53 protein-coding genes (1 of these 53 running past the window's edge) are annotated in these 57,671 nt (G+C 29.8%); 37 read left to right on the top strand and 16 right to left on the bottom strand.

All coding sequences use genetic code 11. The features are described 5' to 3' along the window. Nucleotides 1-315 carry the 3' portion of a truncated hemoglobin gene (locus O5Y44_RS04555; RefSeq protein ID WP_003147127.1) on the top strand. The gene continues 45 nt to the left of window position 1, outside the view, so only the last 315 of its 360 coding nucleotides appear in the window; the start codon falls outside the window, past its left edge; its stop codon occupies nt 313-315. A gap of 54 nt (nt 316-369) precedes the next feature. Here the strand turns inward: O5Y44_RS04555 and O5Y44_RS04550 are convergent, their stop codons facing one another. After that, nucleotides 370-918 carry a TetR/AcrR family transcriptional regulator gene (locus tag O5Y44_RS04550; RefSeq protein WP_371465629.1) on the bottom strand — a complete coding sequence of 183 codons (549 nt, stop codon included), beginning with the start codon at nt 916-918 and terminating at the stop codon, nt 370-372. A gap of 396 nt (nt 919-1,314) precedes the next feature. On the opposite strand from O5Y44_RS04550, the gene O5Y44_RS04545 reads away from it, so the two are divergent. The 16 genes from O5Y44_RS04545 to O5Y44_RS04470 all read left to right on the top strand — a co-directional run bounded on the left by O5Y44_RS04545 (nt 1,315) and on the right by O5Y44_RS04470 (nt 15,712). Then, nucleotides 1,315-2,091, top strand: a complete 777-nt coding sequence (locus O5Y44_RS04545) for a phosphatidylserine decarboxylase (RefSeq protein ID WP_271965874.1) — start codon at nt 1,315-1,317, stop codon at nt 2,089-2,091. A gap of 17 nt (nt 2,092-2,108) precedes the next feature. Further along, the gene (locus O5Y44_RS04540) at nt 2,109-2,684 is read left to right on the top strand and encodes a YqeG family HAD IIIA-type phosphatase (protein ID WP_271965873.1); all 576 of its coding nucleotides are present in this window, start codon (nt 2,109-2,111) and stop codon (nt 2,682-2,684) included. Next, nucleotides 2,677-3,795 (top strand): ribosome biogenesis GTPase YqeH, encoded by a 1,119-nt coding sequence (gene yqeH / locus O5Y44_RS04535; protein ID WP_271965872.1) that lies wholly within the window; start codon nt 2,677-2,679, stop codon nt 3,793-3,795. The genes O5Y44_RS04540 and yqeH overlap by 8 nt, the downstream gene beginning before the upstream one ends. 20 nt (nt 3,796-3,815) lie before the next feature. Then, complete coding sequence (gene yhbY, locus O5Y44_RS04530) at nt 3,816-4,115, top strand: ribosome assembly RNA-binding protein YhbY (protein WP_003147122.1); 300 nt, start codon at nt 3,816-3,818, stop codon at nt 4,113-4,115. A 1-nt stretch (nt 4,116) separates the two neighbouring features. Next, complete coding sequence (gene nadD, locus O5Y44_RS04525; protein WP_271988130.1) at nt 4,117-4,725, top strand: nicotinate (nicotinamide) nucleotide adenylyltransferase; 609 nt, start codon at nt 4,117-4,119, stop codon at nt 4,723-4,725. Then, the gene (gene yqeK, locus O5Y44_RS04520) at nt 4,700-5,569 is read left to right on the top strand and encodes a bis(5'-nucleosyl)-tetraphosphatase (symmetrical) YqeK (protein ID WP_271965870.1); all 870 of its coding nucleotides are present in this window, start codon (nt 4,700-4,702) and stop codon (nt 5,567-5,569) included. The genes nadD and yqeK overlap by 26 nt, the downstream gene beginning before the upstream one ends. A 15-nt stretch (nt 5,570-5,584) precedes the next feature. Next, nucleotides 5,585-5,923: a ribosome silencing factor gene (gene rsfS, locus O5Y44_RS04515; protein WP_204643909.1), complete on the top strand. Its 339-nt coding sequence runs from the start codon at nt 5,585-5,587 to the stop codon at nt 5,921-5,923. Between the two features lies 1 nt (nt 5,924). Then, entirely contained in the window at nt 5,925-6,644 is a 720-nt protein-coding gene (locus O5Y44_RS04510) for a class I SAM-dependent DNA methyltransferase (RefSeq protein WP_271965868.1), read from the top strand. Between the two features lies 1 nt (nt 6,645). Continuing rightward, nucleotides 6,646-7,281: a GyrI-like domain-containing protein gene (locus O5Y44_RS04505; protein ID WP_271988128.1), complete on the top strand. Its 636-nt coding sequence runs from the start codon at nt 6,646-6,648 to the stop codon at nt 7,279-7,281. Between the two features lie 105 nt (nt 7,282-7,386). Further along, nucleotides 7,387-7,821 (top strand): CopY/TcrY family copper transport repressor, encoded by a 435-nt coding sequence (locus O5Y44_RS04500; RefSeq protein ID WP_271965866.1) that lies wholly within the window; start codon nt 7,387-7,389, stop codon nt 7,819-7,821. A gap of 14 nt (nt 7,822-7,835) precedes the next feature. Then, nucleotides 7,836-8,609 (top strand): SDR family NAD(P)-dependent oxidoreductase, encoded by a 774-nt coding sequence (locus O5Y44_RS04495; RefSeq protein WP_271988126.1) that lies wholly within the window; start codon nt 7,836-7,838, stop codon nt 8,607-8,609. 196 nt (nt 8,610-8,805) lie between these two features. Continuing rightward, nucleotides 8,806-10,953: a cell surface ecto-5'-nucleotidase Nt5e gene (nt5e, locus tag O5Y44_RS04490; RefSeq protein ID WP_371465613.1), complete on the top strand. Its 2,148-nt coding sequence runs from the start codon at nt 8,806-8,808 to the stop codon at nt 10,951-10,953. 796 nt (nt 10,954-11,749) lie between these two features. Continuing rightward, nucleotides 11,750-13,492: a 2-oxoacid:acceptor oxidoreductase subunit alpha gene (locus O5Y44_RS04485; RefSeq protein WP_271965864.1), complete on the top strand. Its 1,743-nt coding sequence runs from the start codon at nt 11,750-11,752 to the stop codon at nt 13,490-13,492. A gap of 1 nt (nt 13,493) precedes the next feature. Beyond that, the gene (locus O5Y44_RS04480; protein ID WP_003147040.1) at nt 13,494-14,366 is read left to right on the top strand and encodes a 2-oxoacid:ferredoxin oxidoreductase subunit beta; all 873 of its coding nucleotides are present in this window, start codon (nt 13,494-13,496) and stop codon (nt 14,364-14,366) included. Between the two features lie 10 nt (nt 14,367-14,376). Then, entirely contained in the window at nt 14,377-14,646 is a 270-nt protein-coding gene (locus O5Y44_RS04475; protein WP_271988122.1) for a hypothetical protein, read from the top strand. Nucleotides 14,647-14,650: 4 nt separating this feature from the next. Continuing rightward, complete coding sequence (locus O5Y44_RS04470; RefSeq protein ID WP_271965862.1) at nt 14,651-15,712, top strand: M42 family metallopeptidase; 1,062 nt, start codon at nt 14,651-14,653, stop codon at nt 15,710-15,712. 38 nt (nt 15,713-15,750) lie between these two features. Here the strand turns inward: O5Y44_RS04470 and O5Y44_RS04465 are convergent, their stop codons facing one another. The 3 genes from O5Y44_RS04465 to O5Y44_RS04455 all read right to left on the bottom strand — a co-directional run bounded on the left by O5Y44_RS04465 (nt 15,751) and on the right by O5Y44_RS04455 (nt 18,107). After that, the gene (locus O5Y44_RS04465; RefSeq protein ID WP_271988120.1) at nt 15,751-17,037 is read right to left on the bottom strand and encodes an FtsW/RodA/SpoVE family cell cycle protein; all 1,287 of its coding nucleotides are present in this window, start codon (nt 17,035-17,037) and stop codon (nt 15,751-15,753) included. Nucleotides 17,038-17,366: 329 nt separating this feature from the next. Then, on the bottom strand, nt 17,367-17,531 hold the full coding sequence (locus O5Y44_RS04460; protein ID WP_271987491.1) for a putative holin-like toxin: 165 nt from the start codon (nt 17,529-17,531) through the stop codon (nt 17,367-17,369). 471 nt (nt 17,532-18,002) lie between these two features. After that, the gene (locus O5Y44_RS04455; RefSeq protein ID WP_271987493.1) at nt 18,003-18,107 is read right to left on the bottom strand and encodes a putative holin-like toxin; all 105 of its coding nucleotides are present in this window, start codon (nt 18,105-18,107) and stop codon (nt 18,003-18,005) included. Between the two features lie 323 nt (nt 18,108-18,430). Here O5Y44_RS04455 and mutS point away from each other — a divergent pair, with 323 nt between their 5' ends. From mutS to O5Y44_RS04365, 18 genes are all read left to right on the top strand, one after another. Then, nucleotides 18,431-21,193 carry a DNA mismatch repair protein MutS gene (gene mutS, locus O5Y44_RS04450; protein WP_271987495.1) on the top strand — a complete coding sequence of 921 codons (2,763 nt, stop codon included), beginning with the start codon at nt 18,431-18,433 and terminating at the stop codon, nt 21,191-21,193. A 5-nt stretch (nt 21,194-21,198) separates the two neighbouring features. Continuing rightward, a complete protein-coding gene (gene mutL / locus O5Y44_RS04445; protein ID WP_271965855.1) occupies nt 21,199-23,373 on the top strand; it encodes a DNA mismatch repair endonuclease MutL in 2,175 nt (724 codons plus the stop codon). A gap of 8 nt (nt 23,374-23,381) precedes the next feature. Next, the gene (gene miaA, locus O5Y44_RS04440; RefSeq protein WP_271965854.1) at nt 23,382-24,278 is read left to right on the top strand and encodes a tRNA (adenosine(37)-N6)-dimethylallyltransferase MiaA; all 897 of its coding nucleotides are present in this window, start codon (nt 23,382-23,384) and stop codon (nt 24,276-24,278) included. 221 nt (nt 24,279-24,499) lie between these two features. Further along, entirely contained in the window at nt 24,500-26,155 is a 1,656-nt protein-coding gene (locus O5Y44_RS04435; RefSeq protein WP_271987496.1) for a SulP family inorganic anion transporter, read from the top strand. Between the two features lie 422 nt (nt 26,156-26,577). After that, nucleotides 26,578-26,961, top strand: coding sequence for a hypothetical protein (locus O5Y44_RS04430; protein ID WP_271965852.1), 384 nt, complete (start codon nt 26,578-26,580; stop codon nt 26,959-26,961). A gap of 328 nt (nt 26,962-27,289) precedes the next feature. After that, complete coding sequence (locus O5Y44_RS04425) at nt 27,290-27,748, top strand: MarR family winged helix-turn-helix transcriptional regulator (protein ID WP_271987498.1); 459 nt, start codon at nt 27,290-27,292, stop codon at nt 27,746-27,748. Between the two features lie 2 nt (nt 27,749-27,750). Beyond that, nucleotides 27,751-28,479, top strand: a complete 729-nt coding sequence (locus O5Y44_RS04420; RefSeq protein WP_271987500.1) for an ATP-binding cassette domain-containing protein — start codon at nt 27,751-27,753, stop codon at nt 28,477-28,479. Beyond that, nucleotides 28,479-29,993 carry an ABC transporter permease/substrate-binding protein gene (locus tag O5Y44_RS04415; RefSeq protein WP_271987501.1) on the top strand — a complete coding sequence of 505 codons (1,515 nt, stop codon included), beginning with the start codon at nt 28,479-28,481 and terminating at the stop codon, nt 29,991-29,993. The genes O5Y44_RS04420 and O5Y44_RS04415 overlap by 1 nt, the downstream gene beginning before the upstream one ends. 687 nt (nt 29,994-30,680) lie before the next feature. After that, on the top strand, nt 30,681-31,982 hold the full coding sequence (locus O5Y44_RS04410; protein WP_371465610.1) for a YkvI family membrane protein: 1,302 nt from the start codon (nt 30,681-30,683) through the stop codon (nt 31,980-31,982). 242 nt (nt 31,983-32,224) lie between these two features. Continuing rightward, the gene (locus tag O5Y44_RS04405; protein ID WP_271965847.1) at nt 32,225-33,010 is read left to right on the top strand and encodes a RecX family transcriptional regulator; all 786 of its coding nucleotides are present in this window, start codon (nt 32,225-32,227) and stop codon (nt 33,008-33,010) included. 12 nt (nt 33,011-33,022) lie between these two features. Then, complete coding sequence (gene lepA, locus O5Y44_RS04400) at nt 33,023-34,840, top strand: translation elongation factor 4 (RefSeq protein WP_271965846.1); 1,818 nt, start codon at nt 33,023-33,025, stop codon at nt 34,838-34,840. After that, nucleotides 34,840-35,973: a radical SAM family heme chaperone HemW gene (gene hemW / locus O5Y44_RS04395; RefSeq protein WP_371465609.1), complete on the top strand. Its 1,134-nt coding sequence runs from the start codon at nt 34,840-34,842 to the stop codon at nt 35,971-35,973. Before lepA ends, hemW begins: the two co-directional genes overlap by 1 nt. Before the next feature lie 101 nt (nt 35,974-36,074). Next, entirely contained in the window at nt 36,075-36,788 is a 714-nt protein-coding gene (gene rnc / locus O5Y44_RS04390; RefSeq protein ID WP_371465608.1) for a ribonuclease III, read from the top strand. Between the two features lie 21 nt (nt 36,789-36,809). After that, nucleotides 36,810-40,364, top strand: coding sequence for a chromosome segregation protein SMC (smc, locus tag O5Y44_RS04385; protein ID WP_371465607.1), 3,555 nt, complete (start codon nt 36,810-36,812; stop codon nt 40,362-40,364). Nucleotides 40,365-40,408: 44 nt separating this feature from the next. Then, nucleotides 40,409-40,567: a hypothetical protein gene (locus O5Y44_RS04380; RefSeq protein ID WP_371465606.1), complete on the top strand. Its 159-nt coding sequence runs from the start codon at nt 40,409-40,411 to the stop codon at nt 40,565-40,567. Between the two features lie 123 nt (nt 40,568-40,690). Next, the gene (locus tag O5Y44_RS04375; protein WP_371465605.1) at nt 40,691-40,816 is read left to right on the top strand and encodes a hypothetical protein; all 126 of its coding nucleotides are present in this window, start codon (nt 40,691-40,693) and stop codon (nt 40,814-40,816) included. A gap of 196 nt (nt 40,817-41,012) precedes the next feature. Further along, entirely contained in the window at nt 41,013-42,029 is a 1,017-nt protein-coding gene (locus O5Y44_RS04370; protein WP_271965841.1) for an NADP-dependent oxidoreductase, read from the top strand. 12 nt (nt 42,030-42,041) lie between these two features. Then, nucleotides 42,042-42,686 (top strand): TetR/AcrR family transcriptional regulator, encoded by a 645-nt coding sequence (locus O5Y44_RS04365; protein WP_371465604.1) that lies wholly within the window; start codon nt 42,042-42,044, stop codon nt 42,684-42,686. A 230-nt stretch (nt 42,687-42,916) separates the two neighbouring features. Here O5Y44_RS04365 and O5Y44_RS04360 read toward each other — a convergent pair whose 3' ends face one another. The 12 genes from O5Y44_RS04360 to mbhE form a co-directional block, all read right to left on the bottom strand. Next, nucleotides 42,917-43,828, bottom strand: coding sequence for a TDT family transporter (locus tag O5Y44_RS04360; RefSeq protein ID WP_371465603.1), 912 nt, complete (start codon nt 43,826-43,828; stop codon nt 42,917-42,919). Nucleotides 43,829-43,936: 108 nt separating this feature from the next. Further along, nucleotides 43,937-44,887 (bottom strand): metal ABC transporter substrate-binding protein, encoded by a 951-nt coding sequence (locus tag O5Y44_RS04355; RefSeq protein WP_271987512.1) that lies wholly within the window; start codon nt 44,885-44,887, stop codon nt 43,937-43,939. 217 nt (nt 44,888-45,104) lie between these two features. Continuing rightward, complete coding sequence (locus O5Y44_RS04350) at nt 45,105-45,941, bottom strand: metal ABC transporter permease (protein WP_271965837.1); 837 nt, start codon at nt 45,939-45,941, stop codon at nt 45,105-45,107. Further along, nucleotides 45,934-46,662: a metal ABC transporter ATP-binding protein gene (locus tag O5Y44_RS04345; RefSeq protein WP_271987513.1), complete on the bottom strand. Its 729-nt coding sequence runs from the start codon at nt 46,660-46,662 to the stop codon at nt 45,934-45,936. Before O5Y44_RS04345 ends, O5Y44_RS04350 begins: the two co-directional genes overlap by 8 nt. 750 nt (nt 46,663-47,412) lie before the next feature. Further along, nucleotides 47,413-48,756 carry a phosphoglucosamine mutase gene (gene glmM / locus O5Y44_RS04340; protein WP_271987514.1) on the bottom strand — a complete coding sequence of 448 codons (1,344 nt, stop codon included), beginning with the start codon at nt 48,754-48,756 and terminating at the stop codon, nt 47,413-47,415. Nucleotides 48,757-49,015: 259 nt separating this feature from the next. Next, on the bottom strand, nt 49,016-49,384 hold the full coding sequence (locus O5Y44_RS04335; RefSeq protein WP_271987515.1) for a cation:proton antiporter: 369 nt from the start codon (nt 49,382-49,384) through the stop codon (nt 49,016-49,018). After that, complete coding sequence (locus tag O5Y44_RS04330) at nt 49,371-49,661, bottom strand: monovalent cation/H+ antiporter complex subunit F (protein ID WP_271987516.1); 291 nt, start codon at nt 49,659-49,661, stop codon at nt 49,371-49,373. Before O5Y44_RS04330 ends, O5Y44_RS04335 begins: the two co-directional genes overlap by 14 nt. Beyond that, nucleotides 49,654-50,151 carry a Na+/H+ antiporter subunit E gene (locus O5Y44_RS04325; protein ID WP_271987517.1) on the bottom strand — a complete coding sequence of 166 codons (498 nt, stop codon included), beginning with the start codon at nt 50,149-50,151 and terminating at the stop codon, nt 49,654-49,656. Before O5Y44_RS04325 ends, O5Y44_RS04330 begins: the two co-directional genes overlap by 8 nt. Nucleotides 50,152-50,153: 2 nt before the next feature. Further along, nucleotides 50,154-51,635: a proton-conducting transporter transmembrane domain-containing protein gene (locus O5Y44_RS04320; protein WP_271987518.1), complete on the bottom strand. Its 1,482-nt coding sequence runs from the start codon at nt 51,633-51,635 to the stop codon at nt 50,154-50,156. After that, on the bottom strand, nt 51,628-51,987 hold the full coding sequence (locus tag O5Y44_RS04315; protein WP_003147003.1) for a Na(+)/H(+) antiporter subunit C: 360 nt from the start codon (nt 51,985-51,987) through the stop codon (nt 51,628-51,630). Before O5Y44_RS04315 ends, O5Y44_RS04320 begins: the two co-directional genes overlap by 8 nt. Next, nucleotides 51,987-52,412 carry a Na(+)/H(+) antiporter subunit B gene (locus tag O5Y44_RS04310; RefSeq protein ID WP_003147002.1) on the bottom strand — a complete coding sequence of 142 codons (426 nt, stop codon included), beginning with the start codon at nt 52,410-52,412 and terminating at the stop codon, nt 51,987-51,989. Before O5Y44_RS04310 ends, O5Y44_RS04315 begins: the two co-directional genes overlap by 1 nt. Beyond that, on the bottom strand, nt 52,402-54,768 hold the full coding sequence (gene mbhE / locus O5Y44_RS04305; protein ID WP_271987519.1) for a hydrogen gas-evolving membrane-bound hydrogenase subunit E: 2,367 nt from the start codon (nt 54,766-54,768) through the stop codon (nt 52,402-52,404). The genes O5Y44_RS04310 and mbhE overlap by 11 nt, the downstream gene beginning before the upstream one ends. A gap of 389 nt (nt 54,769-55,157) precedes the next feature. Here mbhE and deoD point away from each other — a divergent pair, with 389 nt between their 5' ends. Together deoD and O5Y44_RS04295 are read left to right on the top strand one after the other, a co-directional pair. Next, nucleotides 55,158-55,868 carry a purine-nucleoside phosphorylase gene (gene deoD, locus O5Y44_RS04300; protein WP_271987520.1) on the top strand — a complete coding sequence of 237 codons (711 nt, stop codon included), beginning with the start codon at nt 55,158-55,160 and terminating at the stop codon, nt 55,866-55,868. A 37-nt stretch (nt 55,869-55,905) separates the two neighbouring features. Then, on the top strand, nt 55,906-57,627 hold the full coding sequence (locus tag O5Y44_RS04295; protein ID WP_271987521.1) for a phospho-sugar mutase: 1,722 nt from the start codon (nt 55,906-55,908) through the stop codon (nt 57,625-57,627). Nucleotides 57,628-57,671: the final 44 nt, after the last annotated feature.

Below are 57,671 nucleotides of genomic sequence, written 5' to 3'. Positions count from 1 at the left end.
GTTATACACATGTATGACGATATTATTCCTAATGATGATAGAATAAATATTTTGTTTAATGATGGATTTGAGAAAATAAAAGTGGAACAAAAAAAATTCTTTAGATTATTTTTAGGTGAACCAGGTCATTCAGTGTTTGCAACACCGGATCTTAGAAAAAAACATATGAAACTACCAATTTCAATAAAAGAAGCAAAATATTGGTTGGAAGATTTTGAATTAGCTTTGGATAGATTAGACATAGATCCAGCTATAAAGAAATTTGTAAGTCAAAAGATTAACTCATTAACGATGCAGATGATTAATACAATTTAATAAACTAAAGAACCTTCTTTATTGATAATTTAATTCAATAAAGAAGGTTTTTTGTTATGCGACAACTTCGTCTTCATCTGATCTAGAGAATATTTCTCTAAGTGTTTCAGGAGAAGAGGTAGAAACAAATTTTATTGATGATTTTATATTGAATAGGAATGCTTCATCTTTATGAATTCTATTAGCAGTTAGTGCTCCTTGAATACTAGTGAATAACCATTCGCTAACAGGGTTACAAACATCTTCCGGTAGATTTCTATCAAATAAACCGTCAGCAAGTAGTAAACGCCAATTTTCAAGAATATCACTACATTTTTCAGCGATTATTGGAGAAAGTTCTGCAGTCTCCATCGCTAATAATGTAAGTGAAAAACCACTACGTTTACAAGCTTTACCTTTTGATATAAAAAGATCAAAAACAGCTGTTAAATACTCCTCTAAAGTCCCTAATTTTGGAGAAATTGTTTTAAATTCTTTTTTTACATTACTGTTGATTTTATCTAATGCTTCTAGATAAATTTCATCTTTTCCTTTTGGAAAATAGTAGTATACGCTTCCCTTAGGGGCTTTAGCTTTTTTAATTATATCCTGAACACTTGTCAGAGAATAGCCCTTAGTTCAAACGTTTTGGACAGTTGTTAAAATAATGTTTTCTTTAACTTTATTGTTTAACGTCATGTCATTCACTCCCTTGTTTTATTATTATAATTTTATTATACAATTTTATGTTGTTAAAATCAATAATATATAATAAAAATTTTCTACTTAACCTGAATATATAGATACTGAATTAAAAGCAGTGTTAACGTGTAACATTCGAAATAGTTTATGATTTTAAATTTATGAAAATATAAGAATATGATGTAATAATAATTATTATTTAAAAAAATAAATTTTAAGAGATAATTTTGATATATTTTTAGCTTTTTTCTTTGCAATATTTGTATTTAAACAACTTTTATAGTAAAATATAGAATGATATTCAATAAGGAGACGGGTATGTTAAAAAAGAAAATGTTTCAACTTTGTGTTGAATTAACTAATGGAAATATGAGTTCTAAAGCTCTGAAAAAATTAACAAAATCTAATCTAAGTCGATTAATGATTCAACCTTTTGCTAAGGTATATGATATTAATACTGATGAAATTTTAGATGAAATTGATGATTTTAAAAATTTAAATGAATTTTTTATTAGAAAGTTACGCCCAGATGCTCGACCAATCAATCAAGATGAAAATTCACTTGTAAGTCCAACGGATGGTGTTATTTCTGAAGTAGGTGTTATTTCTGAAGACAGCACATTTGTTGTGAAGAATCAAGTCTATAACGTTCAAACATTGGTTGGAGATAGTGAGTTAGCTGATAAATATAAAGATGGTACATACATGATAATATATCTTAGTCCGAAGAATTATCACCGTATTCATTTCCCGATGAATTGCCAAGTAAAGGATGCTTATAGTCTTGGTAAATATTCATATCCAGTTAATAATCTTGGACTAGAATTAGGAGATAATATACTAAGTTATAACTACAGACAAGTGTATAAGTTAAGTGGGAAAATCAATTACACACTAATACCTGTAGGAGCTCAAAATGTTAACTCAATTATTCCTACATATGAGAGTATTTATGTGAAAAAAGGTGAAGAGTTAGGTTACTTTGAGTTTGGTTCAACGGTAGTATTACTGTTTGAAAAAGATAACATAATCTTAGAGGAAAACTTAGAGAATAAAGAAATCAAGATGGGAGAGAAAATAGCAACTATTTTATAGGCTATTGTGTAGAAAAAATGGTACTAAAAAGATATTTTTCACCTGATGATTTTGTAGAAAAGTATGAGTTTATTGATGTTGAGTATATGAATATGCACAGCAAAAAAGTTATTATTTCAGATTTAGATAATACCTTAATATCATGGGATAGTAAGAAAGATACTAAAGAATTGAATAAATGGCTAAAGAAGATGAAAAAAGCTGGTTTCGATATTATTGTTGTATCTAATAATACTGAAGAACGAGTTGAAGAGTTTTGTAAAAAATTAAATCTTCAATATGTTGCAGGTGCAAAGAAACCTTTAACTATAGGTTTTAAAAGAGCACTTAAAAAATTAAATAGAAAACCAGAAGAAGCGATTATTTTAGGGGATCAAGTTTTAACTGACGTATTAGGAGCAAAAAGTTTTGGAGCTATGAGTGTACTAGTTAAGCCAATTTCAAAGACAGATGCTTTTAAAACTAGAATTAATAGATTTTTTGAAGCATTGATTATCCATAATTTAACTAGAAGAAAAGCATTCCCTAAAATGAAAAAAGTGGGCTATAGATTAAAACATAAGAAAGAAAAAAATGGAGGCCATATTGAGTAATAAAGTTTATTGTATAGGTTGTGGTGTTGAAATTCAAAGTGAAGATCAAAATAAACAAGGATATTTACCAAAAAGTGTTGTAGAAAAAAGCGTTGATGGTAATCTTGTTTGTAAAAGATGTTTCAGATTGAAAAATTATAATGAAGTATCTGATGTTCAACTAGGAGCTGAGGATTTCTATCAACTTATCAAAACATTATCGAAAAAAGATGCATTAATAGTAAAAGTTGTAGATATCTTTGATTTTTCTGGAAGCTGGATTGAAGATGTGGTTGATATTGTAGGAAATAATAAAGATATTGTCCTAGTAGCTAATAAACTAGACTTATTGCCGAAATCAGTTAAACAAAACAAGGTGAAACAATGGTTGTTTAAGATGCTTAAGGCGAAAGGGATTAAAGTAAAAGATATTCTTCTAATTAGTGCAATAAAAAATCAAGGTGTTGAAGAAGCTGCTAGTCGTATAGATGAGCTTCGTAATGGTAAGGACGTATATATCGTAGGTGCGACAAATGTTGGTAAATCTACATTTATTAACAAACTTATTGAACTTACAACTGGGGATAAAAATGTTATTACAACATCTCACTTCCCTGGAACAACACTTGGAATGATTGAGATACCTTTAGATAGAGCTACTAGTATTTATGATACACCTGGTATCATATTAGATTACGATATTGCTCATTATCTAGATGCTCAAAGTTTAAAATTAGTAATGCCTAAAAAGGAGATTAAAGCTCGTGTATTTCAATTGAATGCTGAGCAAAGTCTATTCTTCGGTGGTATGGCTAGAATGGACTTTGTAGAAGGTGAGCGTCAAAGTTTCACTTTATATGCGTCTAATTTAGTAGAAATTCATCGTACAAAACTTAGTAATGCAGATGCATTATTTGAAAAACATTTAGGAACGTTATTGAAACCACCATTTGAAGATAATATTTCAATATTCAATAATCAAGTTAAGAAAAGTTTCACTATTGATAGTAGAAAGATGGACATTGTAATTTCTGGATTAGGTTGGATTACGGTTAATAGTGATAGTGGTTGTAAGATAGATATACATGTACCAGAAGAAATCGAAGTATTCGTACGTGAATCTATAATATAATATTAAGAAAAGAGGATAAGATGTTAAAAGGAAAACAAAAAAGACAATTAAGAGCATTAGCACATCACTTATCACCGATTTTCCAAGTTGGAAAATCAGGTGTGAATAGTGATATGATCCAAGGAATTAGAGATGCGTTAGAAAAACGTGAATTATTAAAAGTTAGTATTTTACAAAACTGTGAAGAAGATAAAGATGAAGTAGCAAAAATTTTATCTGAACGTACTTCATCTGAATTAGTTCAAGTGATTGGACACACAATTGTATTATACAAACAAAGCTCTAAGGAAAAGTATAGAAAAATAGAGTTGGTGAAGTAAAATGTCAATTGCACTTTATGGAGGTAGTTTTGATCCAATACATATTGGGCATTTAATTACGGCCGAAAATGCATTAGAAACTTATAATTTAGAAAAAATTATCTTTATACCATCGTATATTACACCTTTAAAAGGCCGAGAATTAGAGGCTAGTGATAAGAATAGATTTGAGATGACGAAACTAAGTACAAAAGATAATTTCAAGTTTGAAGTTAGTGATTATGAAATCTCAAATGAAGGTGTAAGTTATAGTTATAATACTGTTAAGTATTTTAGTGAATTATATAAAAATGAAAAAATCTATTTTATTATTGGAACAGATAGAGCGAAAGATTTAAAAAGATGGTATAATATAAAAGAACTATCTAAACTTGTAACATTTATTTTCGTAGCACGAGACGAAGAGGATTTGTATGAGGTAGTAAATGGAGATGTATTTTATAAATCTATAAGTTATGAGATAATGAAGTCTCCAATAATAGAGATAAGTTCTAGTTTGATTAGAGATAATTTAAAAAATAAGAAAAGTATTAAATATATGATCACTGATGAATGTAGGTCATATATAGAGGAGTTGAGTTTATATGGAATATCAAGAAATTCAAAATAGAGTAAAAGAAATATTACCAGAAAAAAGATACGAACACACTTTAAGAGTTGTGGAAGTGGCGAAACATTTAGCAGAGATTCATGGAGCAAGTGTAGAAAGAGCAGCATTAGCAGCTTTAGTTCATGATGTTTGTAAACCTATGGATGAAGTATTAATGAAAAAATATGTAATTTTACATAATTTAGATGTTAATTTATTAGATTATCCTGTAGAGGTTCTTCATGGACCAGTAGCAAGTGCATATATCGAAGAAGAATTTGGTGTTGCAGATGAGGAGGTTAAGCTTGCTGTTGCAAACCATACTTTCGGTAGAAAGCACATGACGTTATTAGAAAAAATAATCTTTATCTCTGATTATACAGATCCACAAAGAAAACACCCGCATTTAGCTGAGGTGACTGAAGTATCTCAATATGATCTTGATGAAGCGGTTAGACTTGCGGCAAAATACACATTGGTTTACTTAATTGACAATGATGAAAGAATTTATCCTTCATTATTAGAATGTTATAACTACTATAATATTAAAAATTATCGTGTTGGATTTAAAGAAAAAAATAAAGACAAAATCTTAACAGATGAAAAAACAATCACTATCAGAAATAAAAGTGAAGCTCATTTCAAGAAAGGTGATTTATTAGAAGCTACAACTTATGAAGATCCAGATACAGTTTTTGCTACATTAGAAGTTGATTTAGTTAAACCTGTGACAAGAGAAACATTAACAGAGCGTTACGCTAAATATTATGGAGTTACTCTAGATGAGTTAATCGAAAAACTTGCGAAAAGATATCCAGAAGATGACGTATTGTATGTAGTAATGTTCCATATTATAAAGAAATAAAGAAAGAGGATGAAAATGGAAGTAGAAAACTTATTAAAAATTGTTGTAGATGCATGTGACGATAAGCACGGATATGATATTGTTGCTTATGATTTAACACAAGCAGGAGTATTATATGATTATTCTGTAATCTGTCATGCACCTACAAATAGACAAGTAGAAGCAATTGCACAAGAAGTTAGAGAACAAGTATTAGAAAATGGTGGAGAAATTCATAGCACAGAAGGTCTAAGAGAAGCTAAATGGGTTCTTATGGACTTAGGAGATGTTGTAGTTAATATTATGACACGAGATGACAGAGAATACTATGAATTAGATTCATTATTTGAAAAATACCCTATCAAAGGTGTCTAATATGTATGAGAATTTAAGTATTGTTTATGATAAACTAATGGATGTCGACTACGATGCTTATAAAAATATTATTAATCAAGAATTAGAAGATAGAAAAAATCTTCTAGTTCTTGATTTAGGTTGTGGTAGTGGAACAATGCTACCAACGCTGAAAAAATATGGAGAAATATTCGCAGTAGATAATAGTGAACAAATGTTAGCGATAGCGAGTGAAAAAGTTTCTGGATGTAATTATTTTGCGATGGATTTATTAGAAATTTCATCGTTAAATATAGAATTTGATTTTATTTTAAGTGCATTTGATGTATTTAATTATTTATCAGATTTTGAGGAATTTAAATTAGGATTAAAAGAAGTATATTCATCTCTAAAAGAAGGTGGAAAATTTATTTTTGATATTCATACACCTAAAAAAATTACTGATATGTTGGAAAAACAAGTTTTTGGTTATGAAGATGAAGATATAAGTTATCTATGGTTTACATATGAAACAGAAAATTCGTTAGAGGTGGAAAGTGAGCTGTCATTCTTTATTAAAGAAAAGAATGGTTTATATAGAAAGCTTGAACAGTTTCATTCACAAAGAACTTATGAAATAAATGATGTCCTTGGAGAAATTCAAAATACTGGATTTAAAGTGAAAGATTATTTCTGTGATTTTGATAAGAATAATAAAAATTATTCTGAATCAGATCGAATAATCTTTATTTTGAAGAAATAAAATGGCAGTAGATTTCAAAAAAACACTTAAGCATTTATATGCACCTAAAAATAAACCTTGTATAGTAAATGTGGATAAGGCTAATTATATAGCAGTTAGAGGGAGTGGGGATCCCAATGATGGGGATAGTGAGTATAAGCAATCAATAAGTCTATTGTATCCTGTAGCGTATACTATAAAGATGAGTAAAAAAGGAGAATATGAAATCCCTAATTACTTTGATTTTGTGGTACCACCATTAGAAGGGTTTTGGTGGCAGGAAGGAATAGATGGTGTTGATTATAGTAATAAACGAAATTTTAAGTTTATTTCGTTAATACGTATGCCAGATTTTGTTACAAAAGAAGTATTTGAGTGGGCTATTAAGCAAGTAACGGAAAAGAAAAAAGAAGATTTCTCAAAGGTTAAATTTTTTAGCTATGATGAAGGAACTTGTGTTCAATGTATGCATATAGGACCATATGATTCAGAGCCAGAGACTGTTACTAAGATGCATGAATATATGATTTCTGAAGGTTATGAGTTAGATATAAATGAGACCAGATATCATCATGAAATTTATATTTCAGATGTGAGGAAAACAGTGCCGGAGAAACTTAAAACAGTAATAAGACATCCAATTAAGAAAAAATCTTAAACTTGATTTTAGCAATGCTAAGATCAAGTTTTTTATGAATTGACATTATATGTTTAACATAGTATTATAGTTACAGATGTAACTGAGAAAAAAGGATGAATAGAAATGGATATTAATATTTCAGAAGCTGAATGGGAAGTAATGCGAGTAGTTTGGAACAATAAAGAAACTACAAGTAAATTTGTAATAGATACTCTAGGTGAAAAAAAGTCTTGGACTCCTTCAACTATTAAAACTTTACTCTCAAGGTTAGTAGAAAAAGGATTTTTAGAAACAAGAAAACAAGGCAACAAATTTCTATATTCAGCAAAATGTGTAGAGGATGAGTGTTTAGAGATATTAACACAGAACTTTTTAGAAAGAATTTGTGAAAGAAGAACACATATTATCGTTAAGAATATAATCGAAACAGATAATTTAAGTAAAAGTAATATTGATGAAATTATAGAATTACTACAAGAAAAAAGAAAAACTGCAGCTGAAGTTATTACCTGTAAATGTCTAAAAGGACAATGTAGTTGTGCTGCAAAACATGGTTAAAAGAGGGATGTAAAATGGAAACTGGTAAACAAAAAATACTAATCACAGGAGCTTCAAGTGGCTTAGGTCGTGAATTAGCTCATCAATTCGCACAAAAAGGAAATGTGGAGTTGATATTAGTTGCCCGTAGAAAAGAAGCATTAGAAAAAGTCGCTAAAAAATGTAGTTCGTTTGAAAATGTTAAAACTAGAGTTTATAGTGTTGATATAGGTTCACAAGATCAAGTAGAAAAATTACTTTCGTCTATAAATGATATTGATATTCTCATCAATGGTGCTGGGTATGGTATTATGAAAGACTTTAGTGAATTTAGTGATGCTGAAGTAGTTAATATGTTTGATACAAATGTAATCGGAACTATTCAATTAACTACAGAAATAGCTAAGAGAATGAGAGAAAAAAAATCAGGAACAATAGTTACTATTGCTTCATTAGCTGGTAAGATTGCTACGCCAAAAAGTTCTGTATATTCAGCGACTAAATTTGCTTTAATTGGATACTTCAATTCTTTACGTTTAGAACTGAAGAAAGATAATGTTCATGTTATGACTGTGAATCCAGGGCCTGTAGCAACTAATTTTTTTAATATAGCTGACGAAGATAAGAGTTATCAGAAGGCGATGGGTGGTAAAACATTAACACCTAAACTTGTTGTTACAAAAATAATAAAAGGAATAGAAACAAAAAAACGTGAGGTAAACTTACCGTTTAAATTAGTTGTAGGTGTTAAAATTAGTCAGTTATTCCCAAGGTTAAGTGATCGAATTTTAGCGAATATGTTTAAATAACAAAGAATAAATGAAAATCAAGGTTAGAAGAATCTAATCTTGATTTTTAATTTTACTCTAATGTTTCAATTTTGGAAAAATACGTTTTTTAATCGTTATCATCGTTTCTTTCTGAATTTTATATTGAAAAACTCGTATATTTATGATATTATGTAAATTATAAATTACAAATATGAAAGTGAGAAAAAAAGTTATTATGAAGAAAAAAAATTACACTTTAGCATCAGCTACAATAGTAGGATTAGCAATTGCAACTTCAGGAGGAGCTGCTTTAGCAAATTCAGATGATACAACTCCATCGTCAGCAACAACTACACAGCCAACAGCACCAGAATCAACTAATTCAACAACTTCAGCGCCAAAAGCAGCAGCTGAAAAAGATTTAGTATTAGTTCATACTAATGATGTTCATGGGCGTATCGTAGAAGAAAAAGGTCGTGATAAAATTACATCAGTTGTTGGGGATGCAAAATTAGCTACAGTAATTGAAAATGAACGTGCTAAAAAAGATCAAACAACAGTAGTAGTAGATGCAGGAGATGCATTCCAAGGGTTACCTATTTCTAACTCAACTAAAGGGGAAGCTCGTGCAGAAATTCTAAACAAAATGAATTACGACGCTATGGCTGTAGGTAACCACGAATTTGACTTTGGTTTAGATGAAGCTAAAAAGTATAAACAAATTTTAAAATTCCCATTACTTAGCTCAAACACTTATGTAAATGGAGCACGTTTATTCGAAGCTTCAACAATTGTTGATAAAGATAAAACAGTTAAAGGTGACGAGGTTGTTGTTATTGGGGTAACAACACCAGAAACTGCTACAAAAACACACCCTAAAAATGTACAAGGGGTAACATTTAAAGACCCTATTCCAGAGGTGCTAAATGTAGTTAAAGAAATTCAAGCTAAAGCAAAAGCTACTGGTGATGATTATAAAACGTATGTTGTTTTAGCCCACCTTGGAGTAGATACAACAACTCCAAGCGAATGGAGAGGTTCTACTCTTGCTGATGAACTTTCTAAGAGTCCGTTATTAAAAGGAAAACGTGTAGTGGTAATTGATGGACACTCTCATACTGTAGAATCAAAAACATATGGAGATAATGTTACTTATAACCAAACAGGAAGCTACTTAAACAACATTGGTAAAGTTACATTGAAACCAAATAGTTTACTAGGAACACCAAGTCTAATTAAAGCTTCAGAAACTACTAATGTGACTCCAAATGCTGAAGTTAAAGAGTTAGTTGATAAAATTAAAGCGAAATACGATGCAGAAAATGCTGTTGTAGTAGTGAAAAATAGTCCAGTTGAATTAAGTGGTACTCGTGAAAATGTTCGTGTCCGTGAAACTAACTTAGGAAACGTAGTAGCTGATTCACTTTATGAGTATGGTCAAACAGGATTTAAAAATAAAGCAGATATCGCAGTAACAAACGGTGGTGGTTTACGTGAAACTATCGCTAAAGATAAACCTATTACAAAAGGTAGCGTAATTGCAGTTCTTCCATTTGGTAATACAATTTCTCAAATTAGTGTTACTGGTAAAGACGTATTAGCTATGTTTGAAAAATCTTTAGGATCTATTTTACAAGTTGACAAAGATGGTAAAACTGTTTTAGATGAAAATGGACAACCGTTATTAGAACCAAGTGGAGGTTTCTTACATGTATCAGGAGCTAAAGTATACTACGATACAAACTTACCTTCAGGTAAACGCATATTACGTGTAGAAGTTAAAAATCATGATACAGGTGCCTACGATAAATTAGATCTAGCTAAAACATACTACCTAACTACAAATGATTTCTTAGCAGCAGGTGGAGATGGATATACTATGCTAGGTGGAGCACGTGAAGAAGGACCATCTATGGACGAGGCGTTCAAAAATTATTTAGAAAAAGCAGATTTAACTAAATATGCTGTAGTAAATCCAAATTCACGTACAATTTCTGTAGATTCAAAAACTTACAAATTTGAAGAGAAAAAATCAGAACAACCTAAAGAAGATAATTCATATACTGGAAATGTAGGTTCAGGAGCTGATCAAGGAGAACAAGCAACTAAAGAAGAAGGAGTAACTTCAGGGAAAGTAGAACAAAACGGTAGTAATGAACAACGTAAAGTTGAGAATGTTGAAAACAAAGGTGAAGAAGCTAAATCAGAATCTAAAGAAACTGGTGTTAAATTACCAACTAATGCAACTAGCAAACAAGTTGTAGAAAATAGTAAAGAAAATAAACTACCTAACACTGGTATGAATACAACTAGCACAACTGCGCTAGGATTAAGCTTAATTGCTTTAGTTGGAGCTGCTGTTAGACGTAAACTTTCTGAATAATTAAGTTAATTAGATTATAAAAAAATTTAAAGAGTATGGACATTTTCTGTACTCTTTAATTTTTGATGTTCTATAGTATATGTCTATAATAATTATTAAAAGTGTATGGTAAAAAAATATTGACAAGGATTTCTTAACTTGATATACTTAAAACACAATAAAAAATTACACTTTGAAAAGAAGAGTAGTAGTTGATGTTTGCTTAGAGAGTCTCGGTAGGTGAAAGGAGATCAAAGATGATACTATGAAGATGGTCTTTTCGTGTTAGTAGTTGAATAATTAAACTATTACGGGATAGCCCGATATAGCTAATGGTATAAAAATAAGATTTAAATTTTGTTTTAGTACTTTATGAGTTAGTATTTGTGAGAATACTATAAATCAAGGTGGTAACACGTCAATAGATACGTCCTTGTAGAAGCGAATAACTTCTACAAGGACTTTTTTCTTTGTGTAATATTTGTATTGTAGGATTTTATTATTTTAGTAAATTTTGATGTTGTTAGTATTAATTAGAGAAAAAATATAAAGGAAAAATTATAATAAAAAGTGGTTAGTGAATTATTCAAAAACAATAAACATTAAAAGATTTATTTCTTCCTAAATATTATACAAGTTTTTAAAAATGAAGTTCACTTAAAAAATAACGAAAAATAATGAAATAATAATATTTTTATTAGTTTTTTCATAGTGATAATAGATATTATTAGATGGAAAAATTTTCTTAAATATGATAGAATAAAGTATTGAGAAATCAACGAGTAAATTTCTAATGAAAGAGATTAAAGGAGATTATATGATTAATAAATTAGGATGGAAAATTGGTGGAGAACAAGGTGAAGGTATTGAAAGTACAGCCGAAATATTCTCTACTGTAGTAAATACACTTGGATACCACATGTATTCTACAAGAGACTTTGCGAGTAGAATTAAAGGTGGTCACAGTAACAGTAAAATTTGTATTTCAGAAGAAAAAATAAATGTAATTGATTATAAGACAGATATTCTTATAGCATTCGACCAAGCTACACTGGATAGCTATATTCCAGAATTAGATGAAAATAGTATTATCATTGCGGATGCTAAAATTAAACCGGAAATTTCAGAAGAAATTAAAGGTTTAGTTGCGGTATTCCCAATTACAGAATTAGCTAAAGAAATTGCTAATCCTATTATTAAAAACATAATTACACTTGGAATTTGTTCTTCATTATTAGATATAGATTCAAAACTATTCTACGATATGATTGAAACAAAATTTTCTAGTAAAGGTGAAGAAGTAGTAAATATTAATATCCAAGCCTTTGATAAAGGTCGTGAAATCATGACTGAGTTCATGGATGAAAATGGTATTAAAGATAAGTATTATCTTAAAAAATTAAATCCAACTCATAGAAATATGTGGTTAATCGGTAACCATGCAGCTGGTCTTGGTGCTTTAGCAGCGGGATGTAGAATGTATGCTGGATATCCTATTACACCAGCTACAGAAATCATGGAATATTTATTTGATAAGCTTCCGTTAGTAAATGGAGCATATATTCAAACTGAAGATGAAATTGCGGCATTAGGTGTTGCTATTGGAGCTAACTTCGCGGGAGTACGTGCTATGACAGCCACATCTGGGCCTGGTATTTCACTTATGACTGAGTTCTTAGGAATGGCTGCAATGGCAGAACAACCAGTTGTTATTGTAGATGTTCAAAGGGGTGGTCCTTCTTCAGGGCTTCCAACAAAAACAGAACAATCTGATATTTTCCACGCTGTCTACGGTGGAACTGGAGATGCGTCTCGTATCGTACTAGCTCCAACATCTGTAGAAGATTGTTTCTACACTATGATAGATGCATTTAATATGGCAGAAAAATATCAAACACCAGTTATTGTTTTAATGGATCTACAATTAGGTATGAACAAAGAAACAGTTCCTAACTTTGACTTTAGTAAAGTTCAAATCGATCGTGGTAACTTATTAAAACAAGAAGAAATTACAGAAGAAGATATTATCTACTTCAAACGTTATGCAACTGATGTGTTAGTTTCAAATAGAACTATCCCTGGTCAAAAAGGTGGGATTCATAATGCGAACAGTTATGAACACTCAGTAGTTGGATTACCTTCAGAGGTGAAACGTAATACAAAACGTCAAAAAGAAAAACGTGCTAACAAGATTGAATCAGCTTTAGTTGAAAGACCATTTGTATTAAATGAATACAATGATGAAAAAGATATCTTATTAGTTGGTGTTAACTCAACTTATGGAGTACTGAATAAAGCTGCTAAACAACTAAAAGAACAAGGATTAAAAATTGATACAATGCATATTCGTCAAATTTATCCAGTTGCTCAAGCTGTTCGTGATACATTTGATAAATATAGAAAAATATATATTGTTGAACATAACCATAATAAACAATTACGTACGGTAATTGCTAGTAAGTACCATAATTCAGAAAAAATTAGTAGTTTACTAAAATATGATGGAGATATTTACTATACTCATCAACTTGTTGAACAATTACTAGAGGAGGAGAAATAGTTTGAAAGTAACATTAAAAGATTATAAAAATGATGTTAAGCCCGATTGGTGTGCCGGTTGTGGAGACTTCTCGGTACTTGCGGGTATAAATAGAGCTGTTGTTAACTTAGGGATTAAACCAGAGAACGTTGTAATCTCTGCTGGAATTGGATGTTCTGGTAAAATTAGTGGATACACAAAAGCGTATGGTGTACAAGGATTACACGGACGTTCATTACCAATTGCACAAGGTATTAAATTGGCGAACCAAGATTTAACAGTTTTTGCAATGGGTGGAGATGGTGATGGATATGCCATCGGTATAGGTCATGCTGTTCACGCTATGAAACGTAATGTTAATATGACTTACGTAGTAATGGATAACCAACTTTACGCCTTAACTAAAGGGCAAATGTCTCCTAAGTCTGATGAAGGTTTAGTAACGACTACAACTTTAGAAGGGGTAATGGAAAAACCATTATCAGCGATGAAAATTGCATTATCTTGTGAAGTAACATTCCTAGCACAAGCCTTTACTGGTGATATGAAAGAGATGATGCAGATTTTCGAAGAAGCTGTTAATCACGATGGCTTCTCACTAGTTAACGTATTTAGTCCATGTAAAACTTATAACTACAAAAATACACCGGCTTGGTATAAGGAAAACTTAACTAAACTTTCTGATATCGAAGGTTATGACAATACTAATAAATTAGAAGCGTACAGAGTATTAGAAGAGTACAATGACCTTGTAACAGGGGTAATTTATAAAAATGATAAAAAACCTCATTACGAAGATACTTTACGTAATTATAAACGAGATGAACCAATTGCTCATCAGAATTTAGAATTTAGTGAGGAATTATTTAACTCGTTATGTGATGAGTTCAGATAAGAGGTAAAATATGAAATTTAGAAAAATACTAGTTCCATTAGCAGCAGCTTATGCTGGATATCGTATTTATCAAAAAACAGAGGAACAAGAGTTAGATAATGATCATATAGATAGATGTAGAAATAAACTAATCGCATTAGGTTATGATGTAATTGATAGTTATACATTGAATCTAAAAGAAAATTCATATTTAATGTTTTATTTTGATAACGAAAATATCAAGTACGAAGTTCGATATGATAAAGAAACGGAAATAATAGAGTATATAAAAGAGGTATAAGAAAATGAGTAAATCAATAGAAAGATTCAGAGAATTAACAATGTTAGACGGGACATCAGGATTTGAAAGTGAAATTTCAAAATATTTAGAAGAAAATCTATCTAAATATGCTGATGAGATTAAGTATGATAATCTTGGTGGAATCTATGCTATTAAGAAATCAAAAAAAGAAGATGCCAAAACTGTTATGATTTCAGCGCATATGGATGAAGTTGGGTTCATTGTGACTAAGGTATTGCCAAATGGTATGCTTAAGTTTGAAACGCTTGGTGGTTTTAGAGAAGATGTTCTTTTAGCTCAAACATATACAGTAACTTCATATGAAGGAAAAAAATTCACAGGTGTAATTGGATCTATTCCTAAACACTTTACTGCAGGTGTAGCACAAAATGTAAAAATTAGTGATATGACTATTGATGTTGGTGCTGCATCAAGAGAAGAAGCGTTAGCGATGGGAATTCGTGAAGGTGCTTTTGTTACTCCAAAAACAACTTTTGAACAACTTACTGAACACAGATTTATGAGTAAGGCTGTAGATAATCGTTATGGATGTGTAATTATTACAGAAATCTTAGAAGAATTTGCAGAAAAAGAGTTAGATTTTAATTTAGTAGTATGTGCTACTGTTCAAGAAGAAGTAGGTCTACGTGGTGCAACTATTGCTGCTAATATGATTAAACCAGATGTATGTTTTGTTGTAGACTGTAGTCCAGCAAACGATATGGACGGTAAAGAAACTAGTAATGGTCGTTTAGGACAAGGCTTCTTAGTGAGATTAGTAGATAGAACTATGGTTCTTCGTGCAAATATGAGAGAAAAAATCGTAGCTCTTGCAGAAGAAAATGGAATTAAATATCAATACTTCACTTCACCAGGTGGAACAGATGCTGGTAATATTCACCAAGCTTTAAACGGAGTTCCAACTACTGTAATTGGGATTTGTGCTCGTTATATTCATACTCATAATGCGGTATTTGATATTCGTGATTATTATGCTGCTAAAGCAATATTAGGGAAACTAATTGAGACTATCGATGATAAATTCATTGAAGATGTAAGAAAATAAAAAAATGTGGATAGAAATTTTTTTCTATCCATATTTTTTTATCTTTTTCTTTTACTTCGACGAAATTGTTGAGGTTCTTCCTCATAATATCTATTGTTGTTATTCTCGTATACAGGTTCTAAAGGATCATAATCTTCTTCATATTGAACCGTATCATAATCTTCTTCGTAGTTATCATAGTAGTATTCATCTTCCATATATTCTTCTTGTATTGTCGCATGAATTTTTACTATTATTCCGAATAGAATACTATTTGCAATAAGTGAACTTCCACCGTAACTAATAAACGGCATACTAATACCGATAACTGGAATAATGCTTAGTGTTGAGAATATATTGATGAAAAATGAGAAACAAAAACTACAAATACTAAGAAGAATAAAGTAATAACTATAGTTACCTTGTTCGCATTTTTTCACTATGTTAAATAATCTTAGAATAAAGATGAAGAAGATAAATAAGAATATTGCTGCACCTATAAATCCAAAGTTCTTTGCGATTATAGAGAAAATAAAATCATTAAATTGTTCATCTATATAGTTTTTATTTTTAACGAATGTACCAGTTAAACCACCTAATTTCACCTCATTAAGAACTTGAGTAATCTGGTAAGAATAATCTAATTTATATGCTTCAGGATTTAGCCATGATAGAATACGATTTAGCTGATAAGATTTTAAACCAACTAAGCTAAGTAACCTCGGGAAGTATAAAGCAGCTAGAATAATGATTGCTAATCCAGCAATAACTACTGAATAAATCCTAAAAAGTGTTTTACCTTTGTTGCAAACTAAGAATACTAAACCTAGAAATAAAAAGATGAAAAACAATCCATTTCCTAAGTCATTTTCTTTAGCAACTAGAATAAATGGTATAGAGATTACTAAGGCTAACTTTAAGAGTTTAATTGTATCAGTATTGTCTTTAAAACTCTTTTCTTTAATAAGCATACTAACCATTGCTACAGTAGCTATTTTACCAAATTCTGAAGGTTGTAAGGTAAATATTCTAAAGTTATACCAACTACGAGCACCATTAACAATTGGGGCAAGAGTAGGTGGAACTAAAAATATTCCAACTAAAAGAACCAAAGCAAATAAATAAAATGCTATTGAAAATTTTTCGATATAAGTTATTGGTATCTTTTGCAATAGATATATTATTCCAAAACCAACAGCGTAAAAAACAAATTGTTTTAGAAATAGTGTTGGTGTTTTATTGTTGTTATATTCAGCTAATAGTATAAATAGTAAACTAGAAAAGCTAAATATAAAATAAAATATCAATATTGATAAATTTGTTTTATTTTTTATGAAATTTAACATAAGTCAACTCCTTTGATGTAATTATACAATGAAACTACTTATCTTAAAAATAAATAGTTTATATGTATATTTACTGTTTATCAAAAATATTGCATTCTAAATTTATTTATGTTAGAATGAAAGTATAAAAGAGAGAGCCGTTTGCACTGACTTTACTAATAATTTCTTAACTCACTACGTTCGTAGAAATTATAGTAGTCGTAGTATAAATTATTCGTAATATTTTTCTTCAGTCCTTGACTTTGAAAAATAAACGACTAACTTAAAAGACGGTAGCTCAGGTTAAATTTAGTTAAAAATAACCATCAACGTGCTAAAGTTAAAGATGGTTATTTTTTATTGTCTTTTTTTAATGCTGAGATACATACTCCAACTATTGTAACAATCAATAGATTTATTCCGATAATCGTCTGTATGATTTCGTAAGCTGACAATTTGCTACTCCTTTCTTCAAGATTTCGATACTTATGAGCATAAGCATCAACCCCTTTCATATTGAAGTAGCTACCATCCTTATTAGAAGATATTACATCCCTTAACTTCTCTCTCCAACTTGATTATATCAAATAAAAATTTAATAATCAATTGACAGAAGAGTTACTACAGTATGGGAATATAAAAAATTTAATAGTGTATTCAAATTTTAAAGATAATATGATAAAATGTACTTGTTATAGAGTATTACTAGGAGGAAAAAGTATGTTAAGTAAAAATACGTTAATTTTCATGCTGTGTGAGTCTATAAGTGTTGCTCAATTATTATGGATAATGTATGCCGTATAAATTAATCTTTTGATAAAGTAAAAGGAAAATTTTATGGGAAAGTTAATCTGGTAATAAAATTATTGCATTCTTATTTCACATATGCTAGAATATAAATATAAAGGAGAGAGCCGTTGTAAAGACGGTGGCTCTGATTAATTGATTATAGACATAACCATCTAACCGGCCAAAGTTTAAGATGGTTATTTTTTATTGTCTTTTTTTAATGCTGAGATACATACGCCAACTATTGTAACAATCAATAGATTTATTCCGATAATCGTCTGTATGATTTCGTATGCTGACAATTTGCTACTCCTTTTTTCAAGATTTCGATACTTATGAGCATAAGCATCAGCTCCTTTCATATTGAAGTAGCCACCATCTTTAATGAGTGTTTTTACACCTTTTAACTTCTCTCTCCAACTCGATTATATCAAATAAAAATTTAATAATCAATTATCAAAAGATTAATTTTAGGAATAGTGAGAAAATTGTAATTTATTTTCATAGCCTATTTTTAGCTTTTATGTGTTTTACCACATGTCACACTACTAAAAAATAACGATTTATGCTAAAATTATATATGTTATAAATACATGGAAGAAATAAAGAGAAAGGAACTTTTGAGATGAAATATACTCCAATGATAGAACAATATCTGAAGATAAAGAAAGATTATCAAGATGCGTTTGTATTTTACCGTCTTGGTGATTTTTATGAGATGTTCTTTGAAGATGCAACTAGAGCGTCAAAAATATTAGAAATAACCTTAACTGCTCGGGATGGAGGAGCTGAAAAAATTCCTATGTGTGGAGTCCCATTTCATTCATCGGCTACTTACATAGATACTTTAGTAAATAATGGATACAAAGTAGCTATATGCGAACAAGTTTCTGAACCTGGTCAAGGGAAAATCGTAGAGCGTAAGGTAGTTCAGGTAATCACACCAGGGACTTATATGAACTACAAAAACTATGATGAGAATAACTATCTAGGTAGTGCATATGTAAAGGATAATAATATCTACTTCGCATTTTGTGATATTATGACTGGTGATAGCCGTTGTACTGTACTAAAAACTATGGCTGACCTACAAGACGAAGTACTAAAAAATAATATTAAAGAAGTAATTAGCATAAAAGATCAAGAGTTGGATATTAGTGCTTATATTACTGAAGTTGAATTAAATAATGATATTACTAAGGAAAAAACAAGTAATATTATTGACACCAATCTACGTGTAGCATGTGATGTTCTTTTAGATTATATTGAAAAAACTCAAAATAAAGATATTTCAAGCCTTAAAGATTTTGAAGTATATTTCAAAGATAAGTTTGTTTATATGACTAACTATTCGTTAAAAAACTTAGAAGTTACTCAGAACATGGCTAATGGTGGTAAGAAAGGTTCTCTTCTTAGTATTGTAGATAAAACTTCAACAGCTGCGGGATCAAGAAAACTAAAAAAATGGTTAGAAAATCCATTGTTAGATCTTAAAGAAATTAAAAAACGTCAGGAAATCGTAGAAGATTTTACAAAACATTATTTCGAAAAAGCTGATGTTAAAACTAGTTTGAAAGAAGTATATGACCTTGAGAGGATTTCTACAAAAGTTACTTATAATATTGTAAGTCCTAAGGAATTATTGAATCTAAAGAAAACATTGGCTCAAATACCAGAAATTAAGAAATTATTATTAGGATTTGAATCTAATAAATTAAAAGATATCGCAGAGAATATCGATGAATTAACAGATTTATACGATTATCTTGAAGCAACAATCCATGAAGAAGCCGGTCAGACTGTTAAAGAAGGTAATGTAATTAAATTAGGCTTTAATGAAGAATTAGATAGTTATAAAAATGCTAGTAAAAACGGAAATAGAATTTTACTAGAAATCGAAGAACGTGAAAAAGAGAGAACCGGGGTTAAAAATCTAAAAGTTGGATACAATAAGATTTTCGGTTACTTTATCGAAGTATCTAAAGTAGGGCTTAAGACTATAGATCCAACAGAACTAGGTTATCATAGGAAACAAACTCTTTCTAACTGTGAGAGATTTGTATCTGAAGAACTGAAAAAAGTTGAAGAACATATCGTAAATTCTAAGACTAAAATTGAAGAGTTAGAATTACAATTATTCCAAGAAGTTAAGACGAAGATTCATAATTATATCGTAAGATTGCAAAGAGTTGCGAATACTTTAAGTGATATTGATGTGTTCGTTTCATTATCTGATGTAGCGGAAGAATATGGTTATGTAAAACCTGAATTTAATGATAATAATATTATTGATATTGTTGATGGTCGTCACCCGATTGTCGAAAGAAATGTGAGCGCTGATAGTTATATTAGTAATGATTGTAAAGTAGATAAAGATAATAATATCTTGCTTATTACAGGGCCTAATATGTCTGGTAAATCTACTTATATGAGACAACTTGCTCTTATTGTGATTCTTGCACAAATTGGGTCATTTGTTCCAGCGACTTCTGCGAATTTACCGATTTTCGATAAAATATTTACGAGAATAGGTGCGAGTGATGATCTTGCTGGAGGGAAATCGACGTTTATGGTTGAGATGATTGAGGCGAAGAATGCTTTAGTCGAATCTACTGCAAATTCATTATTAATTTTTGATGAAATTGGTCGTGGAACATCGACTTATGACGGTATTGCCTTAGCTCAATCAATATTAGAATATATTAATAATACTATTAAATGTAAAACATTATTCTCAACTCACTATCATGAGCTTACAAAGTTAGAAAATATTACCCAGGGAATAAAGAATATCCATGTTTCTGCAAAAGAAGATCATGGAAAACTAATTTTCTTATATAAAATTAATGAAGGACCTATCGAGAAGAGTTATGGTATTCATGTTGCTCAACTTGCCCATCTACCAGAAGACGTTATCGTAGGTGCTAATAAAATCTTAAGAGAATTAGAAAGTGGAAGCAAAGGTAGTGAGGACCTTGTTGATAATGCTAGATATAACAAAGTATTATTAAGTGATGTTTCATCACAAGAATCTGAAGAAAAATTAAGAGAAAAAATACGTCAGGAACTAGAAAAAGAATATAGTAGCAGGGTAGTTAAAGAAGATGTTATAAAAGTAGATGAAGAGTCTCTAAGATTACAGCTTCGTTCTGAATTAGAAAAAGAACTTAAAGAAGAGTTAGAGAGAACTATTAGAAAACAACTAAAAGCTGAAGAGAAATCGAAGAAAAATTATGCGAAATTACAATTGGATTTTGATGGTGATAATGAGAAGTTTGATGAAATCAAAAAGCAATTAGAAGCTGTGAACTTCTTAGAAACAACTCCAATGCAGGCGTTCAATCTTCTTTATGAATTACAGAGAAAAATAAGTGAGGATGTGAAATAAATTAAATGGGAAAAATAAATATATTATCTGCAGAATTATCAAATAAAATAGCGGCGGGAGAAGTAGTTGAAAGACCTTCTTCTGTTGTTAAAGAGCTTGTAGAAAACTCTATCGATGCAGGAAGTACTAATATTAAAGTTATAATTAAAGAATTTGGTATTCAACAAATTAGAATTATTGATAATGGTAGTGGTATTTCTAATGATGATTTAGCACGTGCTTTTTTACGCCATGCAACGAGTAAAATAAGTGCTGATTATGACTTATTCCATATAGAAACACTTGGGTTTAGAGGTGAGGCACTAGCGAGTATTTCATCTGTGAGTAAAGTAACGATAAAAAGTTGTGCAGGAGAAGCACAAGGGAAGATGCTAGTTCTTGAAGGTGGGAAAATAGTTTCAGAAGAATATTACGCTCCTATTAAGGGAACTGATTTAAGTGTAGAAAATTTATTCTACAATACACCAGCAAGGTTGAAATATCTGCGTAATCCTCATACAGAACAAGCTAACATCACTAATATTATTCATAAGTTTGCCCTATCTTATCCTAATGTAGCTTTCGAATTGCATGTAGATGGGAAGATTAGCTTTAAAACATATGGTGATGGTGATGTTCATAAGATTTTATCTAAAATCTATAATATGGGTGTCGCTAGAAACATGATTGAATTCAGTGGGAGTAACGACGATTACAAAGTATTCGGTTATATCTCTGTACCAGAAGAAACGAGAGCTAGTAAGAATTATATAAATATTTTTATCAATGGGCGTTATATTAAAAATTATGGAATTCAAAATGCTATAATCGATGCTTACGGAACGCTTTTAATGATAAATAGGTATCCATTATGTGTTATTAATATAGAAATGGACCCGATTTTATTAGATGTTAATGTGCATCCAACTAAGCAAGAAGTGAGATTATCGAAAGAAGCGGAGTTAATACGCTTAATCAAAGAAGTTATCGCTGAAAGATTAAGTAATTATACGTATATTCCACAAGGAATGAATAATGTTCTTACAAAAAAAGAAAAAGCAAAAATAGAAAAAATAAATTTTTTAGATGAACTTGATAATAAGTTTGGGGATGTTGAAGATGAGAGTATTTTCTCACGAGAGCAAAGAGGAGTTTCGGACAGTGTTCAAGATGAGAATAGTTTCTTTGAAGAATCGAAGGGACTAGGGATAAAAATAGAAGATGACAGTAGTATTTCTGATAACCAAGAAGAATCAACAAATTATATTGTTCAAGAAAATGAGTTTCTTTTTGGTGGAGATTTGTTAACTAATTTTGGTGAAGGAAAAACACCGGTACAAAGTAAAGAAAACACGTTTAATCAAAGAAGTAAAACTCAGAGAATTAAGAGTGATTTACCGGATTTAAGTTATAGTTCACATCCTCGTGATAATAGAAATAAGTTTAGTGATAAACCAACAAAAAAAGAGATAGAAAATTTCATGAATTTCTCTAAAAAAGAAGATAAGTCGAGTTATGATAATCGTGCAGGAGAAGTAGTTTCTAATGTAGTTAAAGATGATAGTCACTTTAATGAAATTAAAGATGCGAAAATTGTTCAAGATGATGATACAAAAGTTAGAACTCTACCAGACTTAAAAGTATTAGCACAAATCTTTAAAACATATATCTTATCAGAAGCGGATAATAAGTTATTTCTAATAGATCAGCACGCTGCTGCGGAAAGATACAATTATGAGAAACTGCAACGTGAATTTATAGAAAGAAAGAATTATAAAAAACAGATGTTAATACCACTTATGTTTGATTTTTCTGTAGATGAAGCTGCTGAGGTTCGTAATAATTTAGAAAAATTTGAGGAACTTGGTATTGTTTTCGAGGAATTTGGAGATAATTCTTATGTTGTTCGAGAATTTCCTGGTTGGATAGAAGAAGACGAAGAACAAATGATAAAAATTATTGTCGAGAAAGTTCTAAGAAATAACAATATAACTTTCAACGAATTAAGAAATGATGCAATTGCTATGGCAAGTTGTAAAATGTCTATAAAAGCGAATCAAGTTCTTACAGATGTCGAGATGAATAAAGTAATAAGTGATCTTTATGAATGTAAGAATCCATTTACGTGTCCACATGGACGTCCGATAATCACAAAAATGGAGAAAAAAGACTTAGAGAAAATGTTTAAACGCATAGTGTAGGAGGTAAGATGGAAAAAATACCTTTAATAGCGATAGTAGGTCCAACTGCAGTTGGGAAAACAGCATTTAGTATAGAACTTGCAAAAGAGTTCAACTGTGAAATAATTTCTATAGATAGTGTTCAAATTTATAAAAAATTTGATATAGGTTCTGCAAAAGTGAAAAAAGAAGAGATGAATGGGGTAGTTCATCATTTGATAGATGAACTAGAACCTACTGATACTTGTTCGGTCTATGATTTTCAAAAACTTGCACGTAAGAAAATAGAGGAGATAAATGGTCGAGGAAAGATGCCTTTATTAATCGGCGGAACTGGTTTTTATATGAATGCTGTTCTTAATAATTATGAGTTTACTGATTTAGAGGAAAAAACTTATGATATTAATGTTGATATGGCAAGAGAGTACCTAAAAGAAAACTATCCAGATACATATAATGCGATCGACATAGATAATCATCGTCGTGTAATTAATGCGTATAATTATGTGATGAATGAAAAGAAATCTGTAACGACAAACAACAATGGTGATACTGTTCTAGATTGTTACAATCCGTTTTTAATAGTTCTTAATACCGATAGGGAAGTCCTATATAATCGTATAAATAAGCGAGTTGAATTGATGTTTGAAGAAGGGCTTGAACAGGAAGTAAGAGGGATTATTGATGAATATGGTATGGAACTTCAAGCTCTAGGTGCGATAGGATACAAGGAGATGATTCCGTATCTTAAGGGTAATGTTTCTAAAGAAGATACTATTGCAGCTATTTCTCAGAATTCACGCCGTTATGCAAAACGTCAGTTAACATGGTTCAGGAATAAAATGGATGGAACTTGGTATGATACTGCCAATAAGGAACTATTGGCAGATGTAATAAGAGACATCAAAGAGAAATTTAATTTATAATTATATTAGTAATTGTCTAAGGCTTGAAAAGTAAATTTTCAAGCCTTTTTTTAAATTTATAAAAGATAAAATTTATTATATAATAGATTTGATTTTAGTTCTTATAAGATATATTAGAAAATTTTAAAATATTTCAAGAGTATTTCTGATTTAACTAGAGTTTTTGCTAGTTATGTGCTAAACTAGTAATACTAAAGATTCTTAGGAAATAGGAGGAGAAGATGAATTCATTTAAATATCTTAAGCCGAAGTTGTTTAGTGTGATGAAAAATTATACAAAGGAACAATGCTTAAAAGATATAATTGCTGGTTTAATAGTAGCTGTTATAGCATTACCTTTGTCGATTGCTTTGGCGATAGCATCTGGAGTGAATCCGGAACAAGGTCTTTATACTGCGATTATAGCAGGTTTTTTTATTTCGTTTTTAGGTGGGAGTAGGGTTCAGATTGGTGGACCTACGGCTGCTTTTGTCGTTATTATTTATGGGATAATAGCTGAACATGGAATTGCAGGATTAACTGTTGCTACACTTATGGCAGGAGTTATGTTAATTCTAATGGGGTTGTTTCACTTTGGTGACTTAATTAAATTTATTCCGAAAACTATCACCATCGGTTTTACACTAGGGATCGCTATGGGAATAGTAGTTGGTCAGGTGAAAGATTTTCTAGGGTTAAGTATGGGAGCAGTTCCTGCAGAGTTCATTGGAAAATTAGTAGCGTATGGACAAAATATAAAAAGTATTAGCTTTGTTACTTTGGGTATAGGTGTACTTGCTATATTAATCCAAGTATTTTGGCCAAAAGTATCTAAGAAAATACCAGGATCTTTAATTGCAATACTAGTTACAACATTTTTAGTAGCTATTTTTAAATTGCCAGTTAAAACTATTGGTGATCTATATACGATTAAAGCAGGGCTTCCTAGCTTTACAATGCCGTCAATTTCATTTTCTCTAATAAGAGAGATGATTTTACCAGCATTTACTATTGCAATATTAGCAGCTATAGAATCACTGTTATCAGCTGTAGTATCTGATGGTATGACAGGAAGTAAGCATAAATCTAATGCTGAGTTAGTAGCTCAAGGTGTAGGAAACTTTATGTCCGCACTTTTTGGAGGAATACCTGCAACAGGTGCAATTGCGAGAACGGCAGCTAATGTGAAAAATGGTGGGAGAACACCAGTAGCTGGAATGGTACACGCATTTACTTTATTATTAATACTATTATTTTTAATGCCATATGCATCGTATATACCTATGAGTTGTTTAGCGGCAATATTGATAATTGTAGGTTATAATATGAGTGGTTGGCGTATTTGTGTACGTATGGTAAAAACTGCACCGAAGAGTGATATTGCGGTATTAATTATTACTTTCTTATTAACGTTATTCTTCGACTTAGTTATTGCGATAGAGTTTGGTATGGTATTAGCAGCTTTCTTATTCTTAAAACGTATGTCAGATATTGCAGAAGTTCGACAATGGACTTATAAAGGTTCATCTGATGATGATAAGTTATCTGAGGAAGTTGATTTAAAATATGTCCCTGATAATACTATAGTTTATGAAATTTTTGGAGCGTTATTCTTCGGTGCAGCAAATGTGTTTACTAACTTTGAACATGGAGAAGGGAAAAATGTTTTAATTATAAGAATGCGTAATGTTCCAGCTATGGATATTTCGGGATTAGAAGTACTTGAAGAAATATTGGAAACTTGTAAAAAACGTGGTCTAACTTTAATATTATCTCACGTAAATGAACAACCATATCATGTTATGGAAAAAGCAGGATTCGTAGAGAAAATTGGTGCTGAAAATATATGTGAGAATATCGATGCATCTTTAGAAAGAGCGGAGAAGTTAGGTAAATAATAGATTTAAGTAAGTTTTAATTATAGTCTAAAGTTCATATAAGGTATATCAGATATAATATAAATATAACAAAACTTAATAATATTTTTTTTCATAATATATGGCTCATCGAAAGATGGGCCTTTCTCCATTTCAGGAATAGTTTTTAGTTTTTAATCAGTATAATATATTCTTTATCTAAGTATTGTATTTTAAAATAACTTTTCAAAATTTTTCAACTTTAATTTCATTTTAATTATAGTCTAAAGTTCACGTAAGGTAAGTAGGATATAATATAAACATAACAAAACTTAATAATATTTTTTTTCATAATATATGGGACTGATTATTTTATCAGTCCCTTTCTCCATTTTACATGGTATATGTGGGTAATTTTTTGTACAGGCAATGTAATATAATAAACTTAAATGGAGGTGGATATTATGAATTTAGAAATTATTTTTGAAGTATTTTCGATGATATTCTGTATTTTTTACTTGATAGTATTTGGAATATCTAGAGAGATGATAAAAAAAGAGAAAATACTTTTAACAAAGTTATCGGATGAAGAAATAGAGCATTTTAGTACTAAGAAGACAAACACGAAAATATTCTGGATGGTAAATCTAGGGACAGCTATTCTGTGTTGTATCTATCTATGTATCTCAATTATAAATAAAGGACTATTGATAGGAGTCTTTGGAGAAACATTAAATAAAGTAATAAATTCTATTATTATTGTTATTATTTTATTACCATATTTATTGGAACGTATCAATGTTATTCGTCGCTATAACAAGATAAAACAAAGGATAGAGAACAAATAGGCGTTAATATTTTTAAATATGAATTTAATAAATTTTTAAGACAATTGGTAAAATATTTATCGATTGTCTATTTTCATTAAAACTAAATTATTGACAATTGTAAACTATAGAGTTAGAATGAACTCATTAGTATTTAAAAAATTACTAATGAGTTTTTTAAAAAGATAATAGTCAAAAGATTTTACTGATTTGAAATTGCTTTTCATTGTTTATAACAGTGAAGAATAAATGTAAAAACAAAAAACACCTTTGAAGTTTTAAGATGAAGAGCATGTCTATAGTATTGTTACTGATAATAATTGTGACTTTAGGTGGGGAGTGAAAATAAGTGAATAGTCTATTAAAATACTCAAGTATGTTTTCTAGAAAAAAATATGAAAACAACTCATTATATGAGTATTATGCTAGAAAAAATGGTTTGCAAGGTAAATCGCTATTAATATTAACCTGTCTTTATTATACAAAGGATGGGATAACGCAAAATACTATTTGTGAAAAAACGTATTCTACGAAACAAGTAGTTAGTGCAGCAATGAAGACTTTTAAGGAAAAAGGCTATATTTATTTTGGGGAACAAGAAAAAGATAAGCGAGAGAAAATAGTTAGACTTACAGAAAAAGGTTACTTATATGCATCAAAAATTTTGGATCCTCTTAGAGAGGCTGAAGAGAAAGCAATAGGTCAACTTTCAAGTGAACAACAAAAACTATTTATAGAATACTATACAATCTTTAACGATAACATGAAGAAAAGTATTGAGAAACTAGTATTGGAAGGAGAAATATAAAAATGATTAAATATAACAATGTTTCATTATGCTGTTCCACAAATGGTTTAATACTTGATGGATTAAGTTTTGACATACAAGAAGGAGAATTTTTTGTTCTTGTAGGACCGAGTGGAAGTGGAAAAACAACAACTTTAAAGTTAATAAATAGATTGATAGAACAAACTGACGGTGATATTTATTTTGAAGATAAGAGGTTGAAAGATTATGATTTAAGGGAATTAAGACTTAAAACAGGCTATGTTCTTCAACAAATCGCACTATTTCCGAATCTTACGGTTGCAGAAAATATTGCGCTAATTCCAGAAATGAAAAACTTTGATAAGAAAGAAATTAAAGAAAAGACTGAGGATCTACTGAAAAAAGTAGGATTAGATCCAAAACATTATATGAATCGTCTTCCTAAGGAACTTTCTGGAGGAGAAAAACAACGTGTAGGAATACTACGTGCAATTATCGCTAATCCTAAAATTTTACTGATGGATGAACCATTTTCAGCACTAGATCCGCTTAGTAAAGTTCAGTTACAGGATTTAATTAAAACTTTGCACAATGAATATAAAATGACAACAGTTTTTGTAACTCACGATATGGATGAAGCGATGAAACTTGCTGATAGAATTTGTGTTTTAAAAGAAGGTAAAGTAGTTCAAATTGCTACACCAGAAGTATTAAAAGAAAACCCTGCGGATGACTTTGTTCGCGAATTTTTTGCAAGGGGGAATAAATAATGAATTTAGTAAGTACATTTTTAGAAAGAAAAAGTGATTGGATAACTGGTTTATATGAACATCTTCAAATTTCATTATTATCACTTATTATTGCAATTTTTATAGCAGTTCCGTTAGGAATAATTATATCAGGTAATAAGAAGACAAGTGAATGGTTTTTACAAATTACGGGTATCTTCCAAACTATTCCTTCTCTTGCATTACTTGGGTTATTCATTCCATTTATGGGGATTGGTACATTACCAGCAGTCGTTGCATTGGTAATTTATGCAATATTCCCAATACTACAAAGTACGATTACTGGATTATCGGAGATTGATCCATCATTAGAAGAAGCAGCAACAGCCTTTGGTATGACAAAACTAGAGAAGTTGAAAAAATTTAAACTTGCACTTGCTATGCCAATACTTATGAGTGGTGTGAGAACAGCGAGTATTATGATAATTGGTACAGCAACTCTTGCCGCTTTAATAGGAGCAGGAGGATTAGGTTCATTTATTTTATTAGGAATAGATAGAAATAATTCAGCGTTAATTCTAATTGGTGCTATTTCATCTGCAATACTAGCAATTCTATTTGGATTATTAATTAAGTTTTTACAAGATAAAAAACCAAAAACTATTTTAGCATCATTACTTGCGGCTGTAGTAGCTTTAACTATTAGCTTCTTCCCAATTGGAAAAATGTCTAATGATAAACTAATAATAGCTGGTAAAATAGGAGCAGAACCTGAGATATTAATAAATATGTATAAACTTTTAATAGAAGATGAGACAAATATTGATGTTGAAGTTAAACCTAATTTTGGTAAAACAAGCTTCTTATATGAGGCGTTAAAAGGTAAAAGTATTGATATTTATCCAGAATTTACAGGTACAGTTACTACAACATTATTAAAAACACCTCAGACTGTTGCTTCTAATGATCCTGACGAGGTTTATGAAGTTGCTAAAAATAAAATTTTCGAACAAGATAATCTTGTGTACCTAAAACCTACAAAATTCCAGGATACTTATGCTTTAGCTGTAACAGAAGATTTTGCAAATAAAAATAAATTAAATAATATTTCAGATATAAAATTAGTAGAAAATTCTTCAAAAGTTGGATTCTCATTGGAATTCAATGATAGAGAAGATGGTGGTATAGGACTTAAAAATCTTTATCACTTGAATCTTAATGTTAAAACTATGGAAATAGCGTTAAAATATCAAGCTATTTCGAATGGTGATGTAAATATTATCGATGTATTCTCAACGGATAGTAAAATAATAACTAATAAGCTTAAATTATTAAATGACGATAGACATTTATTCCCACCATATCAAGGGGCACCGTTATTAAGAGAAGAGACATTGAAAAAACATCCTGAACTTGAAAAAATCTTAAATAAACTTGCTGGAAAAATAACAGAAAAAGAAATGACTGAAATGAACTATAAAGTAGATATTGAAGGTAAACCTGCTTATGATGTAGCAAAAGAATATCTACAAAAAGAAGGATTAATTAAAAAATAACGTAGTATCTTAGTTTAAAATAAAAATTCTCAAGCCTTACGGTTTGAGAATTTTTTTCTTTCTAACATTTCTTTTTTATGTGATTTTTGATAAAATTATATTAGTAGATAAACTTAAAAATATAAGAAAATTCTTAAGGTGATGATTCAGGGGTTTTCTTCTGATGTTTAACTCTTTATTTCATGTTGATATGATAAGGTTTTTTTGATGTTTCGTTATAGCGTTGTTTAGAGTTAATATTGAGGTATTGAATTATTTTTTTACCCTCCAAGACTTCATTCTTGATTTTTTTTTTATTTAATTGTATTATAGAATAGTATGCTATTAAGAAAACTTTATTCTTCAAGTGACAATTTTTTTGAAAAAAGTAATTGATATTGTAAATTTTTATCGTGTTAATTACAGTAATAGAAATATATGGTAAGGTAGTAGCTAAATATTAAAAAAATAAGAAAACAAGAGGGAGGCTGACTCAAAAGTCCTAAATTTTAAAAAAAGTGTATATGATAATTCATAGATGCAGTGGTTTATTGATATCTAAATTCGCTTTATGAAAGCTTTTTAGATATCTAATAAACTGTGCGGGGGTGACTCGACAAAATCTTGTTTCTAGAAATCACGATTTTTGAGTCACTCCCATAATAAAAGATATTTATAAGTAATATATAGCAAGAAAGGTAGGTCAAAATGAAAAATGAATCATTAAGAATAGCACTAGCTTATGTCGGTGTGATAGTTGGAGCAGGTTTATCATCTGGGCAGGATATTCTACAATACTTTTTAAGCTTTGGTAGAATTGGATTGATAGGTGTTGTAGTTTTAGGAATCTTGAATATGGTTTTTGGGAAAATTATATTAACATTAGGCTCTTATTATCAAGCTAATAATCACCAAGAAGTTTTTGGAGAAATAACTACACCAATTTTAAATAAAATAATAGACTGGACTTTAATAATTTCTAATTTTGTTATAGGTTTTGTCATGATAGCTGGAGCTGGAGCGAATTTAAAGCAACAATTTGGAATACCGAATTGGGCTGGAGCGCTTCTTTGTGCGGTTATGATAGTAATTGTAGCATTTTTGGATTTTGAGAAGATAACTAGTATTTTAGGGGTTTTCACTCCGATAGTGTTTGTATTGATATTGTTAATAACAGTTTATACATTTGTAGGAAAGAGTTATGATTATGGTATGTTGGATGAAGTTTCTAAGACTATTCCATCTTCGATGCCAAATATTTGGATATCTGTAATTAACTACTTCTCTCTTTGCGTGTTAACTGGTGTGTCTATGGCATTTGTTCTAGGTGGCTCAGTCGTAAGAATAGGTGTTGCTAAAAAGGGTGGAGCTCTTGGTGGTATAATGGTAGGGGTTTTAATTCTGTTCGCAACAGCAACTCTTTTTGCTAATAGTGCCGATATAATAGATGCTGAAATACCGATATTAAAAATTGTAAAGGATATTAATCCGTGGTTGGCTGTTTTTTATGCATTAGTTATTTTTGCTTTAATATTTAATACTGCTTTTAGTTTGTTTTATGCAACAGCGAAACGTTTTTCTTCAAATGATGATAAGAAGTTGAAAATTAATATAATTATAATAGTTGTTGTTGGATATCTATGTAGTTTTGCTGGGTTCAAAGATTTAATTTCTTATGCGTATCCCGCATTAGGATATATGGGTATCGTATTATTATTTGTATTATTTTTATCATGGACAAGAAGTCATCAAGATATAGTGAAGGAAACATTTTTACGTCGTAAAATGATAAGATTAGCAATAAAAAAACATGATGATAATAGAACATTTACTAAAAAAGATCAGGCTATCTTGGATAATTTAAGTAAAGATTCTGTTGTAGAAGGAAAGTCTTTAAAAGCTGATGTAAAGGAATATGCTAAAGAAATCATTGATAGTGAATATGATGTAAAAGAATTTGCGGATAAAGAATTAGAGCTAAGAAAGAAAGATCCTAAATATAAACTTTAAGAACATGAATTCTAGATAGATAAAAATATTTTTATTTATCTAGAATTTTTTGCGTTTAACTTTGCAATTTAGGTTTAGATATAAATTTAGAGTAAATAAAAATGAAATGGTTAACGAAACTGATTTTTTGTACTAGTTAGATTTCGTTAATCTTTTCTTTCTAACATTTTCTTTTTTATGTGATTTTTGATAAAATTAAAGGTAAGAGTTTTTAGCGAGGAATGTAGAAAGTAGGTGTAAATTTGCAAGTTACAAATATAACAAAGCTCAAAGTTAAGTATAAAATAGACTTGGAAAATGGTAAACATTTTTATGTTTCTGAAGATACGATTATTAAATATGGACTTATAAAAAAAATAGATTTATCAAAAGAGCAACTAAAAGAAATTATTGCTCACGAAAGTGTTGAGAGTGCTTATAGTAAGGCAGTACATTATTTACAATTTGGTCTAAGAACTAAGCAGGACATAAGAGAATACCTTCAGAAAAAAGAGATTGCTAATAATGTTATTGATGAAGTAATTGAGAAGTTAATAGAAATTGGTTATCTGAATGATGATCATTATGTAGAAGCTGCTGTAACAGATTATTTTAATCTAAATTTAAAGGGACCATACTGGATACAAAGAAAATTATTAGAAAAAGGCTTAGATAAAGATGTTATAGATGAAAATATTGCCAAGATTTGTACAGAAGAAGCAATGATAGAAATGCTTTATAAAATTATTGAACGTGAGTATAAAGTAAGAAGAGAAACGAAAAACAAAAAAGTTCAAAAAATAACACAAAAACTTTATACAAATGGCTTTACATCTGATATAATAAGAAAGGTGTTTGACATATTTTTCGAAGACTATGAAGATGAAAATGAAGACGAAATATTAGATGAGCATTTTAGAAGGGCTTATCAAAGTTATAGTCGCAGATATGAAGGATATGCACTTAAACAAAAGCTGATTGAAAAGCTAATAAGGGATGGTTTTTCGTATTATACAGCTAAAGACTACGTAGAAAAACAAGATTTGTAAAGGAAGAATAAAATGGATAAAAGAAATGAAAGGCAAAAGAAAATAAGGAACTTTTCTATAATTGCACATATTGATCACGGGAAATCGACTCTTGCGGACAGAATTTTAGAAAAAACAAAGGCGTTAGAACAACGTGAAATGAAAGCACAACTTCTTGACTCAATGGATATTGAGCGCGAAAGAGGTATTACAATTAAACTTAATGCAGTTCAATTACAATATACTGCCAAAAATGGAGAAGAGTATATTTTTCACTTAATCGATACACCGGGACATGTAGACTTCACTTATGAAGTATCACGTTCATTAGCAGCATGTGAAGGGGCTATTTTAGTAGTTGATGCTGCTCAAGGTATCGAAGCGCAAACATTAGCTAACGTATACTTAGCATTAGACAATAATTTAGAAATTATTCCAATTATTAATAAAATCGACTTACCTGCAGCAGATCCTGAGAAGGTTAAGACTGAGATTGAAGATGTAATTGGATTACCTACAGACGATATCGTTCTAGCTTCTGCTAAGGCAGGAATTGGTATTGATGAAATCTTAGAACAAATCGTAGAATACGTTCCAGCTCCATCTGGTGATGCGGCTGAACCACTACAAGCATTAATCTTTGACTCATTATACGATGCGTATAGAGGAGTTATCGTTTCAGTACGTATTAAGAATGGTACTGTAAAAGCTGGAGATAAGATTAAGATGATGGCTACTGGTGGTGTGTTCGAGGTTACTGAGGTTGGTATTCACACACCTAAAGAAAAAATCGTTGATGAACTTACTGCAGGGGATGTAGGATTTATTTGTGCATCAATTAAAAATGTAAGTGAAACTCGTGTAGGGGATACAATCACATTAGCGAATAATCCTGCTAAAGAAGCATTACCTGGATATAGAAAATTAAATCCAATGGTATTCTGTGGATTATATCCAATCGATTCATCAAAATATAATGACTTACGTGAAGCATTAGAAAAATTAGAACTTAATGACTCTGCTTTACAATATGAAGCGGAAACTTCTCAAGCACTTGGATTCGGATTTAGATGTGGATTCTTAGGAATGTTACACATGGAAATCATTCAAGAGCGTATCGAACGTGAATTTAATATTGATATTATTGCTACTGCACCATCGGTTATTTACAAAGTTGAAAAAACTGACGGAACTCTAGTAGACGTGTCAAACCCATCAGAAATGCCAGATCCACAAAAAATCAATAAGATTACCGAGCCATTCGTTAAGGCGAGCATTATGGTACCAAATGACTATGTAGGTGCTGTTATGGATCTTTGTCAGAAGAAACGTGGTATCTTCTTAAATATGGAATATATAGATGATACAAGGGTTAATATTACTTATGATATACCTTTATCAGAAATCGTCTTTGATTTCTTCGATCAACTTAAATCTAATACAAAAGGATATGCGTCATTCGACTATGAATTAACTGGATACAAAGACAGTAACCTTGTTAAGATGGATATTCTATTAAATGGTGAACAAGTCGATGCTCTAAGCTTCATCGTTCACAGAGAATTTGCTTACCAACGTGGTAAAGTTATTGTAGAAAAACTTAAAAAACTTATTCCAAAACAACAATTCGAAATTCCTATCCAAGCTGCTATTGGAAATAAAATTATCTCTCGTGAAACTATTAAAGCGATGCGTAAAAACGTTCTTGCTAAATGTTACGGAGGGGATATTAGTAGGAAACGTAAACTATTAGAGAAACAGAAAAAAGGTAAAGAGAGAATGAAAGCTGTTGGTAGCGTAGAGGTTCCTCAAGATGCCTTCATGGCTGTTCTTAAAATGGATGAAGAATAATGAAGAGTTATCCACGCGGAGTATATATTCATATTCCATTTTGTAAGTATATTTGTTCATACTGTGATTTCAACAAGTTTTATATACAAAGACAACCTGTTGATAAGTATATAGATTGCTTAATCAAAGAAATCGAGAGTATGGAAAACATTCAAAATGTTGAAACTATTTATATCGGTGGTGGAACACCAAGTGCATTAAATGACGAGCAACTTCATCGTTTACTAACTGCATTAAGAAATAGAATTCCACAACAACTGCGTGAATTTACTTTTGAAGCTAACCCTGAGGATCTTGTTGATTCTCGGGTTGCTTTGGTAAAGGGCTACGGAGTTGATAGAATTAGCATGGGAGTTCAGACTTTTAATAACGAATTGTTAAAAATTCTTGGACGTGGACATGTTGCTGATGATGTAGATATGGCAATTGCTAATTGTAAAAAACATGGCATTGAGGATATTAATGTAGATTTAATGTTCTCACTACCGAAGCAAACTATGGATGACTTATATGACAGTATGAAGAAGGTTGCAGAATACAATATTAGTCATATTTCATGTTATTCATTGATTTTGGAACAGAAGACTAAACTTTATAATCAGGTTAGAGATAAGAAAGTTACATTGCCTTCAAATGAAACTGAAGAGAAAATGTACAATGAGGTTATTAATTTCTTAACAGAAAATGGTTATGAACAGTATGAAATCAGTAATTTTGCTCGTCCTGGTCATGAGAGTGTTCATAATAGCAGTTACTGGAAGAATATTGAATATTATGGTCTTGGAGCAGGTGCACATGGTTATATTGATGGAGTACGTTATGCTAACCAAGGAGCATTAAAATTCTATATCGACAGTATGTTAGAAAAAGGGCACGCTAGACGTGAAGAAAATACAGTAACACTTAAGGAAAGAATTGAAGAGGAAATGTTCTTAGGACTACGTCTTTTAGAAGGTGTAGATTTAGATATTTTTGAAGAAAAATATGGAAAAAGAGTAGAAGAAATATTCAAAAATGTTATTGATAAAAATATAAGAGAAGGCTACTTGGAAATTGAAGGTAATAAACTTCGATTAACTAGAAAAGGATTATTCTACGGAAATGATGTCTTCTCTGAGTTTTTATTGGATTAATAACATATTTAAATAATGAGAATGATTTTTGTGGGAGGAACTTGATTAATTTATATAAAATTATTGAGTTTCTCCCAATAATGAAAGAAAGGAGAATTATTGTGGAACGAACATATATTGAAAGATTGCTTAATAATTTGAATGCAAAGTATGGTTTCAATTTGAAATTCAGTGAGAATTTTAAAAATGCATTTTCTCATTCTTCTTATACTAATGAGAAAAGAATCGCGAAGCATTTAAATTATGAGCGTTTGGAATTTTTAGGGGATGCTGTTGTTGAACTTACAACAAGTGAATTTTTATTTAAGAAATTTTCTGAGCTTCCTGAAGGTGAACTTACTAAGCTACGTGCATCTATTGTTTGCGAAAAAACATTGGTTAAATACGCTTTGCAACTAGGTTTAGATAAATGTATCTATCTAGGAAAAGGTGAAGAAAAGATGGGTGGAAGAAGTCGAGCAGCTTTACTTGCTGATATTTTTGAATCTTTCACAGGAGCAATGTACCTAGAGTCAAATCTTGAAGTTGTAAAAACTTTCTTACATAACACGTTATTTACAGAAGTTCAAGACCTTGAATATCATAGCTTTGTAGATTATAAAACTATACTACAAGAGTACATTTCAAAAATTAAATTAGGTGAAATTGAGTATGTAGTACTTGATTCTACGGGTCCATCACATTCTAAAACTTTCACGAGTGCTGTTTTAATTGGTGGAAATCAGTATGGAAGTGGAACTGCAACGACTAAGAAAGAGTCTGAACAGCTTTCAGCCAAACAAGCATTAGAAAAACTAGGATACAAAGATATTTAAAAATAATGAAAGGAAACAAAGATGAAATTAGCAAAGGTTGAAGTTACAGGTTTTAAATCTTTTCAAAAGAAGACAACGTTTGAATTTAAAAATAACTTAATCGGTGTTGTTGGACCGAATGGTTCGGGAAAAAGTAATATAATTGATGCTATTCGTTGGGTTTTAGGGGAGCAGTCTGCTAAAAATTTACGTGGTAGTAGCATGAAAGATGTTATCTTTTCGGGGACTGAAGATGCGAAAAGAAGGAACTTTGCTGAAGTAGCAGTAACATTTTCTAACGGAGAAGATAATTGTGAAATTAAAAGACGTTTGTATAGAAATGGTGATAGTGAATATTACATTGATAATAAACGTGCTAAATTAAAAGATATTACGGATATCTATCTTGATTTTGGGATTAATAAAGAAAGTTACAGTATTATTACTCAAGGTAAGGTAGAAGATATTATTTCATCTAAACCTGTTGATCGTCGAGCTATAATAGAAGAGGCATCAGGGGTATTAAAATATAAAAATAAGAAAAAAGAAACTAATCTTAAATTAGAGAAAACAAATGATAATCTAATGAGGTTAAATGATATTTTCTCAGAAATCTCAGGTCGTTATGAAATCTTAGAAGATCAGAAAAATAAAACTCAAAAATATTTAGATTATTCGAATGAACTTGAAGAAAAAGATATTTTATTAAATGTTTACAATATTGCTGAATATCAAAAAAGACTTGCAGATTTACTACAAGTTAAACATGAGAAAGAATCTGAAAAACTTGGACTTGAAAGTAGACAAGAAGAACTTATTAAAGATTTAGAAAGCATCAAGAATAGTTTAGTTTCACTCGATAGAACTTACATGAAATATCATGATGAGGAGTTAGAATTAGTTCAAAAGAAAGAATCTCTTCAATCACAATTAAGTGTTATTGAGGAAAGAAAAAACAATAGAACACTTAGAAGTGAAAAAATTAACGATGACATTAAATATCTTGAGGAAAGAAAACAAAATCTTGAGAATAAGTTAGCAGAAAGAGAAAAACTAAATGCTGATACTAAGGGGAGAATTCAAAAGATTAACAAAGAAATATCTTCGTTAGAATCGGGTGAAGAGAGTAAACTAGAGTTAATCGAAAGAAATATAGAAGAACTAAAAGACTCTTACTATAATTTAATAAACGAAGAAACTAAACTAGAGAATAGTATAGAGTTTGCTAAGAAAAATCTTGAGAGTGTTGATGAAAATACTAAAGAGATACTTGATAGTATTGAAAGACAAAAACAAGTTTTAAGTGTAAGAGAAGAAGAATTTTCTACAGCTACAGAAGAACAAAAGGTATTAAATGAACAATTATCTAATCTTCAAAAAGAACTTGATATATTAGTTGAGAAAAATATTTTAATTAATTCAAATGGGAAAAATATTGAGGAGCAAATTCGCACAGGATATAACTTCAAGAGCAACTTGGAAAATCGTAAGAAGTTCTTAGAAGATCAAATTAATAATTTAAGCTTTTATAATATTGGAGTTAAAGAGATTCTTGCTAATAAAGATTCTCTAGCTGGTGTTCACAATAGTGTAGCAAATATTGTAGAATTTGATAACGAATATGCCGTCGCACTTGATATAGCTTTAGGGCAAGCACAACAAAATATTATCGTAGAAAATGAGAATGTAGCAAAAGAATGTATTAATCACTTAAAGAAAACTAATAAAGGTAGAGTTACATTCTTACCATTAAATAATATTAAAGCAAAAGCTATAGCGAGTGATGTTTATAGAACAGTTGTAAATGAAGAAGGATTTATTAATATAGCTGAGAATCTTATAACTGTTGATAGTGAGTATAAAAATATAATATCTCACCTATTAGGGCTTGTTATTATCGTCGATAATATGGATAATGCCAATAGAATAGCTCGTAAAATTAATTTTAGAAATAGAATTATTACCCTTGATGGGCAAATTATTAATAGTGGTGGATCTATCACAGGGGGAGCTATTAATAAAAATAACAATTCATCTATTAAACATAAAGCTGAACTTGATGAACTTTCACAAAATCTTGTTAAAATTAATGATAAGATTGAAAAATTAGATAGAGAAAAACATCAATTAGAAAATCAACAACAAGAAGTAATGAATGAAATTGGAAGTTTAAAATCGACAAAAGAAGAAGCGATTTTAAAACTTAAGCAATTAGAATTAAGTGTAAGTCATAAAACTTCTGAGATTGCTGATATTAAAGCAAATATAAAATTTAATGAGAAGAAATTATTAGAATTTAGAGACAATAAAGATGATTCAAGTAATATTATAGAATTAACTCAAAATCTTGAGGGAATTAGAGTAAAACTTAAAAAACTTGATGAAAAAATCAAAGAAGAAAGTAGTAAAAAACAAAATGCTCAAAGTGCTGAGGAATTATTCTTAGAGAAAATTGCTGAGCTTAAGATTGAAAAATCAAAATTAGAAGAAACAACTAAGCATGGTTTAGAATTAATAGAATCACTATTAGCAGATATATCAGATGTGAATGAACAGTTGACAAGATTAGAAATATCTAAAGATGCAGAGTCTTTAAGTGAGGAAGATGAGCATAAGATTCTAGAAAATAATTCTAAGATTATTACTGAGTGTAGTGAACGTTTAACAACGCTTAAGACGTTATTATCAGATCTTGATATGGAAAAAACAGGATTGTTTAAACGTGAAAAAGAAATTACGATTGCTCAACAAAGAAATAACGAAAGTCTACGTCAAAAAACTTCAGAGTTTGAAAAATTAACAGTAGAACAGACGAAGATAGAAGTTAAAATTGATGAATATCTAGAAACCCTTGTTACTAATTATAATGTAACGTATGAGAGTGTATCAAATAGATTAAATGCCGATATTATTGATGAAGTACCTTCATATAAACAAGATGTAGCAAGACTTCGTAAAGAGATTGTAGAGTTAGGTAATATTAACCTAAATGCTATAGCAGAATTCGAAGAGGTTAAAGAACGTTATGACTTCTATAATGAGCAAATTACCGACCTTGTAGAAGCGAAAGAAAAACTAGAAGAGACTATTGCAGAGATTGATAAAGAAGTAAAAGAACGCTTCTTAACAACATTTGTTCAAGTAGCAGAGAACTTCAATAAAATATTTAAAGAGTTGTTCAAGGGTGGTTATGCTGATATGACATTAGAATCACCGAATGATATATTAAATACCGGAATAGTAATCGAAGCTTCACCTCCTGGCAAAAAGCTTCAAAACCTTTCATTATTATCAGGTGGGGAGAAATCTTTAACTGCGATAAGTTTATTATTTGCGATATTACAGGTTAAAAATCCTCCATTTGTAGTGCTAGATGAGGTAGAAGCGGCGCTTGATGAAGAGAATGTTGATAGATTTGCTAAATTCTTAAAAGTTTATTCAGAGAATAATCAGTTCTTAGTTATCACACACAGACGAGGAACTATGGAAGCTATGGATACTTTATACGGAGTAACAATGCAAGAAAAAGGTATTAGTTATATCTTAGAACTAGAGTTGAAAGATGTAATAGAAAACTTTGATGATAATATAAAGTAAATGGATAAGAGAATTAAAGAAATATATATATAAATCATGAAAATATGCCTTATATTTCTCCAGATAGGAATATAGACAAATGGTTGTTAAATCCTAAACCAGTACCTAAAAGAAATATGATTAATTTAAACGATAAATTAATTGCTGGAGATATCATTCTATCATGGTTTGTTGGTTTTGGTACATTTACTACAGAATCGTGATTTCCAAAGTATTTTAAGTATACGTATGGAATTAATGCTCCAGAGAATCTAAGTAAACTTGTAAAAGAAGGTTTTATTGAAATAGAAAGTGCTTTTGCATCATTAAAGCATATTAATTCAATAATGAAGAAAAATATACTTAGACAAAAGGCGATAAAAGGTTTATCAAAACTAAAGGCAGCTGAGTTAGATGAAGTACTAAAGGAAAATTCTAGTGAAAAACTTTTAATATTAGAGGATATGTATTAACAAAAAAAGGAAAACAAGCTTTATTAAATAATCAAGAGGTTATTGATAGACATCCTAAAAAGAATATATAAAATAATTTGGAGGGCTTAGCAAATTACTAGGTCCTTTTTTTGTGAAATCATTGACCTTATTATAGATAAATTATATAATAATAATATATAAATTGAGTGGGCACTCAAAATAAGGAGTGATAAAAATGTCTAGAAAAGAAATAATATATAATAAATTTGGAAAAGTGGACGATATTTTAGAATTTGTTACAACTGATTCTAAAAAACTAAATAACGATGAAGTTCGCATTAAAGTATATTCGGTCGGATTAAATCCAGTTGATTATAAAATTTTTGAAGGTGTTAAACAACTAAGAATACTATCTTTTTTCATGAAATTAAAAAGGCCAAGTGAATGGTTTAAATCTAAGAAAGCACTCTTTCCTAGAGGAGTAGGTAGAGACTTCTCAGGGATTATTTTAGAAATTGGAAGTAATGTTTCAAATTTTTCAGTAGGAGATAAGGTTTTTGGGACTATAATTAATCCTCCAGGTTTAGGAACAAAAAAAGGTGCTTTAACAACTGAACTTTGTGTTAAAGAAAGTGAAATATATATAAAGCCAGATAATATTAGTTTTAATATGGCGTCAACAATGGGTGTTGCTTCTCTAACGGTTGGTGGTGCATTTAGAAAAGTTAATCTTCGAAGTGATGATATCGTTGTAATTTCAGCTGCCTCAGGAGGGATAGGATCAATTGCCGTTCAATATGCAGTAGCAAAAGGAGCAAAGGTACTAGGGATAGCAAGTGAAACTAGTTCGGAGTATATTAAATCATTAGGAGGAATTCCGATTTCATATAATAGGGATATAAAGAGTCAAATTTATGAATATTTAAATGAAAAAGAAAAAGTTACTAAATTTTTAGATTGTTATGGTGGAGAATATGTAAAACTTGGCTTTAATTTAGGTTTAAAAGGAAGTGATATTGGTACTTTAGTACCATCACCATATGTCATGATAAGGGGGGCAAATTTTACTGGTCCTAGACATTCTCGATATTCTGATTTTATTGAATTAGCAAAATTAGTATCTAATAATCAGGTAAAAATAAATGTGGATAATATTTATAATTTTTCACTAGCTGATGTGAAAAAAGCATATAATAAATTAGAACAGGGTCATACAAAAGGAAAACTTGTTGTAGAGATAAATAAGGAATAAAAATTAATTAATATGAAAAATTTAATAACGGAATTTAATAATAAAATAAAAGTAACCAATCTTAGTAAGAAACAGCAAATGGTATTAATAGCAAGTTTAGAACTATTCTCAGAAATAGGATTTGAAAATACAAAAACTAATGATATTGCAAAAAGAGCAAATGTGTCAGAAGGAACAGTATATAGTTTTTTTAAAACAAAAGAGGGTATATTAAACGCTATTGTATCAGAATTTATGGATGAAATAATACCAAACATTATTTTTGAATTTTCTGATAAGAATTTTATAAATAATTATAGTAGTTTTTCAGAATTTATTCATACAATTGTAAAGGATAGATTAATATTTATTCAAGAAAACTTATTACAATTAAAAATAATTTTTCAGAGAATATTAATTGATAAAGATCTCGTAAAAAAAATAGAGAAAATAGTTGTTGATGGTATACTTCAATCAATTAGTTCAATATTAAACTATTATAAGAAGAATAATATAATTATAGATTTACCAAATGAAAGAATTGTTAGATATCTTTTTTCTTTAACATTATCTTATATGATACCTCAAATGATAATAGAAGAGAATGGTGAATTAGATATAAATGAAGTTACAGATGAAATAGTTGAATTTCTAACAAGGGCATTGTTAATAGAATAAGTCAATTAAGAAAAAATGTTTGCTTTGAAAATTTTTGGGAAAATTAATGAATAAAAAATAATCCTTTCTTAATAGAATAAGAATAGATTAAATTCTAAAATAAAGAAAGGATGATTTTTACTGTATTCTTTTCAAATATAGATTAAAAATACAATATAATTAAAATAGATAAGATATATTAAAAATAATATAAAGATTATTTCAAATTTTTTTAAAGAAAATCACCTTTATTAAAGGTGGTTATTATTTTTTGTTAAAAAACCATACCAAACATATACTACGATAATGACAGCTAATAATTCACTTAGATGAATTAAAATATTCAAAACAGAAAATTCAGCTATATGATAGTAAACGCCAGTTTTTTGAAATGCTATCGCGCAAATTACTAAAGGGAAAGTAAAAGCAGAAAAGCTAGGATAGAATTTTCTTTTTAGTAAATATGGTAATTGAATCAAAACAAAAATAAATAATAATATAGTAAGTGGTACTAATACTGTAAGTATATAGTTACTTTTTTGTGTTACTCCAATCATATAACTAGCTAGTAATAATCCACCAGGTGCAGAAAATACTGTTATAGTAGGATAGTCGCCATCTTTATAATGTTTATATTTATAAACTCTATAAAGAACAAATGGTAGTAGTACTAAATAGTTAATGTATGAAAAATAGAAGTAAATTAATCCTAGTGTTTCTAAGTTGTAATTTATTGCTGTTACTGTTACAACGGCTGGTCCAACGAAGGTAATAAACCAAGTTGGATAAATATTTTTGATATGTTTTTCTTTTAAAATAAAATTATAAATTGCATAACAAACAACAAATAAATCTAGAAGAATTCCAATAATCCAAAAGGGAACACTGTAAGCACCGATAAATTTTTTTGAAAATGAACTTAAAAGCATAATACTCATCGGATAAGTTGCAAGAACTGTTGCAACAACTGGGTTTTCCATTTCTTTTTTTAAATTGTCAAATCCTAACACAAATTTAATAGTTAAAAGTACAATTATTATCAAAGATAGAAGACTAAATAATAATTGTAGTGTAGGGCTGTATGGTTGTAATAGGTTTCCTAACGCTACTGAACCAAGTGCTAAACCTGCAATTGGTGTAGGTAGATTTCTAATTGTATTCATAAATAACTCCTAATAAATTTTCTCACCTTTAATTGTAAACGATTTTACATGAAATTTCAATATAAAATCTCATATACATAAAAATGTATATGAGATTTTATAATATAGTTATTTAGCTAATCCTTCAGAAATTTTATCTAAGTTCCATTTCATCATGCTGTAGTAGCTATCTCCATTTTGTCCTGGTTCAGCGATTGAATCAGTGAAGATTTTTTCGTAAATTGGAATGTTAGTATCTTTTGATACTGTTTGCATTGGACGTTCGTCAACACTACTTTCTACGAATAGAGAAGGTACTTTAGTTTTACGTAATTTTTCAACTAGAGTTTTGATTTGATCTGGAGTTCCTTCTTCTTCAGTATTGATTTCCCAAATGTAAGCAGATGGTACGTTGTATGCTTTAGAGAAGTACTTGAAGCATCCTTCACTAGTTACGATAGTTTTTTTCTCTTTAGGAATGTTGTTGAATTTCTCTTTAGCTTCTTTGTCTAATTTAGAAAGTTTTTCTAAGTAAGTTTTAAGGTTAGCTTCGTAGAAATCTTTGTTTTTAGGATCTTTAGCTTCTAATTGCTTAGCAATGTTTTTAGCATAAATCATACCATTTTCAAGATTTAACCAAGCGTGTGGGTCTTCTTTACCTTTTTCGCTTTGACCTTCAAGGTAAATTACATCAACACCTTCACTTACAGCATAGTAATCTTTATTTTCTTCTTTTTTAGCATTTTGAACTAATTTTGTAAACCAAGCGTTACCACCAGTTTCTAAGTTGATACCGTTGTAGAAGATAAGATTAGCTTGAGATGTTTTTTTAACATCATCAGGAAGTGGCTCGTATTCATGTGGGTCTTGACCAACTGGTACGATACTGTGTAAATCAATTTTATCACCAGCGATATTTTTAGTAATATCAGCAATGATAGAGTTAGTTGCTACTACTTTTAATTTTGTAGCTTCGTTAGAATTTGAGTCTTGTTTAGCGCTAGAACAAGCAAATAATCCAACAGCTAAAGTAAAAATAAGCGCTAGAAAACTTAATTTTTTAAAACCTAATTTTTTCATATTATAGGCCTCCTTTATTATTTTTTTTGTAAGACAAAGAATAAAATAGATTTACATAACTAATAATAATCATTATCAATTAAAACCTTTTTAATAACACCTCTAAATAAACTCACTTTGGAAGTATTTTTTATTTTAATAAGTTTATTTAAAGGGATTATTATATTAATTTAGATTAGATAAAAACTAGTTTATTCTTTGTATGTTATTACCTAAATTATTTTTTTTTATGCTTAACAAAGCGTTGTTTTGGTGCAATAAAGAAACTTATTGCGAAAACAATAGCAGATGTTAAAACAATACTAGATCCAGCTGCGATATTGAAAGAATATCCTATGAATAGCCCGAGTACAGAACAACATGCTCCAATTGTAGATGATAAGAGAATCATTGTTTTTAGACTATTTGCATAAAGATATGCTGTAGCAGCAGGAGTAATTAGCATTGCTACAATTAGAATTGTACCAACACTTTGCATTGCTGTTACAGATACTAAAGTTAAAAGTATCATAAGTAAATAGTGATAGAAATTAACTTTCATTCCCATTGCTTTTGCCAATAATTCATCAAATGAAGTTAGTAATAATTCTTTGTAGAATAGTTTTATTACAAGTAATACGAAAATAGCAACTCCAATTGTAATATACATGTCTAAGTCTTGAACAGCTAAAATATTACCGAACAAGATGTGGAATAAGTCTGTAGAACTTTTTGCAACACTGATTAGGATAACACCTAAGGCTAAAAACGAACTGAATGTAATACCTATAGCGGTATCGCTTTTAATTATTGAATTACCTTTTATAAATGTTATGATAATTGACGCTAATAGTCCGAATACAATCGCACCTATAAAGAAGTCAATTCCTAATATAAATGATAGGGCGACTCCTGGAAGAACTGCGTGAGAAATAGCATCTCCCATTAAAGACATTCCCCTAAGTACAATAAAACATCCAACAGCACCCGCCACAATACCTATCACGATTGCAGTGATAAGAGCATTCTGCAAGAAATGAAAACTATAAAGACCATCTATAAATTCTTTAATCATTAGATTCACCTCCCATGAAGAATAGGTCAGTACCATATGCTTTAGTAAGGTTTTCTCTAGTAAAAGTCTCTTTCGTATCACCATAAGAAATAACTTCTTTGTTTAGTATAAGTACTTTATCAAAGTATGAATGAACTTTTCTTAAGTCGTGGTGTACAATTAAAATTGTATGTCCTTTAGAACGAAGATCTCTTAGTGTTTCCATGATAATTTCTTCACTAACAGAGTCAATACCAACAAAAGGTTCATCTAAAAATATATATTTTGCTTCTTGGACAAGACAACGAGCAATTAATACACGTTGAAATTGACCACCTGATAACTCGCTGATTTGACGATTTGAAAATTGATCTAATCCAACAAGTTTCAATGCTTCGTCTACTTTTTGCCAATCTGATTTTTTTAATTTTTTAAAAATACCGATTTTTGGATATAAACCAAGTGAAACACATTCCCTTACTTTTATTGGAAAATTGTAATCGATATTAATTTTTTGTTCAACATAAGCAACATTATTTAAATTTTCTTTAGAGATTTTATTATCTATTTTTGCACTACCTGTTGATGGTATTATGTTCAAAACAGCTTTTATTAAAGTGGATTTTCCAGCACCATTTGGTCCTATAATACCAATTATATTAGCTCCTGTAATTTCTAAGTTAACATCAGAAAGAACAGGGGTTTGGTTGTAGGAAACGTTAAGATTTTCGATTTGTATCATATCTTCCCCTCCCTCATATAATTTTTCTCTACACATTAAAGTTTACCTTAGGAAAGAAAATAAGTCAAGACAATTTTGTTGTAATTGAGAAAAAAATATGTACTTTATGAAAAAAACAGTGGAAATTAATTGTTATTTCAGAAAATGAAAATAAAAAAAACCTACCTTACAAAAAATATTGTAAGGTAGAAATAAGGGAGTAAATATGAAAAGTCTTTATTATAAGCTAGGGAGACTTATAATAAAAGAACATATTGAAGTAATATAATAATTACTTCATTTATAAGTATAACAGAAGTATATACAAAAAACAAGAGGAAAATATAATTTTCTTTAAAATAATTCAGTTATATTTTGGTAAAATATTAATAAAACTCGATTTATATAAAAAGATTAAAATTTTGATAATAGTTTATATTATTATTTATATATTAAATACAACTAATGCTATTATTATAGTAAAAAATAGTATTAAATAATTTACTGTAAAGATGTAAATATAATAGGCATTTGTAGGAGTTTTAATAACGCTAATTTGTCATTTAAGAAAAATTAATATAATATTAAGTTATTATTTTTCGCTTTAAAAACTAAAAATATAAAAAAATGTTTGAGATAATGTATAGAAAAAAGGTGGAATATTTTAATATGTAAATTGATTTTATAGGATTATTGGAATTACAGTTGTATCTTTTAAAAACACAAAATATAAAAAGAAGTTAGTTTTTAATCCTAACTTCTTTTTGTGATTTATTTTACTTCAAATTTTTCACGGACGATTTTTGCAACTTGTTCGCAATATTTATCTGTTAGTTCATCGCTACTAGCTTCTACCATTACACGAATTAAATTTTCGGTACCAGAAGCTCGTAATAAGATACGTCCATTTCCTTCTAATTCTTTTTCTACTTTTTTACATTCAGCAAGAATTTCTGCATCTTCCATAGCAGATTTTTTATCCACTACTTTAATATTGACTAGTTTTTGTGGATAAATATTAACTTCATTAGCTAGTTCTTCTAATGACTTTCCAGAAGATTTAATTATATCAGCCAGTTTAACAGCTGTAAGAATACCGTCACCAGTTGTCGCATAGTTCATAAGAATAATATGACCAGATTGTTCTCCTCCAAGTGAGTAGTCGTTATTTCTCATTTCTTCAACAACATATCTATCACCTACGGCAGTTTTTATTGATTGTAATTCATTTTCTTCTATTGCTTTGTAGAATCCAATATTACTCATTACTGTTGATACTACCATATTATCTTTCAGTTCACCTTGTTCTTTTAAATGTTTTGCTAAGATGAACATTATTTTATCACCATCGACAATATTTCCTTTTGAATCGACAGCTAAAACTCTATCACCATCACCATCGAATGCAAAACCTACATCTACATTATTTTCTTTAACAAAGTTTGCAATTGTATTGATTTTTGTTGAACCAACATTGTCGTTGATATTGATACCATTCGGGTTACATCCGATAGTTTCTATATCTGCTTCTAAATCACCGAAGATGAATGGAGCTACACCTGTTGTGGCTCCGTTAGCGCAGTCAAGAGCAATTTTAATTCCAGATAAATCTCCAGAAATAGATTGTTTTATGTGTTGAACATATTTTTGACTTAATTCATTACCGCTATAAAGTTTTCCTATTTGTTCATAACTAGCATTTTTTATTTCGTTTGAATTGTCGATTAGGTGTTCAATTTCTAATTCTTGATCGTCTGTAAGTTTGAATCCATCAGGTCCAAAAATCTTAATTCCATTGTCTTGGTATGGATTGTGAGAAGCAGAAATCATAATTCCGCTATCAGTTTCAATTGTTTTAGTAAGATATGCAATTGCTGGAGTAGGGATAGTTCCTACCGTCATAACATTAACACCAGTGCTAGTTAGTCCTGCTGTTAAAGCTTGTTCAATCATGTCACATGAAATTCTAGTATCTCTACCTATTATTACTTTTGGATGTTCTTTTTTTTCAGTAAGTAATTTACCAAGAGCTTTACCTACTTTAAAACTTAAATCGGCAGTTAGTGATTCTCCTGCGATACCACGAATACCGTCTGTTCCAAAATATTTTCTCATAAAAAAATGACTCCTTGTATTATAATCTATATGAATATTACTATATAAAGCAAAATAAGTCAAGGTCTAGGGTTGTTTTAAGCGTTTTATTAAGTAACTAATATCATGTAAAGCGTTATTTAAAAGTGAAATAATATTAAAAAACAACTCGAAAATTGATTGTAAAAAATCTTATTTTCGAGTTATTCTATTAGTTTTTATGACATATAGAGTTTTTGAATTTATGAATCTATATGGATTTTAATAATTGATATTACTATTATTTATTTAATTTCTCAATATCTTCTAGAACTTTTTTAGCTTCATCTTTTTTGTTCTTAGAATAAACATGCTTATTATATATTATTGCACTTATAGAAATCATATGAGCTGAAACTGGCGCGGCTAAGAATAAGAATCCAATTGCTAAAAAGAATTTAAATTCAAGGACGTGTAAATATCTATAGAAATAAACAAATCCAGCAATAAGTACTAATTCAACAGCAAATGAACCAGTAACACCAGCAGCATGAATTTTAGTTAGTTCATCGGGTAACCTAATGAATCCAATCACAGTTGCTAACATAGCTATAATAGAAACTAAAATTAGAAGTATAATAACAACATCTAAAATATTATTTAGTATCATCACTGAAAACCTCCTTTTTAGCTAAGAATCTAGCAGTAACTACAGTACCAACTAAACAGATAATAGCTATTATAAGTATAAGTGAAATATATGAAAAAGTTTTATAGTACATACTTACTAAAACTATTAAGCACATAAGAGGCATAGCAAGAAGGTCGCTTGCTATTAATTTATCAAAGATACTAGGCTTTTTAATGATATAAATTAGTAAGAAAAATATCATAGCAATACTAGCGAAAATCCCCAATAAAATAGAATACTCTACAATTTTATCCATCTAAATCAACCTCCAATATTGCTTTTTCAAAGCTATTTTTTATACCTTCAATTTCACCTGGAATATCATCAGTATCTAAACAGTGAATATGTAAGACTTTATTATCATGACTAACATTCACCGTAAGAGTACCAGGTGTTAAAGTAATCATGTTGGCTAAAAGAGTAATTTGCCAATCTTTTTTTACTTCAAGAGGATATTCAAAAATGACAGGATTAACATCAAGATCTTTTTTGAACATTAATTTTAAAACATTCACATCTGCTTTTAGCAATTCAACTAAAAACATTAAGATTAATTTTATCCATTTATATACATAAATGTAGTATAGTTGTTCTCCTAAAATATTTTTAACAAATGTCTTTCTGAAGATGAATAATAATACCATCCCCCAGAAAAATCCAACTGCAAAATATTCAGAATTATAACTTCCTGAAAAGAACATCCATATTACACCAACTAATATGTTAATTAAAAATTGTAGTGCCATAATTATGCTCCTTTCTTAAGTACTAAATCGATATAATGTTGAGGATTAAGTACCATTTGAATACCTTTATCGAAGACTCCATCTAATAGGTTACTGCTAACTCCAATAATTAATGCAATTGCTACGATAGCGATAAGAGGGATTTGTACACCTTTAGGAAGTGGTTTTAAAATTAAACTCTTATTTATATTATCGTAAAAGACATTTAAGAAAATTTTAATTAATGAGTAAAATACAACTAATCCAGACAAAGCAACGAGTATTGCAATAAATGTATTGTTGTTTGCTACTAATCCTTTAATTATTAAAGCTTTACCATAAAATCCGCTAAATGGTGGTACTCCTGCTAATGATAAGACAACAATAAAGTATGTCCAACCTAGAAGAGGGTATTTGTTAATTAATCCACATTTTTGAACATATTTAACACCACTAACGTAAATTATTAAGCCTACGATTATGAATAAAGCAGCTTTAAGCAGTATATCATTAACAGCGTAGAATAAAGCACCTTTAACACCAAATGTATTTAATGTAGCTGTTCCACAAACCATTACTCCTAGAGAAATTACAATGTTAAATACTACTATTTGTTTTAAATCTTTTTGGTAAATAGCCCCAATACATCCGGCTATTATAGATATAGCACCTAAGATTAATAAGTATGATTTAATGAAGTTTGACTCGTAGTAGAATAGTCCGTAAGTTCTAATGATCGAGTATAGTCCAACTTTTGTTAATAGCGCCCCAAAGATAATTGAGACAGCAATTGGAGGTGCTACATATGATCTATTCATCCAAGTGAATAGTGGGAATAAAGCACCTTTCATACAGAACACAAATATCATTACAGCACCGATAAGATATAATCCTCTACGATCTGACATAGAAGAAATTGTTTGTGATATGTATGCCATATTTAAACTACCAACAATTGTGTAAAGATAACCGATACTTATAACGAATAAACTACCAGCAAAAACGTTCATTAGTACATAACTAATAGAAGATTTAAGTTGTTCTTTATTTATACCTACTAACAATAGTAAGTAAGAAGACATAAGTAAGATTTCGTAGAAAACAAAAAGGTTAAAAATATCTCCTGTAGTGAATGCTCCATTAATACCTACCATTATTAATAAGAAACCAGGATAGAAGAAGCTAAGTTCACGTATTTTATCTATTGTTTTAAAAGAATATAATAAAGTTGCTAAAAATACTAATGATGAAGTTGTAACTAAAACACTGTTTAGTCCATCTAAAGTCAATGTAATACCAAAAGGACTAGCCCAGTTACCCATTTCTAATATTAGTATTTTATGTTTATCTACAAGATAGATGTTGTAGATTGAAAATGCTAAGACTAATAGAGTAGCTAATGTTGTTAGTAAACGTTGCATTGCTATTCTTTTTCTAAATAATACTGTTATTGCAGCAAATAGAAGGGGTATAAATATTGGAATAACAGGTAAATTACTATGCATTATTTCTCTCCTCCTTCATATTTTCAACGTCTTCAAGATCAATTACATTATCGCTTCCTTTTAGTTTGTAGTTAGCGATATAAATTGAAATTAATAAACAAGTTACTGCAAAACCAATAACAATAGCAGTAAGAATAAGTGCTGCTGGAATTGGGTCTATATAATTTTTTCCTAGTTCTGAGATAATAGGGATATCTCCATCATATAAACCACCTGCGATAAGAATAATTAGGTTAGCAGCATGTCCAAAAAGACCAACACCGATAATTATTCGCATCATACTCTTAGAAAGCATAAGGTAAACACCAAAACCAACAAGAATACCGCATAAGATAATCATATAAAATTCCATTATTTACCATCCTTTCCAAAAGCTAATATTACTGACATTAACACACCAACAACTACGAAGTAAACACCTAAGTCGAAAATCGCAGCTGTGTGTAATTCCATCTCTCCCATAATTGGAACATGGATATGAGTGAAGTGATGTTTAAAGAAATTTTTTCCAACAACAACTCCACTAAAAGCTGTTCCGATAGAGAAAAGTAAGCCGATTGCTGTTACATAAACGTAATTAATTGGAAGTAGTTTAGTAACTTTGTCTATTCCATATGTGAACATAGATAAAGCAAGAGCCATTGTACAAAGGAGTCCACCTACGAAACCACCACCTGGAAGGAAGTGCCCACCGAAGTATAAACTAAGTGAAAGTAGAAATATACAACCTGAAATAATTGCAGATAATGATTTTAAAATTACATCATTAGTTTTCATCTTTTGGTCCTCCTCTTTTAATGATTTTGAACATAGCATAAATTATTAGAGCTACCATTGTCATAACGGTGATTTCAAATAGGGTATCAAATCCCCTGAAATCGACGATAATAACATTTACTATGTTTCCTCCACCAGATGCTACAACATTGTCGAAATAAAATTGGCTGATTTCTGATGGGTTTTTGTATGCATAAGATACAAGTCCTACAATTATAAAACTAACACCAGTCAGTGTTGCAATAATTGCATTTGTAAGTTTGAAACTATTTTTTTCTACTTGTTTTGTTTTATCAGTTAATAGAATGAAAGCTATCAAGAAGATAATTGTAGAAATTGACTCGATGACGAATTGCGTCATTGCCAAATCAGGTGCTCTGAAAGTTACATATAAACCAGTCATCATAAATCCAACACCAGATGAAAGGATTATAAGTACTAATCTATTATAAACTCTTGTAAGAGCTACACAACAAAGGACAATACATAGTCCAATGAATATATTCATGTAATGAATAGTAGAGAAGTTATTTATTATCATAGGTCTACCAATTGCAAAATAACCACCGATAATAGTCGCTGATAGGCCACAGAATATATAACTCATATTTCTTCTTAGTTGATTTGTGATAAATGCATCGTGAAGTTCACCACTAACTTTATGTAATAATATACCTAAATTGTTGTATGCACCGTGAATAGATACAATGCTAGGGTTTATTGAATAAATACCATTACCACTAGCGAAAACTTTATAAATTACAAAGCTTGCGATTATAACAAAAATAGAAGTAAGGAGTTCACTTGATAGGAAACTATCGTGATGAATATGAGTTATTACCTCATTATTTGTTGTTTTTACTGCAAGAGCAGCTTGTTGAGCTGGAATTACTATATAATCTTTAATAAATGTGTTAATAATCACAAAGATTACTAGTATTATTGGAGATATAAACATACCATTTTTAGGTAAATGAAGTTTTTTATCTCCAAGTACTTTGCTATCGAAAGTACCTAGGAATGGTTTGAAAGCTAATATTAATGAATATATAGCTGTTCCTAGAGCACCGATTACAACAGCTATAACAATTATTATGTATAGCATACTAGTATTTAATAAGCCATATACAGCTGTTAAGAAATATTCTTTTGAGTAGAATCCACTTAGTGGTGGAATTCCTGCCATAGAGAATCCAGCTATTATACTTAATATAAATCCAAGAGGCATATACATTCTTACTCCCCTTAGTTGCTTAATATCTCTAGTATGGAATGAGTGATCTATTATACCAGTTATCATAAACAAGCTAGCTTTAAATGCTGCGTGGTTAATAATATGGAAACATACAGCATAAAATGCAAAAGTATAAATATAATGATTATCATTATATAGACCTAGGTTTGCAATACCAATCATAAGTGTCATCATTCCAAGCTGACTGATTGTTGAATATGCTAAAATTCCTTTCAAATCTTTTAAGAAAATTGCAGATATTGATCCTAATAACATAGTAATAGTACCAAAAACAATTAAGATATTTCCAAAAGCTGGTGTGAATGAGAATACAATTCCAATTCTAAGTAATAAATAAATACCGGCTTTAACCATTGTCGCAGAGTGAAGATAACTACTAATTGGAGTTGGAGCAGCCATTGCATCAGGTAACCAAATATGAAATGGAAATTGAGCTGATTTAGTGAATGCACCAAATAAAATAAGAATCATAGCGATAATATATTTACTGTTGTAACCATGATTATTAGTAAAGTCAATTATTTCACTAACGTTAAAACTACCAGTGATACTATTAAGAATGAAGATACCTGCTAACATTAATACGCCACCAAAAACAGTAATTATTAATGATTTTAAAGCACCCTTTCTTGAAGCATCATTTTCATGCCAATAACTAATAAGTAGGAAAGAAGATACAGAAGTCAACTCCCAAAACATGTACATACTAAGCATATTATCAGATAATACTACTCCTAGCATTGCTGACATGAATATTAATAGAAATATGTAAAATTTATGTAGTTTTTCATCTGAAATACTCATATAGTAACATGAATATAAGATTACTAAGGTACCAATTCCTGTAATTAGTAATGAGAAAAGAAGTGATAAACCGTCAAGATTAAGGTTAATATCAAGTCCTGCATTAGAAACAAATGCTAATTTTTTATATATTGTCCCACCTGAATAGATATATTTTATATTTGATACAAAATATCCAAACAGAATTAATGGTACAATTATAACAAATTTTCCAGTATGAATATTTTTGAAGTTTTTCCTTAAAAAAGGTATGAAAAACATCGCAATTACTGGGAAAAAGACAGCTAATTGTAACATAAAAAAACCTCTTTCTAATTTATTTTTTATAACATTAATTATATAACAAAATTGATTAAATTACTATTAATATCCAATTTTTATCTAATTATTTTTCAATAAATATTGTTGTATATAACAAAACACCATTAATAATTCTTTAATAAGCTGTAAAAATATGTGTTAATTATTTTTCAAAAAGAATAAATATTATTATATTTTTAGCGAAGTTGATATTTATATATATTTACTATATGTTATGAAATTATTGATGAAAACATCATGTAAGAGTTATTGTTTTCAGAATATTTGTTGAAAAATATAGATAATTATTTTTCTAATATAACTTGTTTAAGATAAGAAAAAAAGGTATAATAAAGTTATTAATATATTTACAGGGGGACTAACTGATGTCACATAAACAAACACCACATATTAAACCAAATGGAGTAGAGATCGCAGAAACGATTCTTTTACCAGGAGATCCTTTAAGAGCGAAATTTATTGCTGAAACTTTCTTAGAAGATGCCGTTTGTTTTAATGAAGTGCGTGGTATGCTAGGATATACTGGAACATACAAAGGTAAAAAGATTTCTGTAATGGGAACTGGTATGGGACCAGCTAGTATCGGTATTTATTCTTATGAATTAATTCATACATTTGGAGTGAAAAACTTAATTAGAATTGGAACTTGTGGAGCATTACAACCAGAAGTAAAATTATACGACGTAATCTTAGGAATGGGATCTTCTACAAATTCAAATTACATGCACCAATACAATATTCCAGGAAACTATAGCTTAACAGCTTCATTTGATCTATTATTAAAAGCATACAATAAAGCTCAAGAAATGGGACAACAAGTACACGTTGGAAATATTTTATGTAGTGAGATTTTCTATAATGCTGATGAAAAAGCTATGGAAAACTGGATTAAAATGGGAGTTTTAGCTGTTGAAATGGAAAGTGCTGCATTATACGCTAACGCTACTGCAGCAGGAGTTAATGCTTTAACAATCTTAACAGTAAGTGACTCTTTAGTAACAGGAGAAGAAACTACTCCTGAAGAAAGACAAACAGCATTTACTAAAATGATGGAAATTGCTTTAGGTCTAGCATAAAATTAAAATTTAAGAGATAATTTAGAGGTAATATTATATGAGTAACTATCAAGAACTATATGAAAAATGGTTAAACAGTTCAGCTTTAACTGAAGAAGAAAAACTTCAATTAAAAAACATAGCTGATGATGAAGTAGAAAAAGAAGATAGATTTTATAAAGAATTAGAATTCGGAACTGCGGGATTACGTGGTAAAGTAGGTATGGGTTCAAATAGAATGAATAGATTCATTATCGCTCGTGCTACAAAAGCGTTAGCGCAAACTATTATCGACAATGGATTACAAGAAAAAGGTATTGCTATTGCACACGATCCACGTCTTTTTTCAAAAGAATTTGCTAAACTAGCAGCATTAGTAATGGCTAGTAACGGAGTTAAAGCATACTTATTCGAAGATTTACGTCCAACTCCAGAATTATCATTTGCAGTTCGTTACTTAGGAACAGCTAGTGGTATTAACATTACAGCAAGTCATAATCCTAAAGAATATAATGGATATAAAGTATACTGGCAAGAAGGATCTCAAATTAAATCTGACATAAGCGATAAAGTTTTAGAATACATTAACTCAATGGATATCTTTGACAACTATGTTACTTTAACAGAAGAAGAAGCTCAAGAAAAAGGATTACTAGTTTACATTGGTCAAGAAATTGATGAAGAATTCTATAGAGAATCTTTAAATTGTGCAATTAATGATGAAAATATTGATAAAGACATTTCTGTAGTTTATACTCCATTAAATGGGGCGGGGTACAAAGCTGTAACAACAGTTCTTGCCCGTCGTGGATTCAAAAATGTTCATGTTGTTGAAGAACAAAAAGATCCAGATGGAACTTTCCCAACAATTGAATATCCAAACCCAGAAGATACTGCAGCATTTGAATATGGTGAAAGATTAGCTAAAGAAGTTAATGCAGATGTAATCATCGCGACTGACCCTGACTGTGACCGTCTTGCTGTAGAAGTAATTCACAATGGTGAAGTAGTTTCTCTAAATGGTAACCAAGCTGGAGCGGTATTAGTACAATATGTTATTGAAAATCTTGCTAAACAAAATAAACTTCCTGAAAACCCAGTATTAGTTAAATCTATCGTAACTTCTAAAATGGTTGAACCACTTTGTAAAGAATACGGAGTAGAAGTAATTGACGTTCTAACTGGATTCAAAAACATCTGTGCATTGCCAAATGAATGGGATATTACAGGTGAGAAAAACTATGTAATGGGATATGAAGAAAGTATCGGATACAACGTTGGTACATTCTTACGTGATAAAGATGGTGTAACAATCGCTATGTTATTAGTAGAAGCTGCAGCATTCTACAAGGCACAAGGTAAAACATTAGTTGACGTACTTGACGGATTCTATGAAAAATATGGGTACTACTTAGATAAAACTATCTCAATAGTTTTAGAAGGTGCAGCAGGTGCTCAAAGAATTAAACGTATGATGGAAAAATATCGTGAAATCTTTGCTCGTGAAATTGCTGGAAGTGAAGTAGTAGCTATTACTGACTATCTAGTACAAAAAGAAAAAACTGTAGCTACTGGAGAAGAAAAAGATATCGAAATTGAAAAAACTGATGCTGTTAAATTCAGCTATTCAGACGAATCTTGGTATACTTTACGTCCAAGTGGAACAGAACCAAAAGTAAAACTTTATATCTATGTTAAAGATGCAGATAAGAAAGTTGCAGAAGAAAAATTAGTTAAATTTGAAGAAAAAGTATTAGAATTACTTTACTCAATTGATTAATAATAAGAAAAAAGGAAGTGAGAAAAAATCTCACTTCCTTTTTT

The organism is Gemella sp. 27098_8_155, assembly GCF_041433725.1.
Lineage (GTDB): Bacteria > Bacillota > Bacilli > Staphylococcales > Gemellaceae > Gemella > Gemella haemolysans_D.
This window is presented reverse-complemented; position numbering and strand designations above follow the sequence as displayed.

Bases quoted from the DNA above. Each gene is read 5' to 3' on its own strand.
- O5Y44_RS04545 (WP_271965874.1), top strand. From the start codon at position 1,315: ATGTTAAAAAAGAAAATGTTTCAACTTTGTGTTGAATTAACTAATGGA.
- O5Y44_RS04540 (WP_271965873.1), top strand. From the start codon at position 2,109: ATGGTACTAAAAAGATATTTTTCACCTGATGATTTTGTAGAAAAGTAT.
- yhbY (WP_003147122.1), top strand. From the start codon at position 3,816: ATGTTAAAAGGAAAACAAAAAAGACAATTAAGAGCATTAGCACATCAC.
- nadD (WP_271988130.1), top strand. From the start codon at position 4,117: ATGTCAATTGCACTTTATGGAGGTAGTTTTGATCCAATACATATTGGG.
- yqeK (WP_271965870.1), top strand. From the start codon at position 4,700: ATGGAATATCAAGAAATTCAAAATAGAGTAAAAGAAATATTACCAGAA.
- rsfS (WP_204643909.1), top strand. From the start codon at position 5,585: ATGGAAGTAGAAAACTTATTAAAAATTGTTGTAGATGCATGTGACGAT.
- O5Y44_RS04510 (WP_271965868.1), top strand. From the start codon at position 5,925: ATGTATGAGAATTTAAGTATTGTTTATGATAAACTAATGGATGTCGAC.
- O5Y44_RS04505 (WP_271988128.1), top strand. From the start codon at position 6,646: ATGGCAGTAGATTTCAAAAAAACACTTAAGCATTTATATGCACCTAAA.
- O5Y44_RS04500 (WP_271965866.1), top strand. From the start codon at position 7,387: ATGGATATTAATATTTCAGAAGCTGAATGGGAAGTAATGCGAGTAGTT.
- O5Y44_RS04495 (WP_271988126.1), top strand. From the start codon at position 7,836: ATGGAAACTGGTAAACAAAAAATACTAATCACAGGAGCTTCAAGTGGC.
- nt5e (WP_371465613.1), top strand. From the start codon at position 8,806: ATGAAGAAAAAAAATTACACTTTAGCATCAGCTACAATAGTAGGATTA.
- O5Y44_RS04485 (WP_271965864.1), top strand. From the start codon at position 11,750: ATGATTAATAAATTAGGATGGAAAATTGGTGGAGAACAAGGTGAAGGT.
- O5Y44_RS04475 (WP_271988122.1), top strand. From the start codon at position 14,377: ATGAAATTTAGAAAAATACTAGTTCCATTAGCAGCAGCTTATGCTGGA.
- O5Y44_RS04470 (WP_271965862.1), top strand. From the start codon at position 14,651: ATGAGTAAATCAATAGAAAGATTCAGAGAATTAACAATGTTAGACGGG.
- O5Y44_RS04465 (WP_271988120.1), bottom strand. From the start codon at position 17,037: ATGTTAAATTTCATAAAAAATAAAACAAATTTATCAATATTGATATTT.
- O5Y44_RS04460 (WP_271987491.1), bottom strand. From the start codon at position 17,531: ATGAAAGGGGTTGATGCTTATGCTCATAAGTATCGAAATCTTGAAGAA.
- mutS (WP_271987495.1), top strand. From the start codon at position 18,431: ATGAAATATACTCCAATGATAGAACAATATCTGAAGATAAAGAAAGAT.
- mutL (WP_271965855.1), top strand. From the start codon at position 21,199: ATGGGAAAAATAAATATATTATCTGCAGAATTATCAAATAAAATAGCG.
- miaA (WP_271965854.1), top strand. From the start codon at position 23,382: ATGGAAAAAATACCTTTAATAGCGATAGTAGGTCCAACTGCAGTTGGG.
- O5Y44_RS04435 (WP_271987496.1), top strand. From the start codon at position 24,500: ATGAATTCATTTAAATATCTTAAGCCGAAGTTGTTTAGTGTGATGAAA.
- O5Y44_RS04430 (WP_271965852.1), top strand. From the start codon at position 26,578: ATGAATTTAGAAATTATTTTTGAAGTATTTTCGATGATATTCTGTATT.
- O5Y44_RS04420 (WP_271987500.1), top strand. From the start codon at position 27,751: ATGATTAAATATAACAATGTTTCATTATGCTGTTCCACAAATGGTTTA.
- O5Y44_RS04415 (WP_271987501.1), top strand. From the start codon at position 28,479: ATGAATTTAGTAAGTACATTTTTAGAAAGAAAAAGTGATTGGATAACT.
- O5Y44_RS04410 (WP_371465610.1), top strand. From the start codon at position 30,681: ATGAAAAATGAATCATTAAGAATAGCACTAGCTTATGTCGGTGTGATA.
- lepA (WP_271965846.1), top strand. From the start codon at position 33,023: ATGGATAAAAGAAATGAAAGGCAAAAGAAAATAAGGAACTTTTCTATA.
- hemW (WP_371465609.1), top strand. From the start codon at position 34,840: ATGAAGAGTTATCCACGCGGAGTATATATTCATATTCCATTTTGTAAG.
- smc (WP_371465607.1), top strand. From the start codon at position 36,810: ATGAAATTAGCAAAGGTTGAAGTTACAGGTTTTAAATCTTTTCAAAAG.
- O5Y44_RS04380 (WP_371465606.1), top strand. From the start codon at position 40,409: ATGCCTTATATTTCTCCAGATAGGAATATAGACAAATGGTTGTTAAAT.
- O5Y44_RS04375 (WP_371465605.1), top strand. From the start codon at position 40,691: ATGAAGAAAAATATACTTAGACAAAAGGCGATAAAAGGTTTATCAAAA.
- O5Y44_RS04370 (WP_271965841.1), top strand. From the start codon at position 41,013: ATGTCTAGAAAAGAAATAATATATAATAAATTTGGAAAAGTGGACGAT.
- O5Y44_RS04365 (WP_371465604.1), top strand. From the start codon at position 42,042: ATGAAAAATTTAATAACGGAATTTAATAATAAAATAAAAGTAACCAAT.
- O5Y44_RS04360 (WP_371465603.1), bottom strand. From the start codon at position 43,828: ATGAATACAATTAGAAATCTACCTACACCAATTGCAGGTTTAGCACTT.
- O5Y44_RS04355 (WP_271987512.1), bottom strand. From the start codon at position 44,887: ATGAAAAAATTAGGTTTTAAAAAATTAAGTTTTCTAGCGCTTATTTTT.
- O5Y44_RS04350 (WP_271965837.1), bottom strand. From the start codon at position 45,941: ATGATTAAAGAATTTATAGATGGTCTTTATAGTTTTCATTTCTTGCAG.
- O5Y44_RS04345 (WP_271987513.1), bottom strand. From the start codon at position 46,662: ATGATACAAATCGAAAATCTTAACGTTTCCTACAACCAAACCCCTGTT.
- glmM (WP_271987514.1), bottom strand. From the start codon at position 48,756: ATGAGAAAATATTTTGGAACAGACGGTATTCGTGGTATCGCAGGAGAA.
- O5Y44_RS04335 (WP_271987515.1), bottom strand. From the start codon at position 49,384: ATGATACTAAATAATATTTTAGATGTTGTTATTATACTTCTAATTTTA.
- O5Y44_RS04330 (WP_271987516.1), bottom strand. From the start codon at position 49,661: ATGGATAAAATTGTAGAGTATTCTATTTTATTGGGGATTTTCGCTAGT.
- O5Y44_RS04325 (WP_271987517.1), bottom strand. From the start codon at position 50,151: ATGGCACTACAATTTTTAATTAACATATTAGTTGGTGTAATATGGATG.
- O5Y44_RS04320 (WP_271987518.1), bottom strand. From the start codon at position 51,635: ATGCATAGTAATTTACCTGTTATTCCAATATTTATACCCCTTCTATTT.
- O5Y44_RS04315 (WP_003147003.1), bottom strand. From the start codon at position 51,987: ATGGAATTTTATATGATTATCTTATGCGGTATTCTTGTTGGTTTTGGT.
- O5Y44_RS04310 (WP_003147002.1), bottom strand. From the start codon at position 52,412: ATGAAAACTAATGATGTAATTTTAAAATCATTATCTGCAATTATTTCA.
- mbhE (WP_271987519.1), bottom strand. From the start codon at position 54,768: ATGTTACAATTAGCTGTCTTTTTCCCAGTAATTGCGATGTTTTTCATA.
- deoD (WP_271987520.1), top strand. From the start codon at position 55,158: ATGTCACATAAACAAACACCACATATTAAACCAAATGGAGTAGAGATC.
- O5Y44_RS04295 (WP_271987521.1), top strand. From the start codon at position 55,906: ATGAGTAACTATCAAGAACTATATGAAAAATGGTTAAACAGTTCAGCT.